Here is a 57,671-nt window from a genome sequence, read left to right on the forward strand (position 1 = left end):
TACATTATTAATAAATTTATATTATATACATATATATTAATAATATTTAATTCGATTTGTTTTTACACCTCGGAGGTATTATTATGAAATTTTTCAAATTTGTATCTATTGCAAATAGAAGCATTAGCATTTTCGAAAAAATCATTCCTATTATTATTGTTATAATGCTTATAATTATATGTTTTGTTTTCAGAAAAAAAGTAATAGAGAATGATAATAATAGAAATATTAAGAGATTATTGTTTTATATGTTTGTAGTAACCTTTATATTAGATTATATTTTTACTTATTCACAGTTTGGTGTGCACATTGATAATTTGCCTCTTGAATTGTGTAGTTTGGGTGCAATATGCTCAATGATTGCACTAAAAAATAATAATTTAAAAATAATTTATTTTTTGGAGGTAATATTTTTACCAGCTGCATTTATGGCAATGGTGGCTCCTGTAACAGGTGGTTCATATAAATATCTTCAATATTATTTGTTTATGATAAATCATGGATTAACAATTTTCATACCTTCTTATTACATTTTTGCAGAGAAAATATTACCAAATGTTAAACAGATTTTTGTAAGTATTTTAATATTGATAGTTGTAGCTATTGTTATGTGTATATTTAATACAATTTTTAAAACCTCATATATGTTTATATCTTTAGTTAAAAATCCTTTTAGTGTAGGTATTATAGGTTCATTGGGAGAACCACCGTTATATATTATAAAATTAACTATTTTGGGTATAACAATTCTATCTTTGTGGGGAGCTGTTTTGTTAATTATAAAATATATTATAAATAAAATAGATGATAAAAATAAAAAGGTATCTCAGATAATATAAAATATTAATAAAATATATATTCAATTAAGAAATAAGTATTATACTAGTTATATAATACTTATTTTTTTACATACTAGGAAAGTTTTACTCTTAGTATATAATAAAGGGGAGAGTACAAATATGACAAAATTAGTGTCTTGGTTTGACGGTGAAGTATATAATAAAGAGATAGAATTAAGTTTTCATGATTGCGATTTTAAAAAGAGAATTAAGATAGCAACTGTTATGGCATTAGCTTCTGATACTGCGGGTAAAGATTACACAGCTAGAGGAATAACTCATGCAAAAATGCTAGAAATTAAGCAAGTTATGTTACTTGCTAGGTATCACATACATTTTAACAAAATACCTAAAGTAGATGAAATTTTAACAATTAAAACTTGGGAAAAAGGAATTAAGGATGGTTTTGTACTTAGGGATTATGAATTTATTGATTCAAGTAATGAAATTAGTATTACTACTTCAAGCACATGGTTTATAATTAATCATGAAACAAGGAAAATAGTAAGACCTAAAGCATTTCATGGTAAAGTTATAGGCAATAGCGATAAAGATATTGGTTGCGAGCCTTGTCATAGATTACAAATTGATGAAGAAAAGCTATTATCTTTAGGAAAACATATTGTAAATTTTTCAGAGCTTGATGGTAATGGTCATTTAAACAATGCTAATTATGGAAACATTATTTTTGATGTTATGATGGATAATTTTCCTAACAAAGAATTTAAAGATTTTTATATTAATTATATAAAAGAAGCTAAAGCAGGTGAAGTAATTTCTATATTTAGCTATGAGGATAATAATAAAATTTATATTGTTGGTAAAATAGAAACTGAAACTTGTTTTATGTGTTTGCTTGCTTGATGAGTTTTTTATACGTGGCTATTTTGTTTTTACTATGCTTTATTTTAATAATGTAAGCTTTAAGCCTAAAAGTCTGCTTCTAATTTTAAGAAAGCAGATTTTTTTGATTTGAATAAATAAAGCTAGCCTATGAAGCAAAAAGAAAACTACATTAATTTTGTAATCACATTGCGTGTAGAAAATTGTAACTTCAGTACACTCCATAATGGTCAAATGCGTGGGACGGGGTACAGTTCAGTCTACCTTGACCAAAGGTCATTACGTTTGACTTCGTACAATTTCAGCTACACTACATGAATGTTACAAAATTAAATCCGTTTTCTTTTCTAAATAAATATACTGAAAGTATTGAAAAATCAGCAAAAGCTTATAGTTAATTTAACCAATATACGGTAAATATAACAGGACGATAAAATTGTTAAATACTCACAATTTTATATGTTGTCGAAAAATGACACGTTTTAACATTTTAAAAATTTTCCAAAAACGTCATGGTGTTTTGTAAAAACATATGATAAAATGTAAAATATAGTAAAAATATACATAATATAAAATATATGAATTTTATATGTATATTGTAGCAAGTTCTAACATAATTAAATAACTTATAGTGATTATAATTTTACTTACACTATCTGCTAACTCCCAAGCAGATAGAAAAGTCTTTATGGGGGTAATAGACTGTGAGTTATAATTATATATACAGTAAAATTAAATTTGCTGTAAAAATTAATAAAAAATTTAGTGTCTACTTTGACACTATCGATTTATAAAAAAGGAGAAAATATATGAAAAAGTTTATATGTATGTTTATTTCAGTTCTTATTGCTACTACTATGGTAATGCCTGTATCAGCAGTTGAGAAATCTGAAAATATTATTGATTATACTAATAAAATTGAAGTAAAAGCTGAAAGAGATTTAAGTAATGACGTTCTGCCGTATGGATTGTTTGACGACTATAATGTATATAGTGGTGGTTCTTGGGTTATGGATGGATTAGTTGGAGTTGGTGCAAAAGGCTGGACAAATATAGTTGAAAAGAGTGATGGAACATATAGGTATCATTATACAAATGTAGCTGTTTATGCTGATCATGATGAAAATACTGTTTATACATCTGGTAGAGAGTGGGGCTCAGGTAAAGTTGAGGCTTCAACTGGTGATCTTGGAGAGGGTGCAATGCACCATTATAGGATTTTTTATGGTTGGTAGTAATAAAAATTTATTGATAATATATTTTTATTAATCGAAAGCAAGTTTTATTGAAATAACAATTTTTGATAAATTACTAGTTCAACATGTAAGAAATGGATGTCGCATAATTATTATTTTTTCAAAAAAGTAATTATGCAACATCTACTATAATTTTAAAAGTGAGGAAGTATGACTAAAAAATTAGTTTTGGGTTTCTCTATAATAATTTTATTATTGCAATTATTGTTTATATCATATATTAATTATAATGATTTTGTTGATTTACAAATAATTACATCAAATTCATTAATTTCAGATCAATCTGTTTCTTTGATTTTAAGAGCAGGCGATGTACCACAACTATATGAATTATTAGAATTAATAAAAATTTATCCTGATATAACTCTTTTGTCAAAACTTTATAATTTTGACAATTTGGTAGTATGGGGACTTTGTGGGAATTGTTATTTAGATAACAATGCAAATTCATTGATAAATGGAAGGTTTTTTGCAAAAGATGATTTTTTTAAGGAAGATTTCAAAGCTGTAGTAAGTGAAAATATATTAAATTCAGATAATTGCTATTTAGATAAAAACGAAAAAATATATTTTAAATTCAACAATAATAATTATGAAGTGATTGGTGTTATATCATCAAATATTAGTAATATGCTTGATAATACTGTTTTTGTCAATTTAGATTCACTTAATATTGAATTTCTAAATAAATTTATTATAGATGGTACAGATAATGAAGTTATAGATAATGCTGTAAATAGCATAATACAAGAATATAATGTTGATATAATAAGTGAAAATAATAATTTTGTAGAAAGATATATATTTAACGATGTTGATAAACATATATTGAGTATTTTTATGGTTATTTTTATTAGTATACTTATAATTACACTTTCAATGTTCATTTTACATTACTATAGCGAAGAAATTAAGGTTAAAAGAATAATAGGCATAAGTTTTAAAAGAATTTTGTCTGATTTGTTAAAAAACATAATTACTTTAACTTTGATAAATACCGCTTTTTTTGTTACTGTTTACACAATTATTTATTACAAAGTTTTGCAAGAAATTCATTTATGTTTTTATTTTTCTCATGTGATTATATTTTCGTGTATTATACTTATAATTATTAGCTGGATAATATATCTGTATATGCTTATATCAAATAATTTCTTTTATAGAAACGGAGTGAAATGAAAATATGAAGTATAAAAATAGCAACTATATACATATATTAATATGCTTTTGCTTGTTGACTATCGCCATGACAGTATTTATGCTTTCAAATAAAAACTATAATAAAGTAGAACATAAAATAATAGATTTTGATAATAAAAATGTTGAATCGACATATTTGAGAGTAAACGATGTTTATGGACAAGATAATCAAAAATCATTATCTGAGTTTTTTGCAGAAAAAGATGCATTGAAACGAATGAAACAGTTTTGCAGTATTTTAAATGAAGAATTTAATTATTTGGAATTTGATAAGCAATCCTTAGTTATACAGTCTGTTTTTAATTATAAGGATGAATTTCGAATTGATTATGGAAGTAAATATTTTGGAGAAAACGACAATATTGGTATATCTTTGAAATCTGTGCAGATAGGGAAAAATGCTTATGATGAATTTAATCTTGAAAATCAATTAGCTGATGGAAGAGGATTTGAACCAAAAGACTTTATATTTGATAATAATAAAACAGTTTCAGCTATATTTGGGCATGAATATTCAGAGTTAATTAATATAGGCGATACAATAAATTTTGAATATTTATCTAAAGATATATCTGTAACAGTTATAGGCTTTTTTGAAAAAGATACTTTAGTGACATTAAATAATAATATATTTTTTTTAGATCGGTATATCACAATCCCTTCATTGGATATGGACTTTATTCCGTTAAATAAAGATGATGAAAGATTTCAAAAGATACTATATTCGTTAAAAAACTGGGGATATATAAAAGTAAACGATGGTGAAGATTATTATGATTATAAAAATAGAATTGATGATGTAAGTAAAGCTTTAGATTTGAAATATGTTGTAAATGAAGCTTACATTTATAAATATATAAAAAATATTTCAAACACAATTAATTCAAGCAAAGGAATATTTTTAATCGCTTCGATAATTTTGCTTCTAATATTATCAGCCATTTTTGCTTATATATATATATGGAATTACAATAAAAACAAAAAAATCTATGCAATTCATTTAATTTGTGGTTGTAATTTTCTCAGAATGAAGCTAAAGATATTTTTTGAAATATTTATACAATTTATATTATCATTGGGCATTGCAGGTTTAGTTAACAGATTATTGTTAGGGCATAATAGTATTTATGTATCTGATCGCATTTTACTTAATAAGGCAATTAGTCAAACTACAAGATTTTCATTTATTATAATGCTTGTAATATGTCTAGTATTAAATATTTATATTAATAAAAGTAATATTTATTCTTCTATCAGAAAAGAAAATTGATAATAAAGGGAAATATATATGATTGAATTTAAAAGTATTAGTAAAATTTTTAAGTATAAAAATACAGAAATAAAGGCACTTGATAGTGTTAGTTTACATATAGATAATAATGAAATGGTTGCAATTATGGGACCAAGCGGTTCGGGTAAAACAACATTGTTGAATATAGCAGGTGGGATATTCAAACAAACCAGTGGAGAATATTTATTCAATAATAAAACTGTGCTGGGTAACGAATCGGATATGGCTAAATTTAGAAGTGATAATGTTGGATTTATTCTACAGCATTCTGCATTAATTAATAATAGAAATGTTTTATATAACATATCATTGCCATTAAAATATAAAAATATCGAAAAAAACAAAATAAAAGAAAAAGTTTTGATAGTTACTGATTCACTTGGTATTTCAAATAAACTTGAAATGTATCCTCATATGCTGTCTGGTGGAGAGTGCCAACGTGTAGCTATTGCTAGAGCAGTTATTACAAATCCAAATATTATTTTAGCGGATGAACCAACATGTTCTTTAGATGATAACAATAAATACGAAGTATTAGATATATTAAAAAAATTAAACAAAGAAGGTATTACAATTATAATAGCAACTCATGATGATACTGTAGCTCAAATTTGTGATAGAAAAATAAATATCAAAAACGGAAAAATTTTTATTTAAAATGTTTTGGTTATTGATGCTTATTCTAGTGAGAGGTTTTATTGTTCAGAGAGATTGTAATAAATACATAATATAGCGGATTTATGTAGTTTGAGTATTAAAGTATCTTAAATAAAAAAGCAAACAAATGAATAAACTATGATTTAGGACAAAAAGAACCGTTCCCAAAATAAATAAAATATAAATTGAACTAGTAGTGTAGTCTGTGGTTTATATAATATAAGCTATAGGCTTTTTTGCTTTTATTAATGAAACAAATTATTCTAAAAAAGTTAGTAATGTAAATAATAAATCTATGTAAAATCAAAAGTTAATGTATTTACAATTACAAACAGAGAAGAGCTTACTGACTGAATATAAAATTTCATTCAAGAAAGATAAAAAACTTGCTATCATTCGTAGAATGTTGTAATATTATATTAGATAGTGTAAAATATACCAATATATTATGAAGGGTAGGTAAAAAATGGACTGCAAAAATTTAAAAATATTAATTTGCGATGATTCAATAATAAGTAGAAAGAAAATAAAAGACATTTTAGCAAAATTAAGTTGTAGTAATTTATACGAGGCAAAAGATGGACAAGAAGCTATAGATATGTATATTAAATCATGTCCAAACGTTGTTTTTATGGATATTACTATGCCTGTTAAAACTGGAATTGAAGCATTACAGGAAATAATTAAAATTAATAAAAAAGCAAAAGTTATTATTACTTCATCTTCAATAACACAATCACATATAAAAGCTGCAATTGATGCTGGTGCTTATGATTTTATGCAAAAACCTTTTGTAGAAGAACAAATAAATAAAATAATAAAAAGAGTTTCAGAGGGTGGTGAATAGATGTTTACTCAGTTTTTTGGCAACTATTTATTAAGCAATGAACATTTAACATCAGATCAATTGTCAAATGTTTTGGTAGCACAAAAAAATGCAAAAGTTAAGCTTGGGGTTTTAGCTATAAATGCCGGACTTATGACATCAGAACAGGTAAGAAAAGTTCACCATATGCAATCTAAAGTAGACAAGAAGTTTGGTAATATAGCCGTTGAGTTAGGCTATTTGACAGATGATCAGGTTGTTGAATTATTAAATGAACAAAAAAGCGGATATCTGTTACTTGGACAGACAATTGTAGATAAGGGCTACATGACACTTGAACAAATTGAAATAGCTCTTGAAAATTATAAAAAAGAACATAAAATTGAAAATATAAATTTTTCAGATGCTCAAAATTATAAACTGTTAAGTGTAATTGAGGAATTTTACAAGTTTAAAAATCGCAAGGATGCAACTATTTATGCGGAATATATTTCTTTATTATTCAAAAATATTATAAGATTTATTGGACAGGATTTTATACCATTAAATCAATTCCAGTTTGAGAACAAAAAATGCGATTTGCTTGCTTCTCAAAATATAAATGGTAAGTTTAGTACATATACAGCTATAGAAGGCAACGAAGAAGCACTTATAAAATTTGCTTCAAGGTTTAGTGAAGAAGAATATGCAGAAAATAATGAATACGTAATGGCATCAGTTGGAGAGTTCTTGAATTTAAATAACGGTATTTTCTCTGTAAATATGTCTAATACTAATAATATAGAACTAGAATTAACACCTCAAGATATTCAAAGTAACATAGAATTGAAAAATCTTAAAAATGCAATTTGTATACCTGTACGTTTTACATTTGGTATAATCAATTTTATTATGGCAGATATTAAATAAGAATAGACATAATAATGAGTTTTCAAATGAAAACTCATTTTTTTTGTAATTAAATGTTATTTTATGTTTTAAATTAATATTTTTAAATTATCCAAAAATTTTAATATATGGTATAATTATTTATAAAGTAAAAGGGTGGTGGCAAAGTTGTGAAAAATAAAATATGTGTCACTTTATTTATTTTTTTAATAATACTATTTATCATGGTAATTAATATTGATGATGTTAATATTAGTAAAAAAGCCAATAAATCTATAACGCATACTGGTAAAAATTATATAGAATGTTTATACTATAATCCTGTCGATTTCATACAAATAAAGGAATTTGAAATAAAGGAAACAGGTATAATACATGGGTGTATTGTACCACATCATTTGGTAGCTAAAGATTTAATACATGAAACATTTCAAAACATAATAAGATGTAAAAATAAATACGAAACAGTAATATTATTCGGACCTGACCACCAAAGCATGGATAAGGGAAAAATTTTTACAACACTGAGAGATTATCAGACCCCATATGGTATTCTGAACACAAATAATCAATTGACGAGTAAACTGATAAATGAAGGTTTAATAGTTGAAAACAACGAAAAAATGACAATAGAACATTCAACATCAACAATAGTTCCGTTTATAAAGTATTATTTAGGCGATGTTGATGTAGTAACATTTGCACTGACTAAGCAGACTAAATTAGAACAAGTTAATAAGCTGATTGATGAAATTTACAAAAATATAGATATTGAAAATACATTATTTATAGCATCAGTTGATTTTTCACATTATTTAACGCTTGATGAAGCTAATACAATGGATACTATAAGCATGGATAAAATAGAAAACAGACAAATAGACGATATCATGAAGTTTACTAATGATAATTTGGATTCTCCCATAAGTATTGTTACAATGCTTAAGCTTATGGAAAAGGGAAAAGCGAATAACATTTACAGACTAAATCACAGCAATCAAAATCTTATACTTACTATAAAATCTAATCAAACTACAAGTTATATAACATACTTATTTTATTAAATTATAATTAATATCGGAGGAATTATGTTAAAAAGAATTATTGCATTATTATTATGCGTAGCTTTTCTACTGACAGCATGTTCCAACAAAACAGATACTACAATCAACAATACGGATAGTACGGATGATTTGCCACAAGGAGAAGTGGTTCTAGCAACTAAGGATAATAAGACATTACTTGATAATTTTAAGCTCACAGCTACAAAAGCAAGTGCTGAAGGTATTGAAAGTACCAGCGGTTTTACATTAACTTCAAAATCAGAAATACAAAAAGACACTATAAAATCAAATCTAAAAATTATACCACAAACAGATTTTAACATAGAAGAAGTATCATCAACTGTTTATAATATTGTCCCAACTGCTAATTTGAAAAATAATTCTGTTTATCAGATTAAGTTTAATGAGGATGAAGAAATTTATTCGTGGGCTTTTCAGACTAAAAAAAATCTTCAAATCACTGAAACAATTCCTTGTGACGGAAGTAATTATGTTCCGGCACAAACAGGTATAGAAATGTATTTCACTCTCAATGAAATTGAAAATATTGAGGAATACTTTGAAATAGAACCACATGTTGAAGGAAGATTTGAGCAAAAAAATGGAATGGTTGTTTTTGCACCGTCAGAAAAATTGGTGAATAGCTGCAAATACACTGTTACAATAAAAAAAGATCTAAGTGCTAAAAATAGTGATGAAACACTAAAGGATGATTATACTTTTTCGTTTCAGATAGAGGATGAAGAGGCGTATAGTATTTGTATAGAACCTTTTAGAAATATTTATGAAGGCAATGTAAAATTTATTGAAGGTTACTTGGATAGAGAATATGAAAATGAAGAATGTATTGTAAATATCTATAAGTATGATTCATATGATAGCTTTGAAAAATGTGTCATAAATTATATTAACTTAAATAAGCTTGAAGATGATTGTACAGAGGATGAAAATCTAACGCTAACTAGCTCAGTTGCGCAAAAACCGTATATGGTTGAGACGTATTATAGGAAAAAGGCAGTATATGAATTGCCTAAAGATTTAGCTAAGGGATATTATCTAACAGAGATTGTCTATAAAGATAATATAAAGAGGTATGTATTTTTACAAATCAATGACTTACTAATTTATAATGCAAACACGCAAAGTGAGACATTTGTATTTGTTGCAGATGGAAAAACCAATAAAGGTATTGGGGATGTTAGTGTTTGTAAGAACAATGAATTCATTGGGAAAACAAAAGATGAGGGTGTACTTATTAAAAAAATAGAAGATAAAAAAATTGTAGACGAAAAAATTAATGATACATTTTATATGACATTTAAAAAAGAGGGCTATAATAATTTTATATTTGCTAAAAACTGCATTGATAATACTTACTACGACTATAGATATCGCCAAAGAACTAATAACTCAACAGATTATTTTATTTATTTAGATACTGATAGACCAGTATATCTTCCTACAGATACTATTAATGTTTGGGGATTTTTAAGATACAGAGATGACAGGTTAACTAAAAATGTTAGAATTGATTTGGTGGAAAATGAAACAAAAATTATTTTGGATAGTAAAAAAGCTGAAATAAGTGAGATAGGAAGCTATGAAACTTATTTTGACATAAATAATATTACATCATATGGTTGCTGTATAAAAGTATATGATAATGATATATTGGTTGATAGCAGGGGTGTAAGTATAGCTAAATATACAAAGCCTTTATTTAAACTGTCGGGAAAGCTTGATAAGGAATATTTGTATAGTGGAGATGATTTATCTTATAAATTAAATGCTAATTTTTATGATGATGCTCCATATCCTAATTTGAAAGTAGATTATAGAACATGTCTTTTGAAGAATGGTTCTAATATTCAATATACAGAAAAGAGTAATGTATTAGCACTTGATGAAAATGGAGAATATACTACAAAAGTTAATACTGATGTTAAAGCAAATACATGGAGACCACAAACAATATATGTATACTGTTTTAACAATGAAGCGGAGGATAAGCAAGTTAAATGTTATAACACATCTAAGGTTTTTCCGAAAAAAGTAATGCTTGAGGTTGAACAAAATAACAAAAAAGAACCTAAAAAATTTGATATTTTACTTCACAAATTAGATTTAGCAAATTATAATGCTGATGAAAATGATTATACATCACTCAGAAGTGATCCTATGAGTGGTAAAGTAAAGCTTAATATTGTTGAAAGATATTGTGAAACTAAAAAAATCGGTGAAGAATATGATTATATAAATAAAGTAAATGTAATAAAATATAAATCATATGAAATAGAAAATACTGTTATTGATGAATACGTAGATATATCAAATGGACTGTATAATTTTGAAATTCCAAACTTTAATTCTGAAAGAGAGTATAAAATTACTGCTTATTATGAAGATGGTATTGGTGGAATATATGAGGAATTTTGGATAGGTAGATATTTTAATTATGCAAATGATGATAAAATTTATCAAATAGAACACAAAAAAAGTTGTGATTCTAGTTATAAATTCAGTTACAGAGTAAATGAAGAGGTTAATTTGCAATTAACATATAATGGTATACCTGTAGAAAACAGCAATAATGATAATTTAGTATTGTTAATGTTAAGAGAAAACATTGTTGATTATAATATTGGTGAAGATACATCAGTTGAATTAAATTTTGAAGAAAAATATATACCAAATGTTCAACTAGAAGGAATATATATTAAAGATGGTTTTATGTATCCTATCCGCTACAGCTCAGGAGTAGATTATGACGAAACAGAAAGAAAGATAAGTTTTGATGTATCTACAGATAAGGATAATTATAAGCCAGGTGATGAAGTAACTTTAAATATAAAAGCCTACGATGAGAACTATAAACCGTGTAAGGCAGATGTTAATATTAGTATTGTGGATGAAGCATATTTTGCTGTTTTCGGAAAAAGTACCGATACTTTGGGTGAACTTTATGCAACATATTATGGTACTTCAATATTAAACAGTTATATGTCAAATATATACTCAATTCCAGAGGAAATGTGTCCAGAAATGGGTGGCGGTGGAGGATATGATGATGTACTGAGAGATGATTTTCGAGATACAAATGTATTTGACACTATAACTACCAATGATGATGGTAGCTTGACGTATAAATTTAAATTAGCTGATAATTTAACTTCTTGGAGGATAACACATCAAGCAATTTCAGATAAAATGTATGCAGGAAGTGGAACAAAAAATATAACAGTTAGCTTACCGTTTTATGTAAACTTAATAATGGGTGATGAATATCTAAAAGAGGATAAAATATGTGCGACGCTTAGAACCTTTGGTACTGAAGCAACTGAAGGCGAAAAAGTTCAATATACAGTAAAAATTAAAAATAAAGCTACCCTTGAAGAAAAAGAGTATAAAGTAACAGGTATAATAGGTGAATATACAAATATTTATCTTGATAAGCTCGATTTGGGTGAGTACGAAATATATGCCTACGGAAGTTATAGCGATTTTAAGGATGGTGTAAAAAAAGATTTCAGAGTAGCTGATTCTTTAATATATTTTAATAATACAGATTATTATAAATTAACTGATGATACAGTATTAGATGAAGTTTGTTCTAATGCGGTAATTACACTGTTTAATGAAAGCAAATCAGACTTTTATAATAGTTTGAAAAATATCTCGTATGGTTACGGAGGTAGAAGAATAGATCAAACTGTAACTTCTATGATTGCAAATAAATATATGAACGAATATTTTGATGCTAACCAAAGCTATAATGAAAAGGATTTGTTAGATGAACTGGCTAAGTATGAGTCTAAAAATGGTGGATATAAATTGTTACCTTATTCTAAGGAAAATACAGAGTTAACAGCTAAACTTATAAATTTATACAGCAATAACTATATGGATGCAAAGGTCAAAAGATATTTTTATAACATAATTGATTCAGCAGAAAATTATAATACAGATGTTGCTGCAGCTCTATGGGGATTAAGTAATTACAAAGAGCCTGTTCTTCTTACCGTTTACAATTTACTTGAGAATGAAGAATTAGAAGTCAGAGATAAGCTCTATCTTTCACTTGCACTTACTGAATTTGGTGATTATGGTACAGCTTATAAATACTATAAGGAAATTCTTGATAAGAATGTAATAACAAAAGCAAATTATTTATATCTTGACAATAGCATAAACGACGTAGACAGTTATGAGCTTACATCTCTGATGTCAGTGCTTGGGCTTGAATTAGGTGATATAAACAACAGTGATAATTTGTTTAAATATATATATAATGTTCCAAGTGAGTACACACTATCTAATTTAGAACAGTTAATGTATATTACAAACAGAGATATTATGAGCCTTGAAGAAATAAAAAATCTTTTCGGGGAAATAACAGTTACTGTAGATGGAAAAAGTAAAGATTATAAATTAAAGTTTTTTAACACAGAGTCATTTTCAATACAAAAAGAGAAAATTAAGGACATAAGATTTACAAACATAAAAGGTGAAATTGCTTGCAACGTTGATGCACTTGGCAACAAAGATGATTTAGACAAAAATAAAACTATACGATTCTCACTAGATGTATCATATGGCTTAGAAAAGGGTGGTTTAGGTCAGACAGAATTCAAACAGTCAGACTTGTTAAAAGTGATAATTACACCTACTATTAAGCCAAGTGTTGAATCTTTATATTATGAGATTACTTATATAATTCCTGCAGGGTTTAGGTTTATGGAGACAGATAATAAAAACGAGTCTTATGTGAAACAGAATGGTCAGAAAATAACAGGAATGTGTTCTTATAATAATAAAGATGGTGTTAAACCAATGATAATTTATATGCAGGCAGTTCAACCAGGTGAATATGCAATTGATTATGTGGTAATGAAAGATTTATTCTCAAGTGATTTAAATTATATTGAAAAGAGTAAACTGATAATTAAATAAACTAAAAGGCATTTGATAAGTTTTATTATATCAAATGCCTTTTTTTCAACTGCTAGTTGTAATATATTCAATTGTTGTGGTATTGTTTAGAAGTATAACTTTAAGTATAATTAGAATATAATATAGTTTATAATAACTTAAATCACAAAATAGGAGGTATACTTTGAAAAACAAACAAAAAATAAGCAATTTAATTAAACCTATATTAATGAAGGTTAGTATTACTTCTTGTTTGCTAAAATTGATTTCAGTTCCAATAGCGTTAATAACAGCTAATTTAATGTCCAACATGGTTACAAATGCAACAAATGGTAATGTTCATAGTGTAATCAAGTATTCAATATATATTTTATCAGTTATAATTATTGATAAGTTATTTAGTATATTAGCTACTATAAGTTTTGAAAAAAAAGTGTCTACATCTAAACATAAATGTAAAATGTTTTTATATAAAAATCTTTTTAATAATCCACTTAATATTTTATATGATGAAGAGCATGGAAAGGCAATTGAGTTATTAAATGATGATTTTAACACAGTAACAGATATTTATATAAGTACATATCCAAGATTTATTGTAGGTATTATTACTTCTGTATCATATTTTGTTTATATTTTTATGAAAAACAAATATATAGCTTATAGTTTACTAATTATATCATTAGTTCAATTGCTACCACCATTAATTATTAAAAAGTATATGCAACAAAATTATGATGCTTCAAGAGGGGTAGAAGCAGAATTAACAGAATATGTAGTTTCAAGTTACAAAGGATTTGCTACAATAAAATTGTATGGACTTAAAAATTGGTATATAGAAGGACTTAAAAGGATACATAAAAAGTATATTAAAATAGGCAATAGAGCGGAGCTAACAAGTGCTGCAGAAAACTCAATGACATATTTATTGGAAAATATATTACAATATGGTACATATGGTGCATTGGGATTATTGGTGCTTTTTGAATTTTCTACATTAGACATTGCTATAGTTGCAATAGCTTTATCTGGTGGACTTTATGGAGCAGTAAGCACTATTTTTAATTCAATACCAGAATTTGCTGTTTCACATACTGCACTAAAAAGGCTTGCAGTATGGTTTGATTTTGAACAGCAAGAAGGTCTCGAAATAAATAATAATCAAATAAATTTAAAGAATGTTTGCTATGAGTTTGAAGAAAAAAAAATAATGTCAAATACTAATGTTAGCTTTGATTTAGCAAAATTGAATGTAATTAAGGGAGAGAATGGTATAGGCAAATCAACATTGCTTAAGCTTATGTTAGGAATTTTAGTAAACAAAAGTGGAGAAATTAGAATAGGAGGCATAAAGCCTACCGAAATCAAAGATAGTGAGTGGTGTGAAAATGTTTTATATTTACCACAAGATGATATAAATATAAATGTAACACCTGTTGAGTTATATAGTTCAATTGCTGATAAAAAATTCTCTAAATGTATTGATATAGCGTCTGAATTTGGATTAACAGATAAAATATTAAAATACAGTGTTATTTCAGAGCTGTCAGGAGGAGAAAGAAAAAAAGTATATTTATCATTGGTATTAGCTTTAGAATCAACAATTATGATTCTTGATGAACCAACAAATTCGCTTGATAGCTATGGAAAAGACGTTTTAATAAAAAAACTTGTTGATATAAAAAATAGCAGAGGTGCTGTAATTGTTACACATGATGATAAATTAACAAGAATAGCGGATAGAATATATACATTTGATAAAGGTGGTGAAATATATGAATTTGAAACAGATTAAAAAACTAATATATAGTGATTTAGCTAAAACAATGACAGTACCACTTGTTTTTAATCTTATAGAGCAGGTTATTGCATCTATATTGACTGTTTATACTGCAAAAGTATTAGGCTCATTTGCAGATTCTATATTTACACTTAATATTGAATATGGATTGAATAATATAAAGAAAATAATGATATGTATATTAATATATGTTATTGTTATACCATTTATTGATTTAGTTTGTAAAATCACTATGTTAAAAGGAGCTTTGGCACACGATAGAATTTTATATGCAAGGTTTCTAAATAAAGAATATAGAAATGCTATGAAATTAGAAGCAGGAGAAGTACAATATCGTTTGGAAGATGATCCGATAGATTTTAGAGGGTATTGGATGAATATAATAACAAAGTATATAACAGTACCATTAACTTTTGTATATGTATTATCTAATTCATTGAAAATCAGTGTTTATTTTACGATGCTAATCTTTGCTATTTCTTTGATAAAGTTATTTGTTCCAATGTTTACAGCTAAACTTGAATCTAAATATGATTTAAAAAATAGACAATATAATACTTCTGTTAGAGTTTACGAAACAGAAATAGCAACAAAATCATGTGCATTGAAAATGATAAATATAGCAAATGCATTTATTAAAATGTTAGACCAATTGTTTATTAATTATTTCAATAACGTTCAAAAAAAGGATATAACTATAAAAACGGTAGCAGAAAATATAGAAACTTTTATAAATTCTTTAACTAAGGTTATTACATTGATTATTGGTGCAATTATGGTTTCAAATAAAAGTATTAGTGCTGGTAATGTAGCAACAATGATAGGCTTTTTAGGAGTGTTTGATATTGTTTTAGGTGATGTATCATATATTATTAAAAAAAGCTATATTATGAAGGAGTTAAGCGAAAGAATATCTATTTTATATTCTAATGCTGAAGTCTTAAACGGTAAAAAAATAGATAATGTGGATAGTATTGAATTAAGAAATCTAAGTATTTCGTATGATGATAAAAAAGTATTTAATAACTTATGCTTTAAATATTTTAATGGTGATAAGCTTGCATTGATAGGTACTAATGGTAGTGGTAAAACGACACTCTTGAAACTTATTTGTGGACTTTTAAAAGAATATGATGGAAGCTTAATGATAAATGCAATTGAGTTTTATGATATTAGCATAGAAAGTTTGAGAGATAAGATCGCATATGCTATGCAAGATCCATATCTTTTTAAAGGAACAATTAGAGATAATATAAGGCTTGGAAATTTAAATGCGACTAATGAAGAAATAGACGAGGTTATAAAAGCAGTAGGAATTAGGCAAATTGAAAATAGAGATGTTGGCTTTGGCAGAAATGATTTATCAGGTGGTGAAAAACAACGTGTATCTATAGCAAGAGCTTTGCTAAAGAACTCAAAAATATTAATATTAGACGAACCTAGCAATAATTTAGATACGGACGGTAAAGAGTGGTTAAAACAGTTTGTAAAAAATAGTGATAGGTCAATTATTTTTGTATCTCATGATGAAGATATAACAAACTATGCAAGTAAAGTAGTTTATATGAAATAAAAAGCAAGATTATAAAAATAATCTTGCTTTTTTCTCTTTTTCTTTTACAATCTATTCTGACCTTAATGCAATAACAGGGTCTTTTTTTGCAGCTATTCTTGATGGTATAAGTCCAGCTATTACAGTAAGTATTACACTTATCAGTATTAAAATAACTGCTCCCATAACTGGCAATGCAGAAATATTTGCTACATTGGTTATTTTGTACACAATGTTATTTATAGGAATTGAAAGTAACAATGTTATTCCTATACCTATTAATCCAGCAATAAAACCAACAATTAATGTTTCAGCATTAAATACTGTTGAAATATCTCTTTTTGATGCACCAATACTTCTTAATACTCCAATTTCTTTTGTTCTTTCAAGAACTGAAATATAAGTTATAATTCCTATCATAATAGAGGATACAATCAATGATATTGCAACAAAAGCTATTAGAACATAGCTGATTGTGTTAACAATGGTTGTTACAGCGCTCATCATTATTCCAACAACATCTGTATATCCTATTCTGTATTCTTCTTGAGAAGCTTCAGTTCTTATTTTGTTATAATCATTTATATAGTTAATAACAGCATCTTTATTTTCAAAGCTATTCGGATAAATATTTATTGTACTTGGATTATCCAATGAAACTGATCCAAGCAAAGATAAATTACCCTCATAAGTAGCATTTGTTAAATCAAAGCCCATTTGTTTAGCAAATATATTTAAAATTTCTTCTTCGGATTTTGTTTGTACCATCATTTGAATTTGCATTTGTTCCTCTTGTGGCAAAGTACTGATATACATATTAACATCATCCATTGTAATAGGTATTTCATTATCATCAAAATTAATTCCTGTGAAAATATCAGTATTAGGATTAGCAAGCTGTTCTTTAACAATTTCGCTTTCATTAATTTTGTTTATGGTAAATTCAGTTAAATCTTTAGTGTATCCAATTGTACCTGAAATGGAAGTCGAAATGGCATTTTCATTTGGTCTGACGATACCAACTATTTTTAAATCAGTAGCAGTATCGAGTTTACCTGTCATATATATGGTATTGTTGCTATTATTCTTCCATTGACCATTTTTATCTTTATTAAAATAATCTGTATTTAATAACAGTTTAAAAGAAGTATTTAAAATATTTTCATAAGTATATGATGTTATTTCAGTAGTGCTTTCTATTTCTTTTCCTTCTCTAATTGAATTCATCATATCTTTAACTTCTTGTTGATTCATTAACCCTAACGAGTATAGAGTCATATCGTTAATCTCATTGTTTTCATCTATAACCATAACCAGTTCGTCGTAATTTTCTGGCCATTTTCCAGCTAAAACGTCGTATTGAGAATGTAACAAATCTTTATTATCTAACATTTCGTCAAAGACGTTGATATTTGACGGTGATGGAAATGCTTCTTTAGGCATTAAACCCATGTTAACCATTGGAGGCATAGGTGTGCTAAATCCAATATCATCAAGTAAAGTACTTGGATTAACTTGAATTATTTCTTTATCATAATTAGAATTAAAAATTTGTAAAGCTAAATCATATCCATATTTAACATCATTGGTTATATCGTATATGCTATTATTTTCATTTTCAATATACTTTTTAAATGCAGCTAAATCATTTTTTTGTGCTTGAGTTGTTAATGATTTTAGCATATTAGTCATGATGTTATTTGAATATATTTTTTCAAGGTCATGACCTTCCTTTTCACTTGTTTTCATCATCATTGACATCATTGATGACATATCCATAGATTGACTAGCAATAGTTATTGGATATGATGCTAAAGTATCTTCTTCAACAGTTGATATGTAGTTTTGTACACCAGTTTGAAGGGACATAATTAAGGCAATGCCTATGATGCCAATACTCCCAGCAAAAGCAGTTAAAAAAGTACGAGCCTTTTTACTAAGTAAATTGTTAAAACTTAGAGATAAAGCTGTTTTTAATGACATAGAAGGTTTTCTTTCCTTCTTAGTTACTTTGTTTTCCGTTAGTTTATTTTCCTCATAAGGACTAGTATCGTTTATTATATTTCCGTCTAGAAGTTTAATAATACGAGTAGAATAATTTTCTGCTAATTCAGGATTATGTGTGACCATTATAACAAGTCTGTCATTTGCTATTCCTTTTAACAAATCCATAATTTGAATACTGGTTTCACTATCAAGTGCACCAGTTGGTTCATCAGCAAGTAATATTTCTGGATTGTTTACTAATGCTCTTGCAATAGCAACCCTTTGCATTTGACCACCGGACATTTGATTTGGTTTTTTCTTTAATTGGTCACCTAATCCTACTTTTCTCAGTACATCAGTTGCACGTTTTTTTCTTTCCGACTTGGAAACACCAGATAAAGTCAATGCTAATTCAACATTTGATAAAACCGTCTGATGAGGGATTAGATTATATGATTGAAATACAAATCCAACTGAATGATTTCTATATGAGTCCCAATCATTTTCTTTAAAGTCCTTAGTAGATCTACCTTCTATGGACAAATCACCGTCTGTATAATGGTCAAGTCCACCAATTATATTGAGTAAAGTAGTTTTTCCACAACCAGATGGTCCAACTATGGAAACAAATTCGTTTTGTCTAAATTCTATGTTTATACCTTTTAACGCTTGAACCTTTGTGTCTGCAATTGTATACTCTTTCCTAATGCTGCTCAGTTTTATCACGTAATTTTTCTCCTTAATTTTTTAATAATTAATTTCATGTTCTTATAAGATATATTATCTTCGTATTATAACATAATATCAATAAAAATAATTGTTACATAATCGAAATTCATAAGGTGAATTTATGCAATAAAATCATCAAATAGCATCACTTGTTTGTTTTTTCATTTTAATAAACACTTGGGCATATAAAACTAAAGTACAAAGCATTACAATGGCGCAAGTTGTTATTAGTATATTACGAATTGTTGATGGAATATTTGGAATTAGTATTAATAAAAAAGTTACAGAATCAAATAGAGCAGTACAGACTTTACCAAACCATTTTGCTCCATCAAGCTTTTTATTGTATTTTTTGAGCATTATCAAACCCATTATGGCCATAAATCCTTCTTTAAGTATAAATATTACAATCAATATTCGCATAAGTTTAAATTTAAGTGCAAGACAAACAATAACAGCTCCTTGTGTGAGTTTATCAGCAAGTGGGTCAATAAATATTCCTAACTCTGTTATCATGTTGTATTTTCTAGCAATAAATCCATCAAATAAATCAGTAAGACCAGAAATTCCAATTATAGTTGCTGCTGCAAAATAACCTTTATATGAGTTCGATTTTAAATAAGTTATTATAAAAATGGGTATAAGAAGTATACGAAAATAACCCATTATATTAGGTATAGAAAATATTTCTTTCTTTTTAATAGTATTCATAAATTGACCTTTCCTTTATAATATGTATTAATATTATAATTATATATAAATTTGTTATAAATGACAATATAATAATTATAACATAAAAAATTAATTTATTAAAAAAATGTCGAAAAAAGAAAAAACAGTTGACACAGCAAACAAGTTTGTGTATAATAAGCAAGTAATAAAAAAGACATGCGGGTATGGCGGAATTGGCAGACGCGCTAGACTTAGGATCTAGTGGGAGACCGTGGGGGTTCAAGTCCCTTTACCCGTACCAAAGAGAAAAAACAGTCGAAAGACTGTTTTTTTGTACTTAAAAATAAAGGGACTACGTTTCCAGATGAAATCTGAGCTAATGTTCAGAAAATTTTCCAATGTAGCTTTTTTATTGTAGCAGATGTGTTTTTTAAATTTAGGAAAGTCTGCCTATTTCATCATTTGTATAATTTGTAGATTTTAAGACTATAATTATATAAAAGTGACTATTAGCAGTATTATTAAACAATTCTCATTTTGATACGAAAGTTAGTATAATGCTAGCATTAAAGTAATATATTATCAATAGTTGAGTTATATTGTCGAATAAATATATTTAAAATAAAAACATATTGACGTTTTTCGATTTGTAATATATAATATGTCATATCGATTAAAGTAGATATGATACGAATTAAAAAGGAGAAGATTTTATGCAAATATTAGAAAATATATGGTTGTTTTTTCAAAACCAAATTCTTGGAATGAAATGGATTAATACCCTTATAGGTAAAGGACTTTCTGCGGTTGGACTTGACCTTAACAAAATTTTGGGTAGTAGCCTGCAGTTTTTTATTTATGATACTATCAAGATTTTTATCTTGTTATCGGTTCTTATTTTTGTAATTTCATATATTCAGAGTTATTTTCCACCAGAACGAACAAAGAAAATTCTTGGTCGCTTTCATGGCATTACGGCAAATATTCTTGCCGCATTACTTGGTACGGTAACTCCATTCTGCTCTTGTTCGTCAATTCCACTTTTTATTGGTTTTAGTGGTGCAGGACTTCCTGTTGGAGTTACATTTTCATTTCTTATTTCATCACCAATGGTTGACCTAGGCTCTCTTATTTTACTTATGAGTATATTTGGAGCAAAAATTGCTGTTGCTTATGTAGTGATTGGTCTTATTCTTGCCGTTATTGGTGGTACACTTATACAAAAATTTGGAATGGAAAAATACGTGGAAGATTTTATTAAATCAGCTGGAAGTGTGGATATTGAAAGTCCTGACCTTACAAAACATGAACGTCGCATGTATGCAAAAGAGCAAGTGCTTGCAACCATCAAGAAAGTTGCGCTATATATTTTTATAGGTGTCGGTATTGGTGCTGTTATCCATAATGTTATTCCACAGGTATGGATTGAAACAATACTTGGTAGTAATAATCCGTTCTCAGTTATACTTGCTACACTTGTTGGTATTCCAATGTATGCTGATATTTTTGGCACAATTCCTGTTGCTGAAAGCTTGTTTGCAAAGGGCGCAGGACTGGGAACAATTTTATCTTTTATGATGGCAGTTACTGCACTATCTTTACCATCTATGATTATGCTTCGCAAGGCAGTAAAACCAAAGTTGCTAGCAGTATTTATCGGTATTGTAGCAATCGGAATTATACTTATTGGGTACTTCTTTAACACATTTACATTCTTATTTATTTAAGTAGTAAAATAACATAGATAAAAACTAGTATCTAGTAGTTACAAGGATTTTAAAAAGAAAATTTAAAGGAGGATTTAATTATGGCATTGTTTGATTTTGTTAAAAAGAAAGAAAAAAGTGGCTGTTGTTGTAGTGGTAATAGTAGTGCCGAAACAATGATGTTAGCAGAAGTGGGAAAAAAAGATGGCGCATTTGTTAAGGTTCTTGGAGGTGGATGTGCAAAATGCAATCAGCTAGAAGAGGCAACAAAAAAAGCTTTGATAGAACTTGGCATGGATACCTCCATCGATCATGTAACTGATTTTACACAAATTGCTTCATATGGTGTAATGACTACACCTGCACTTGTTATAGGTGGAAAGGTTGTATCTTTTGGGAAAGTTTTAAAGAAAGATGAAGTTATAGATATTTTGAAAAAACTTAGAGATTAATGTAGATATTATTGGAAAATATTAAAAAACAATCATTTAATAGAAATTATGAATATTTGTTTTAAGTAACCAAAATATTTAGAACAATAAAGTAACCATATAATTTAATAGTGCAAAAACAGCCTTTCAGCAGAGAGGCTGTTTTGGTTTATCCTAAATTCAAATAAAAGAGGAGATAAAGAATTTTTAAGACGCTGTTCTGTAAAAAAGTTAGCGTTTTATCGTGTTGGAAATAGTAAACAATATAGACAAAGAACTCATAACCAATATGAAATAACTAAAAGCATATTGCAATACAAATATTTAAATACTATAATTATGTATAGTATTTAAATATTTTAGTGAGGAGTAATGCAATGATAGTATGTATAATTTTGATAGCACTATTGCTACTATATTTTATTTTAGTTTGCCCTAATCTAAGTAGGAAGAAAGAAACACTTAGTTTTAATGAAAACTTATATGCACATAGAGGTTTTTTCGACGACAAATCTGAAGCACCTGAGAACACAATGTTAGCATTTAAAAAAGCTATTGAAAATGGATATGGAATTGAGCTTGATGTTCATGTAACAAAGGACTTAAAATGTATTGTTTGTCATGATGATGATTTAAAAAGAATTGCGGGTATTGATAAAAAAATATGTGAAATTACATTTAATGAAATAAAAAACGTAAATGTGTACAATACTAATGAAAAGATACCTAGTTTAGAAGATGTTTTAAATTTAGTTAATGGTCAGGTATCATTAGTAGTAGAAATAAAATCTATAACCAATGCATTTAAGGAAACAGAAATTATATCTCGTGTTTTAGATAAATATAAAGGAAAATATTGCATAGAATCATTCAATCCACTTGTTTTACTTTGGTATAAAAAGCATAAGTCCAATGTAATACGTGGTCAACTATCTACAAATTATAAAAATGATAATGTTTCAGGCAATAGATTTAGAAATTTCTTATTAACCTTTTTATTGTTTAATATTGTAACAAAACCTGATTTTATAGCTTATAATATAGATTACAAAAAAAACATATCATTTTTGGTTTGTACTAAAATTTATAATATATCAGGTTTTGCATGGACTGTTAAAAATCAATCTGAGTTGAATGATAGTAGAAATTACTATAATGTATTTATATTTCAAGATTTTATTCCTAAATAGATAACTAAAAAAATATTATGAAAAAATTGACATTACAGAAAAAACATACTAAAATATATTAAGGGTAAAAATAATATATAAGGTGGTGTTATATTTATACTACTAATGTATAAATAAAATAGTGTGGAGATCAATAAAAAATACAGTACTATCTTAAATAATTTCAAAAACAAAGTCATAGATAGTTGTTGCGTTAAGGCGATAATAGTCTATGGTAGTTATGCGAGTTCTGAATTGTGGAAAAAATCAAATTTGAACATATGGGTTATAACCGATATGCAAAATATAAAGGATAAAGATCAGTACTCAATAGAAGAGGATGACGTGGTTTTAAATATTGAAGTATTTGCAAAAGATTTTTTGTTATATATGTTAAGTAGCAATCAACACAAAAATTTTTACAATACTGTGCTTCATAAATGCAAGCTGTATTATTGTGTAGATAATGATATAGAAAGATTATGTGTCAATAGAACAAGTCTTGCAGAAGAAGAAAAGATAAAAGTATTATTAAGAGAAGGTTGTTATGCTGTTTCATGTTTAAGAAAAGCAGAAAAGATATTAAAACACAAGCAAAATCTTGTTTTAGGATATAGCATAATATCAAGACTTGTTAACCATTTAGCTAAAATAGAGGTTGCAATGGCAAATCAATACAATAATGAATATGTTGAGGACCAAGCGATAAAATTAAATCATGATTGTTTTTACAGTTTATATATAGATTTAATAAATAGTAAAATACAAATTATGAGTCTTCAAAACAAACTCATTAAGTGTAATGATTACTTAACTAAAAGGTATAAAAAAATTTTCAACCCACTTATAAAGTGGATGATGACGCAACAACAAGATAAAACAGTTTCTGAAATAAATAATTATTTATATGATACTTATGAAATTAAAAATGAAGAAAATAATCTTATTGATGTTTATAATTATTTATACTGTAAAAAGATTTTGATTAAGAATTTTAAGAGCATTTCACTTTTAGATGATTCAAATGAAAAATACAATGAAATATCATTTTCATATAATATCAAGGATGATTGTATAATTTAATACAATCATTTTGTATTTTATAGATTAAATTTAGATATAATTAAGAATTATTTAGTATAGGTGATTTTGTATATATTTATATATATTCGAAACAATACTACTAATTATAAAAAAGGTGGTATTTAAATGCAAAATCCAATGTTTTGTTATCAATGTGAACAAACTGCAGGAGGTAAAGGTTGTACCAAAATGGGTGTGTGTGGTAAAACACCTGAAATAGCTGCACTTCAAGATTTATTGATATATCAATTAAAAGGTATTAGTTGTTACGCTGATAACTTGTTAGAAAAAAAAGAAAAAGTAGATGAATATATTATTAAATTTGTAGAAGATGTTCTTTTTACAACTCTAACAAATGTAAATTTTGATGCAGAGGTTCACGTTAAGCTTTTAGAAAAATCACAAGAAATCAAAGATAATCTTAGGGAAAAGGCTGACAAGAATGCCTGCTATCCAGAGGAAGCAACCTATAATTTATCTTCTGCAAAATCAGATATGTTAAAAGATGCTGAAAAAGCAGGAATTATGTATAATCAAAATTTAGATGCTGATATTAGGTCGCTCCGTTCAACCATAATTTATGGATTAAAGGGAGTTAGTGCATATGCACAAGAAGCAAGAGATTTGGGGTTTCAAAATGAGCAAGTAAATAATTTCTTTTATAAGGCATTAAAATCAACTACTGATGATACTTTAAGTCTCGAAGATATGATTAGAATGACAATAAGAACAGGTGAGATAGCAGTTGAAGTAATGAAAGTTTTAGATGAGGCGCATACTACAAAGTATGAAAATCCAGAACCTAATAAAGTTAATGTACATGTTAAAAAAGGTCCTTTTATCATTGTATCGGGACATAATTTACATGATTTAGAAATGCTTTTAGAGCAAACAAAAGATAAAGGTATAAATATTTATACTCATGGTGAAATGCTGCCAGCACATGGATACCCAAGCCTTAAAAAGTATAAAAACCTTGTTGGTAATTTTGGTGGTGCATGGCAAGAACAGCAAAAAGAATTTGATGATATACCTGGTTGTATACTCATGACAACTAACTGTCTTATGAAACCAAGAGAAAGTTATAAAGACAGATTATTTACAACAAGTGTAGTTGGTTGGGATGGAGTACAATATATAGAACAAAAAAGCGATGGAACTAAAGATTTTACTCCTATTATTGAAAAGGCGCTTGAACTTGGTGGATTTGATAAAGATGAGGATAGACATGAAATATTAGTTGGTTTTGCACATAAAGCAACGTTATCACATGCTGAAGATATAATAAGATTAGTTAAAGAAGGTAAGATAAAACATTTCTTTTTGATTGGTGGATGTGATGGAGCTCGTACTGGAAGAAATTATTATACTGATTTTGCTAAAATGGTTCCTGAGGATTGTATAATTTTAACATTAGCTTGTGGAAAATACAGATTTAACAAGCTTGAGTTTGGTGACATAGAAGGTATTCCAAGATTGTTGGATGTAGGTCAATGTAATGATGCTTATTCAGCTGTAAGAATTGCACTTGCACTTTCCGATGCTTTTGAAACCGATATTAACCATTTACCGTTATCATTTATTATTTCTTGGTATGAACAAAAGGCTGTAGCAGTATTACTGGCATTATTATCTTTAGGAGTTAGAGATATCTATCTTGGACCTTCACTACCAGCATTTATTTCTCCTAATGTATTGCAGTATTTAGTTGATACTTTTAATATTAAAGCAATTAGTACACCTGAGGATGATTTGAAATCTTGTTTAAATCAAAACGTTTAATGTTTGAAAAATGTTTGCTATTACAAAATCAGTCTAAATGTAATAAATGTGTCTTCGAGTAAAAAACTACATTTCAAAGGTAGTTTAGAAAGCATAAATTAAATAAAATGTTGTTGCATCAATTAATAAATGTTATAATTATCTATAATATAGCAAAAAAAATTATAGGATAAAGGTATATTTTAAAGGATATTGAAATGATTGAAATTGGAATTAGTAATTTAGCAAAAAGTTTTGGTGTTGATAAAATATTTGAAAATATAACATTTGATATTAAGGAAAAAGAAAGAGTTGGTATAGTAGGTAAAAATGGTGTAGGTAAAACTACACTTATGAAAATTATATATGGTGATGAGGATGCTTCTAATGGCCAAGTTAGTATTAGAAAAGGTTTAAAAATTGGCTATTTAGAGCAGGTTCCAAATTATAGTGAAGATGTTTTGGCTATTGATATTTTGCATGAAGCATTTAGAGATGTCTATTGTCTGGAAAAGGAAATGGAAAACTTGCAGAATGAGTTTTCTAAGCATTTTGGTAATGAATTAGACATACTTGTGAAAAAATTTAGTGCAATACAGGACGAATATGAACTTAAGGGCGGATATAGATTAAAAGAAAAATTTAATAAGGTTATAGCTGGTTTGAATATAGCTCAGAACTTATTAAACAGTAAATTTAAACTTCTTAGCGGTGGAGAAAAGACAAGAATAGTGTTAGGTAAAATATTATTAGAAAACCCGGATATTCTTTTACTTGATGAGCCATCTAATCATCTTGATATAAAGTCGGTTGAGTGGTTAGAACAGTATTTATCAACATATGAAGGTACTGTGGTCATTATTTCTCACGACAGATATTTTCTTGATAATGTTGCTACTAAAATTGTTGAAATAACAAGTGATAGCGCTGATGTGTATTTAGGGAACTATTCTAAATATGTCATTCAAAAGGAGCTTAAATTTATTCAGGCTATGAAGGAGTATGAAGCTCAGCAAAGAAAAGTGAATAAGATGGAAGAACAGATACATCGTTATCGTGTATGGGGAGAAATGCGTGACAGCGATAAAATGTACAGGCGTGCCAAGGAACTTGAAAAAAGACTTGCAAAAATGGATGAGATTAAAAGACCTGTTAAAGATAAAAAAATCAAAAGTTTTTCCTTAACTACTCAGGGCAGAAGCGGAAATGATGTTATAGTAATTGACAATGTAAGTAAATCTTTTGATGATAAAGAATTGTTTACAGATGCTTCAATGACTGTGTTTTATAAAGATAGTCTGTGTATTTTAGGTGAAAATGGTACTGGAAAATCAACTCTTATTAAAATGATTTTAGGGAGTATGTCTTATGATACAGGTAACATCAAATTAGGTAGCAGAATACAAATAGGTTATCTTCCTCAGGATGTTAGATTTGAGAATGAAGAAGACAAAGTTGTGGATTACTTTTCATATAAATATGGTATTTCCACAAGTGAAGCTAGGAAAGAGTTAGCAAAAATTTTATTTTTTGAAGATGATGTGTATAAAAAAATAAAAACACTTTCTGGAGGAGAAAAAACAAGACTTAAGCTGTTAACAATCATGTATGAAAAATCAAATGTTTTGATACTTGATGAGCCAACTAATCACTTAGATATAGAATCAAGAGAGTCATTAGAGGAAGATTTGATAAACTATGATGGAACAATCATTTTTGTTTCGCATGATAGATACTTTATTGACAAGGTTGCAACAAGGATTGTAGAAATAGAAAATAATAGATTCAAAGTATATGACTTTGATTACGAAGGATACAAAGAGCAGAAGAACAGAGTTATTGAAGAATTAAAAGAGGCAAATGATAATTGTATTAATTTAGAAACAAAGACTGTGTCGGAATCAAAAGAGGATTATCAAAAGAAAAAAGAAGATGCAAGACGTATTAAAAAGAAAAAACGTGACTTAAAAAAATTAGAAGATACTATTATGACTACTGAAGAAGAACTAAAAACTACTGAAAAACTTTTGTATAGTAATAGAAAAGATATTGATTTAAATGAAATTCATATTAAGTATACTAATTTAAAAGAAAATTTAAATAAAATGTACGAAGAATTAGATTGTATGTATGAGGATGAAGAAATTCAACAATTTTTAGAGTAGTTGCAAAATTAAAATATAATTTTGCAACTAATTTCTATTTATGCTCCATAGGTTTTGGTTAGTGAATCCATAAAAAGATTAAGTTTAGGTGGGCTGAATGTAAAGGTGAAAAATAGTGAAATAAAAAACATAATTCCTATTGTACATAATATGTTGCAATTTTTTGATTTATATTTGTCACTATTTAGTATTTTTAGACTTAAGCGATAAGTTATTATTACAGAAATTATAAAAATTAAAACGTCTATGATTACAAAATTGCTTCCGATAATTCCTGAATAGGTGTAAAAAGATATTACTATAAATATCATTCCTATCAGAACAGATATAAATTTAGCGCAAATAAAATTATTATAATTTCTGCCATAGTAAATATATTCTATTATAGCAAATGCTATAACAGGGAAAAATAATAATTTTAAATGTTCCCAGACACTTTCATTTACTGCGCTAAAAAGTGCTACAACATCATTGCTTCCCGACCATGAATAAGCAAAATGCAATATAGTTCCTAAAACAATTGTGAAAACAGCACCTATTATATGTATATTTTTTATTTTCATATATATTTATACCTCCAAATTTTAATATACTTATTAGATAATATGTTCATTAATTTGGAATAAATACCTAATAAAAGAGAAATATTTATATTAATATATTTAACATATTGACGTATTTCAATATATTGAGTATAATTTATATAAACAAATAAATGGAAGAGTGATTAGAATGGAAAATAAATATACTAAAAATGCAAAAAAATTCAAAGCTTTGGCTGATCCTAATAGATTAATTATATTGGATATGTTGTCATCGGGTGAAAAATGTGCATGCAAATTATTAGAAGAACTTAATATAAACCAATCAACACTTTCACACCACATGAGTGTATTATGTGATGCGGGTATAGTAGATAACTATAAAGAAGGAAAATGGACACATTATTCGATATCAAAAAGTGGTTGCGAAAAATTAATAGATATAGTAAATAAAATCAAAGATTAGAAAGCATTAATAAATAAGATACTTAGCAATTGATTTGATTGCAAGTGATATTGTAAACTGAAATAATGACAATATGAAAGACAACATAACAAAGCCTACATGACCGATATTAAAGAGGATTATTAAAATAAATTGACCTATCACTACAATTAGAGAATCTAAAGATAATATTACTGATATTTTGTTTAGGATATTACTGACAGCGTTTTTGTTAGTAGAAATTTCTGATTTAGTTATTTTATAAAAATTAATTATGCAAATGGCATGTGGAATGAAAACAAATGAAAAATATATAAAGCACGGAATTATATAAATAGTATTTATAGCATTGAAACTTATTGTATCTTTAGTAAAAATATAAAGAAAAATTGCGAATAATGTTAGAGAAATTGTGTATGTTACACATGTTATTTTAATCAACATAGAAATATTATACTTTTTTTCATTAAAAAAAGTTTTCATACTTACCTCCAAATATATTTTATAATTTCACTATATCATTTAATAAAATTAATGTCAACAAATAATTATCGACAAACGATAAATATATATTTATTATCAATACTAATATTTTATATATATTAAAGCAAAAAAAGGTTCTAGTCATTAGAAGTAATGATTAGAACCTTTTTTGTTATATATTTAATTTAAAAAATTAGTAAACATCCACAAATTATAACACCTGAGAACAATAATGTTATTACACAATATCCCATGATGTCTTTAGCAGATAATCCTGCTATACCCAATGCTGGTAAAGCCCAGAATGGTTGTATCATGTTAGTCCATGCATCACCCCATGCAATTGCCATCGCTGTTTTAGCTGGAGAAACACCAATCTTTAATGCTGCTGGCATCATTATAGGTCCTTGAACTGCCCATTGTCCACCACCAGATGGTACAAAGAAGTTTACAATACCTGCTGAAAGGAAAGTGAATAGTGGGAATGTAGTAGTATTTGCAATGCTAACAAAAGCATTAGATATCACTGCTGCCAATGAAACTCCACCAATTGCAGCTCCAGTCATCATACCTTGAATTCCTGCATAGAATGGGAATTGCAGTAAAACACCAGAACAACCTTTTGTTGAGTCAATAAATGCATCTATATATTTTCTGATATTGCCATGTAATATCATTCCTACAAAAAGGAATATAAAGTTTACAAAGTTTAAGTTCAATGAATTTAAACCGTTTTTTGATATATTGTATAATATGAAAACAACACCAAATGCTACAGTAATAAGCCATAATATTTTGCTATGTTCTATCTTGTCAGCAGGAGTCTTTATTTCATATACTTTTTCTTTTTCTTCTACTAGTAAAGCAGGGTCAACTTCTATTGTATGTTCTTTATCGGGCATCATTGCTCTACACACAAAGGGTATTCCAATAACAAGAAGTCCAGAAATAACTAAGCTCATTGGAGAAAAAATAGTCATTGAAGTTGAAATTGCTTCTGTTAAGGCACCACCAGTATTAGCTACAACAGTTGAACCGTCAGCTAATGTTGTAACAGTAGAAATATTAAGTGGTATAGAACCTGACATACCACCATGCCATACAACAAATCCTGAATAGGCAGTTGCTATAAGTAATCTATAATCAACACCTTTTACTTGTTTAGCCATTTCTTTTGCTAGAAGTGCACCAATAACTAATCCGAATCCCCAATTTATCCAACAGCAAATAATAGATACTACTGCTGTTAACATGATAGCTCTACCAGGTGTTTTTGCACGGGAAGCTATTTTTTTTAGTAAATTTTGAAATACGTTAGCCTTTGCCATTGTGTTACCAAGAACTAGTACCAAAGCCATTTGCATTGAGAATGCTAATAGTCCCCAGAAGCCTCCAGCCCAGTTTAAAAGCATTGCTAGTGGACCTTGACCTGTAAAAATTATACCAGCTACAAAAACCACGATAGTTAATATAATCGCAAATATAAATGGATCTGGCAAGAACTTGTTCATTACGGATACACATCCGTTTGTAAATTTTTTAAACATAATTATGTCCTCCATTGGTTTCTTTTATGTAAATTGAAAAAATATTAACATATACAAGTAAAAAACATATATAAATAAATGCAAAAATTTAACATTAAAACATAAAATATACTTGATATATCAACAAATATTCAACTTCGTAATAAGTATACCATATGTTAAAAAAATGTCAATGTAATCTTTAACTTTTCTTAAACAACTTATAAAAAATTAAATAGAATAAAAATAAGATAATATAAATATAAGATTTATCTTATTAACCTTATTAAATAAACTTATTTTATAATACAAAAGTTGCAATTGTTAAAATATATATTAACGATAGCGACTTTTATATTTATGTTCATATAGAACTTAATATTAATAAACACAGTAAGAAAGATAAAATATAAAAATTTCATATTGACAATTGTCAATGTGAATAATATAATAAAATTATCTTAAAGAGGAAAACATAATTTATATAATTGTGGAGGTTAAAATGTCGATATTCAATTTAAAAAAAGAAAAAAGCACTGAAAAAAAAAGTACAGGTGAAAATGTATCAGAAAATATAAATAAATCAAATTCTACAAGTTGTTTATCAATAAAGATATTAGGAAGTGGCTGTGACAAGTGTGATGATTTGAAAAATAATACAGATGAAGCCATAAAGGAATTAAATATAAATGCAACTGTTGAACATGTAGAGGATTTGGTGGAAATTGTGAAATATGGTGTTATGAGTTCACCTGCTCTTGTAGTAAATGAAAAGGTTGTTTCTCTTGGAAGAGTTCTTAAAAAACAAGAAGTAGAAGAAATATTAAAAAAATATATATAGCACGAGGTGTAAAATGGCAAATGAAAAAATAAATTTATATGTTCTAACTGGATTTTTAGGTTCAGGCAAAACTACAGTTCTTCTAAATATATTAGATGCACTAAAAGAAGAACGAGTTGGAGTTATCCAAAATGAATTTGGAAAGTTAGGTATTGATGGAGATATCATTAGAAAAGATAACATTGAAATGGTCGAGATAAACAAAGGCTCAATATTTTGCTCTTGTTTAAAGTTATCATTTGTTCAAGCGCTTGCTGAAATGTCCAAGCAAAATCTGAAATATCTATTTGTAGAAAGTTCAGGATTAGCTGATCCTTCTAATATTGAGGAAATACTAAAAGGTGTAGAAGCATTATCTGGCGGTGCTTATGAATTTAAAGGAGCTATTTGTCTTATAGATGCTGTGAATTTCGAAGAACAATTAAATGACATAGAAACAGTAAATAGACAATTAAAACACTGCAATATGGCAATAATCAATAAAATTGACTTGGTAGATGATAATAAAATCGAGGATTTGATAAAGAGTGTAAGAGTGGTTAATCCTGTTTGTGAAATTGAAAAAACATCCTTTGGAAAATTAAATTATGATTTTTTAACTAAAGATTTACTTCTATACAAATGGGCTGAGTGCGAAGAAACAACAAATTCAGTACAAAACAAGCCTAAAACTTTGATTTTAAATTATTATAAAAGTATAGAAAAAGAAAAATTGAACAGTTTTTTAAACATAATAAAAAAACATTGCTATAGGTTAAAAGGTTTCTTTGATATAGACGGTGAGTGGAATCAGGTTGATGTAGTAGGAGACCAAATAGACTACAAGCCATGTGAACAAAAGCAACATTCTGAAATGGTTGTAATTAGTAAAGTTGGCCCAGCAATCATTAAGACTCTGTTTACGACTTGGGAAGAAACAGTTGGAGATAAAGTAGAAATTAAAAACTAAAAGAATAGTTTAAATAAGCAAAGCTCAGAACATTAATTGTTCTGAGCTTTTTACTTATTCGCAATTTACTTTACAAAAATAAGTAGAGCAAGAATTAGCTCTATTTTTTTGAGTCAAATTAAATTACAAATATTTATAAAAATATATATTTATGGTATAATGTAGACAATAAAGTAGGGGGTGATTTAATTGATATATAAATCTAATAAGAAATTAATAGGATTTTTGAGTCTTTTACTATTAACTCTTATTTTTACATCATGTAAAAGTAATGTAGCTAATAACCAAGAACTAAATAATGATGAATTTCAAAATGTTGTAAAAAATAATAATACTACAAATTCTGATAAAGATGAGGGTAAACAGAAGATTGAGCATGAGGGTAACCAAAAGATTGAAAATGAGGATAAACAGGATATTGAGTATGAGGAAAAATGTAGTGATATAAAAAAGGACTTAGTAAAAATAAATAATAATATTGATTTAACTATTTTAGATATGCAGACTAATGATAACGAAACATATTATGTAGTTGCACAGGAAAAGGAAAATGGCAACCAAAAGCTTTTTACTTATAAAGATGAAGATAATATAGACTTAATATTAGACAAAGATAAAATAGAACTTTACTTGAATGATGAGTTTATATATATATATTTTGAAGATAGCAATGCTGATTATAAAAAGAATGTTTCTATTATTAACTTTAATGAAACAAATTCTCTGAAGAATCGTTATAGATTTAATAACGGAGAAGTGAATTTTGGTAATACAAATAAGTACTATGCTATATTATTTAATAAAAATTTAACTATATTTGATAAAAATGAACGTATATACAAAATCGAATTTGACAAGAAAAATGATGAATATTCCCAAGAAAAAGTATCTGAATTGCAAATTGTTTATGATTTATATTTTACTCAGGATGACAAAGATGTAATGGTAGCATCATCATGGAACACTTATAAAGATGTATTTCATAAAATAAACTTAACTGATTTTAGTACTAAAACTTATTATTTTGAGCAATGTGGATTTTACGGAAAAGAAAATTATAAATTTGATAGTGAAAGTGGTAATGTTTTATATGTGACAAGCAATGCTTATCCAAATTATGATCAATATGAAAATGATGATAATGATTTTAACTTCTTAACCTATTCAAATAATAGAATTCCGCATGTATACGATAACTATGATAAATATTTATATCTCAGAAATATTTATACTGGTCAAATGTATAAAATAGATAAAATAGATACAAATAAAAATAATGAGTATTATTATAGTTTTTTAAATGATGGAAGAATAGAGTATTATAATAAAGAATCAGATGAAATTAAGACTTTAGAAATAACCAAAATACAAAGTAATGATAATTTAGTATATTGTGAAATTTCTGGAGATGGCTATACCGCAGAAAATAAAGTCAATTCTAAAGCTTCAGAGTGTATTTCTAAATATATAGATGATAAATATAATATTTCATCAAATTGCATATTTTCACAAGATTTCGATGATGTTAGCTATGTAGTAGTTGAAATACCAAACTATGAAATTGAATCAAATAAATACGAAAATATTAACAATAATACTGACTGTTCTCATAATAATTTTTCTTTAGAATTATGGAAATATGAAAATGGAAAATGCAAGAGATTATTGTACAATCAGTTTAGGTTTAGTATATATAATATTAAGTTAGATTCAAGCGAAAAATACCTTATGATTCAAGATAGAAAAGGGTATATTGTAAAGCTTGATGAAGATAATAATATTCTCTATGAAGCTAAATACACAGGTTTTTCAAAAAGTCCTAATGGTAAATATACTTTAATATATAATACTGATGAATCATTTGCTGTACTTGAAAATAACAAAATGATAATTAATTATAATTATGAGGGCACTGATGATATTGATACATTTTGGCATGTAACAGTTGGTGATTTATTATCATACTGGTGGGATAAGGATTTTAACACTATTTATATTTTGCCGGGTCCGACAACATTCCCACGGGCAGATATATATCGTGTAGATTTGGACAAAAAAAAGGTTACTTCATTAGGTAGTATCAAGCTATTTCTTGAAAAGACTATAAATAAAGACTCATCCTATATTCTTTATGATGATTCTGTATTTACTGGAGATGCGGATGGATATTACGAACATTTATATATGAATAAAAAATACAATCGTTATTTATATAATTTTAGAACAAATGAAAAGTTTTATCTATCAGATGTGATTATATATCAATCTTGGAATCAAGATAATAATATAATTACATTTAATCAAAGTAGATATGGCGGAGAGCCTATAGAGCTTGAGATAGATATAAGTGATTACATAGATAAAGGCAGAGTAACAGTTATTTCTAATATCAAAGACCAAATAGTCTCTAAATCTAATAACACTATTAAAATTGAAGATATTGAGCTGGGTGAACTATATAAAACAGGTAATTCATATTATCAGGTAGTTAAAATAAATAACATAGATAAAATAAATAAACCTATATACGAATTATGGAAATATGAAAACGATAATTATGAAAGAGTATATTCAGATTGCACTAATATATTAGCTAAAGTAAGAAATCATGTTTTATATCTGTATTGTGTAAATAATAATGATACTGACAATTTAGTAATGAAAATTGATGGTTCAAATATTACAGAATTATGTTCAATGAAAGCTGATAAAATGTTTTTAAGTAATAACAGTAAATATATATGTTTTATTTCAAATAACGGTGATTTAAAGGTATATGATGAAAATGATAACTGTATAATTAACCAAAATATATATACAGAAAAACTTATGAATTTATTTGATAAAGAGTCTTTAGAGATAGCAGACTGCTACTGTATGAAATTTGACGAGCATATATTTGTCACAATAAAAAGTAATGACATGTTAGCTGATGTTATAGAGGTTGATTTAATTAACAAGGATATTTCTTCTACAGGCTGTGAACTTGATTGTCCATATGACAACTATTTTATTAATCCTGTATCAGGCATATTATTATATCAAACAGGACGTCCAATAAAAGAAATAAGACAAGACTGTAATTGTTATACTTTAACTCATGATGATGACGAGCGCTCATTAATAGCCATAAATTTAATTAATATGAAAAGAACTATAATTGATAGTGATAATTGTTTTTATCTATTCGATATAGAAGTTTATACTGATCGTGTGAATTTTCGTAAGTTTAAAGAAGGATGTAGTAGTTCATCTGGAAAAGAATATTATTTTGAAGAAAGTTTCTTTGGTAATTAATATGTCAACGACTAGAATTATGTATTTTAATCTAATATAAACATTATAAATTAATATTTAAAGCTTGGAAAATTAAATACTTTAACAAGTATTGTAATAGTTCCGAGCTTTTTATTGTATAATTGTCTTATTATTGTGGGAAAACAACAGTCAATAACCATTTAAATTGCTCTTGTCCGTAAACTGAATGTGGTTTATTTGCTGGCATAACTAATGTTTCATTTTGATTTAATATATATTCTTTACCGTCTACTGTGAATTTTCCTGTACCTTCTAAAACAGTTACCATAGCATCTCCTGTTGAACCATGAGTACCTATTTCTTCATCTTTGTCAAATGCAAAGACTGTTACGCTTATTGCACTATTTTGAACTAGTGTTTTACTTACCACTTGACCTTTTTGAATTTGAACTTGTTCGGATAATGATATTATTGTTTCGTGATCTATATTTTTAATTAATTTAGTTGTCATATTAATTCTCCTTAGTGGTTATAGTTTATATTTAATATCTATATTATAAAAATACTATACTATAATTATGAGGATTAATATGTTGTTTATACAACAAATATTAATATTTAGGAAATTTTATTTTAATGCATTTAGCTATTGGACACATCTTTGTTTAAAAAATTCATAATTTTCTTTGGTATACATAACTTTACAAATGGTTTTAATAATATAGCAACAGGTTTTGATGCAAACACCAGTAATATTGCAAAGCTTATTACAATTATGTCTGCTAAGAGTACGTAATTATTTTGTATGTTTGCTAATATATGATATTTACTTATAAGTTTTACTACAAATCCGTGTAGTAAATAAACATACATGCTGTTTTTACCAATAAAAGAAAATATGTTTTTAGAAGTAGGTGTAAGTATCATCAAAAATAAACCCAACATAATGGCACATAAATATATTTTAATTCTATGCATAATATTATAATTTAATATATTATAGGATGCTGAGCTATAAAGCCATGTAGAAATCAATTTATTATAATTAAAATATAAATATGTAATAGTACAAATAGATGATATAACTATGAACAATACAAAATATTTATTGTTTGTAATAGTTTTTTTTGTGAAGCCAAATTGATTAAAATAATATCCTAACAAAAAGAACGGAAAAAATACCAGAGATCTTGATAAAGATATATAGTAACCTACTGTATCAGAATATCCTGCTAATAGTCCGATAGCAAAAGCAATTATAATTGATAAAAAAATTTTTCTCTTTTTTGTTTGCCTAAATAATAAAATTAATCCATTCCATAATAGCATAGATGTTAGATACCACATTATCCAGTATGGAGTAGTGAAATCTATCTTAAATCCTTCTATTTTAATAATATAAATATTAAATAAGCAGTACAAAAGTTGAAAAACGAAGTAGGGATATATTATGTTAGTTATAATTTTAGAAGCATCTTGTTTAGTTGAAAAATAACCGGAGCAAAATGTGAAAATGGGTATGTGAAATAGATATATAATTCTGTATATATATAGAAATTTACCGGTATATGGTTCTATAAGATGGCCAAGTACAACAAAAAAAATTAGTAAAGCTTTTAAATTATCAAAGAAGTAATTTCTTTCAGTATTTAATCTATTCATCCAACACCTCTAAATAGTTATTATATATAAATTTAGTAAATTGAAAATATATGTTTAATTATACTATATAATACTAAATTAGTAAATAATAACATTAGATACAGTTTGCACAAAAAAAGCACAAACAAAACGTTTGTGCTTTTAACTATATGATTTTTTTAAATACATCTTGTTTTATCATAAATCCAATTGATAGAAAAGCAGTTAATATTTCAGCACATGGATATACCATCCATACTCCATTAAGTCCAAATATTTTTGGAAGTATTGTTATTAGGGTTACCAAGAATACTAAACCTCTGCAAAGTGTCAAAAAGGTGGCTGCCTTTGACTTACTAACAGCTTGAAAATATATTAATACTATGATGTTATATGCAAATAGAGGTATCGTATAAAATAACATTTTATTTGCTTGTATAGCCATGGTAATTAGCTCCATATTATCTCTATTAAACAACATAACAATTTGTTTTATAAAAATGCTTGATAATATTGATAGAACAACTGCACTTATAAAGCCATACATAATTGCTAAATGATAACTTTCATAAACTCTTTTGTTTTTCTTTGCGCCGTAGTTAAAACTTATTATTGGTTGCATGCCTTGTCCCATACCAAAATATATGTTAAAGAAGAATGTAGACATGTATGACATGATTGTAAATGAGCTTACAGCTATTTCTCCACCAAGTTCAATAATTGTTTTATTAAATATAACTGAAACAAGTGCATATCCCATTTCACTTATAAAGCTTGGAAAACCAATTTGTAGAGACTTAAATATTTCAGCATTTTTAAAGCTAATATTTTTAAAATCTAGTCTAAAATGACCTCTTTTATTGATGAAATGAAACAATAAAATTATACAAGCGATAAATTGAGATAGACCTGTTGCTATAGCAGCACCTTTTAATCCCATATCCATTATAAAAATAAAAATGTAATTCATGGTGATGTTTGCCAATGCACTTACTATCATAGCAATCATTGATAGTTTAGGATTTTGGTCGTTTCTAACGAATATTGCCAATCCAGTTGCAAATGTGTAAAAAGGTAAACCGTAACTTATATATTTACCATACTCAATTGTATATTGCATTATTGCATTATTTGCACCAAGAAATCTGCAAATACCTTCTGGATTAAATAAAAACAATGCTGAAAATACTAATCCGATAAAAAATATTATGACTGAAGATGCAATAAAAATACTTTGTGCTTTTTCTTTTTTATCTTCACCAAATCTAATTGAAGCTAGGGTAGATCCACCAACACTAATTGCAAGTGTTGTAGCAGTAGAAGCAACCACCAAGGGCATGATTATATTTACTGCTGCAAGAGCTTCTGGACCAACACCATTGCTAACAAAAATACCGTCAAGCATAAGATGTAAAGATTTTACTATCATTCCAAGCACTGATGCGAACAAATAGTAATTAAACAGTTTTTTAATAGGGTCTGTACCTAAATTTATTGATTTATTCATTAATTAATTCAACTCCAATATTGTTTGTGTTTTTTTAATAGCAAAAGTAAATACTATCAGTTGCAACTACATAAGTCAATAGAAATTGTGAAATACCAGTAATTAACTAAATGAGCCATACAAAAAGTTGTTACGCAAAATCTTGTATATAAATAAAAAGTAGATATTTTTAAATATCTACTTCAGTATATCTATTTAGAAAAGAAAACGGATTTAATTTTGTAACATTCATGTAGTGTAGCTGAAGTTACAATTTCCTCTCAGTAGAGTACAACAAATCTACTTACTCTTTATAACTTTTATCGTGTAGATTTGGTACTCTTTGCGGCTGACCTACCATCCATTGTTATACTTTTTTATAACAATGGGATTAGGGGCAAGCATGCAATGTGATTATAAAATTAATGTAGTTTTCTTTTTGCTTCATAGACTAGCTTATTTAATTGTTCCGTCAGATTTTATTGTTACTATTTTGCATGGTATAGACTTTTCACTACTGATTATTGCATTTTTTGTAGCAACCTCTAATCCACCGCAACACGGTACTTCCATACGAACTACTGTTACGCTATTTATATTATTTGAACTAAATATAGTAGAAAGCTTTTCAGCATAATTTATGTTGTCTAATTTAGGGCATGCTATCAATGTGATTTTGTTTTTGATAAAATCATTATGAAAATTAGCATAAGCATAAGCAGTACAATCTGCAGCTATTAATAAATCACATTCATTAAAATATGGAGCGCTTATTGGTACAAGCTTAATTTGAACTGGCCACTGAGATAGCTGAGATGTAGTTGCCTCTTTTCTATTCATTCCTTTAGCTTTTGAACCAGGACATCCACAGGGTTGTTTAACTACTTGATTTTTCTTTTGATTCTCTAAAACAGATGCTTCGTCATATGCAAGAGCTTCACGTTCGATAAAAGTGATAGCACCTGTAGGACAGTTAGGTATACAATCTCCTAGTCCATCACAATAATCGTCTCGTAGAAGTTTTGCTTTATTATTAATTATACCTATTGCTCCTTCGTGGCATGCTGTTGCACATAAACCACAACCATTACATTTATCTTCATTTATCTGAATAATTTTTCTTATCATTAGTATTTACCTCCAAAATTTATAATTAGTTGACTTGTCGAATATATTATAATAAACTATAGAAAATATTTCGGTTGTATAAACAACGAAAGCGAGGAATAAATGTTTGAATATTTAAATATTATTAAAAAGTCTGTACTATTTAATGGAATATTAGATGATGAACTAAAATCTATGTTAAGCTGTTTATCAGCTAATATTAAATCATATGGTAAAAATGAATTTATTTATCGTCAAGGGGATAGTGTATCTAAGGTTGGAATGATAATGTCAGGAAGTGTTCATATAATAAAGGAAGATTTTTGGGGTAATAAAAGTATTATAACTAAATCAATTCCGGGACAAATGTTTGGAGAAACATATGCTTGTTTAAAATTTAAGGAGTTAAGTATGAGTGTAGTAACAACAGAAAAAACTGAAATATTATTTTTAGATATAAATAAAGTTTTGAAAACATGCTCATCATCATGTGAATTTCATAATAGACTAATTAGAAATTTTGTTACAGTTTTAGCAGAAAAGAATATTATACTTAATAAAAAAATAGATCATATGGCAAATCGAACTATTAAAGAAAAAATATTGTCTTATTTATCATATGTATCTCAGGAAAATAAAAGTGCTGTTTTTGATATACCATTTAATAGGCAACAACTTGCAGATTATCTTTGTGTTGACAGAAGTGCTTTATCCAATGAACTTGGAAAACTTAGAGATGAAAATATTATATCTTTTAAAAAAAACCACTTTGAATTGCTGTTAAATGAATAGCTTTAAGCAAAAAAAGCTATGTATAGTAGCAATATGACTGCTATGCATAGCTTTTTATTAAAAATTATTTTTGTACTAATTCTTTAAACAAATCTATTTGTTTTGCATATGATTTTAATCCCATTTCCCAGAAAGCTTTATCAGTTAAGTCTATATCAGCTATTTTAGCAACATCTTCTACACTCATAACTGTAGTTGCTTTAAGTAACTTTTTGTATTTAGGTAAGAATACTTCGCCTTCTTCTTGATATTTTGCATAAAGTCCTCTTGCAAATAATCCACCAAATGCATATGGGAAGTTGTAGTAGCTAGTTCCTGTACTATAATAGTGACCTTTGCAAACCCACATATATGGATTTAATGTGTCTGCATCAAGTCCATCACCATATGCTTTCTTTTGAGCATCAATCATTATTTTACATAGTTCATCAGGAAACATAAAGCTATCTGTTCTGTTTTCAAATACTTTGCTTTCAAATAAATATCTTGAATAAATATCACAAATAATTTGTGCAGCATCTTGTAATTGGCTTTCTACCAAGGATAATTTCACATCATCGTTTTCAGCAGAAGCAATTGCTGCATTCATAATAATATTTTCATTGAATGTTGAGGCAGTTTCTGCAACAGGCATTGAATATCCTGTGTTAATAACATTGTTATCTTTAATATTATAATTGTGATATGCATGACCAAGTTCATGTGCAAGTGTAACAACATCACTAAAATTACCATCAAAGTTTGTTAATATTCTGCTTTCTTTAATTGGATGAATTCCAGCACAGAAAGCTCCACCAACTTTTCCATCTCTAGGGTAAAAATCTATCCATTCTTCATCAAATGCTGTTTGAACCATTTCAGCTAAATCAGGTGCAAAACCTTTGAAAAGATTAACTAAGTAGTCTTTTGTTTGTTCAGTTGTATATTTTGTGTTATTGTTTCCCATAGGAGCAAACATTTCATACCATGGAAGACCGTTGTTATATCCTAATGCTTTTCCTTTTACTTTTAAATATTCGTGAAATTTAGGTAAATACTCATTCATTGCTTCAAATAAAGCGTCTAATGTCTCTTTTTTCATATGAGCATTATGCAATGTTTGTTGAAGTGGAGAGTCAAAACCTCTAAGTTTACATTCATTAATAACTTGTAACTTAATGTTGTTTAATGAGAATGCAACAGAATCTTTTATTTTATCATAACATGCAAGTTCAGCATCATAAGCTTCTTTTCTAATGCTTTTATCTGTACTATTTGCAAGACTTCTAATTGAAGATAATGTAGTTTTTTCTCCTTTATAATCTACTTCTACACTTGATGTTAAATAAGATTGTAAATCAGCCCAAGCATTTCCACCACTAATGTCATATTTAGATATAACTTCTTCAACTTTATCGTCTAATATATATTTATTATTATTTTTAATATTATTTAGAAAATATTTGATTTCTTGAAGTTCTTTAGTAGAATCAATAAGTTCATCTAAATTGTCTAATTCTGCTATATATTTGGAAATTATTGTCTCGGGTTTTGTTATTGAACTTGCCTTGTCACTTAATCTTCCAAGATATGAAGCACTTTCAACATCTTTTGTATTAGCACTTTGCTTTAAACTAGCATAACTAAATAATTTCTCTAATAATGTTGCTTGTACTTCAAATAATTTTTTAATTTCTAACAAATTTGATTTAGCAGTATTTTGATTTAAATTTTTTGCTAAATCATTTAGTTGAATTATAGATTTATCTAGTTCTTTAACATCATTAATAAATCTAGGATCATCGTAACCATTGTAAATTTTGTCTAAGTTCCAAACAGTATTCATTTATATTACCTCTCAATTTTATTTTCTAATGTACAAAAACGTTTTCGTACAAAAAATATTATACCATATGGTCTATTTCCATACAATACTGTAATATTTTATTATCTAAATTAGTTTTAACAAAATTAAACATTCAATTTTTTTTTGATATTAGATTATTGTAAGTAACAACCTCATATTCATTGTTATGCTTTAAAATAGTATCAATTATTCGCTTGAATTTTTCTATACTACAGTAATTAGAGTTCCTGTTATAATTGTTATCATCAAGCCTATCAAACATAACTATACAGAAATAATTATTTTTTTTGCATCTGCTAATGAATTCTTCAAATTGTTCTACAGTTGTTGAATTGTTGATATTAATAACTTTTAAATGACAGTATTCTATTTCTCCATCCATCAAAATTATATTATCAGATGTTTTAATACTACAAAAATTATTTTCCTTTAGCAATTTAATTAAGTAGGGATTAACCTCACCATATGGAATTATGACTGAATCACTTGCAAAATCTAAATAGTGTGTATCCATATATTTTTTTGCTTTTATTATATCGCTAATCAGTTCATCACATTTAAAGTACATATTCTTCTCATGACTGTATGTTTGGTTTAGAATATTCCAACCCTTTATGTATAAGCTTGAAAGTTCAGAGTAATTCATGTAGCCATCTTCGTTCTCTAAAGAAGGTATAAACCCTACATTTGCAATCAGATTATTATTTTCGATGATTGGAAAAGCTTTATCATATATGGTTTTATAGCCACCACTGAATAATATTGCAATTTTTGATTTATTAGTTTTGCTGTCTATTACTTTTAAATCAGTTTTATTTATTGATAGTATAATTCTTGTTTTATCAATATTATCATATATTAATTTATAAGTATTTGGATAGAATAAACTTACTATAACAAATGATGTTATAAGTAATTTAATATTTTTAAACTTAAACATTTAGTCTCCTCTGCTTAGTTTGTTTTTTTAAAATAGCAATTGAAATTAACATCTTGACTTGGTTTTATAACAAAAACTTCATTAACTGACGTATAATCACCGTCCCAGCATGAAAATTCAAATCCTTCATCTGCAATAGCTTTTAGCGTAATTTCCATATCTTTAAAATAAATACCTTCAAAATTATTAGAAGATAAATCTACATTCACACCATTGATTTCTACTTTACCTCCTTTGGTAGAGTAAAGGCTTAAATTATAAATTCCACTTAGCTTAAAGTAGTCAATTATATGATTTCGAACATACATAGGCCTACTTTTCACAAAATCCTTGAGTATACTTATTTGGTTATACCATAAATTTATATTACCCTTGAAAATTTGCCAAACATTAATATGCTCCTGAACATATGGCTCGTAAATATCAGCAAACTTATTTATACTATCTAACACATTATCCTCTTTATAGATTGTATTTAGTCTGTCTGCAAAAGTATTTATAAATTGGGTTTTAAATTTATCATTATCTAATAATTTTCTAAAAATTAATGTTGACCAATTAGGATTAGGCCATTCAGTTTTTGTTTCATCTGTTGCAAATGATATCATATCAAAATCATATTGAGGTGTTGTGCTTGTATGAAGTCCCAAGCTATAATCAGTGTCATACAATAAATATCTCCATCTACCGTCATGCCCATACGAAGCATCTTCTACATAGCCTTCGGTACGTTTTCTCCATACCTTAACATTGTTTCCTGGCCAGTCTCTGTTAGCACAATATATTTGTAGTATATAGTACTCTATAAAATTATCTATATCTAAAAATCTAATTATATAATTGTAGTTAGCTTCTTTTGACATGTCATTAGCTTTAATAAAATTGTACATTTTATTAAAATACATTTCATCGCCAGGAAATCCTTCGTTTATTTCAGTGCCAGTAACATCAGTAGGATTTTTAAGTATAACAATATCATCATATTCAATTCCATAATAGGATTTAAAGTATTGATTGTTGTATGCCTCTTTTATACTGTGAATACCCATAAAAATTCCGTTTAGAAATAGTATACATGTTTGAGCTTCTTGTTTTTGTATATTTAAATTAGAAGGTACAAGACTTTGATTTAAATCGTCTCTAAATAATGCTCCATTTGAATCTGATGATGGAGTTCTTAAAACAAGTTTATTTAGTTTAATGTCTTTATTTCCTAGATAGTTTAAAGAAAAATAATCATTAGCATCATAGCAATCTCTTGCATAGCAGGCTAGTGATTTTATTGAATTTTCTCTGGAGTATCCACCAAATACGCGTATGCCAATTCCTTGATTGGTATAAGGCTGTGATTTATATTTAAATATCTCTATGTTTGCTTTCCTTTCCCATTTTCGTCCTTCTTGTGTATAATTTGCTGGAATAACATTTGTTAATAATTTTGAGCCGTTTTTAAGCCACTCATCATAAACCTCTCCTTTAACCAATATACCAGTTTTATAATCATATAAGTTTTTATTATTACTAACTATTGATACAATTGGTATTGAACTATTATAGTAATTATTGTTTTGTACAAAGTAGCTATTAGTTACAATATCACTCGAAGAAAAATCATCACAGAATGCTTTTGCTCTTACGATGGTTAACATATTTTCTTTTTCTTCTATTAATATTGGAGCAGTGTATTTAATAGAGCTAGTAGTAGGGTCTGTACCATCTAAGGTGTAATATATTGAAGCACATTTATTTATTGTAGATAGCTCCAAATTAAATTGTGAATCATAACACCCTCCCTTATGCGAAAAAAAAGGCTTTTCAAGCTTTGAACCTGGGAAATAATTTAAAAGTGGATTGATGGTATTGCTAGAATTAAGTGTACCACCTTCAAATACAAATATATTTTCTGAACCATCAGGCTGTCTGCCATATGAAATATTTTCATCAGTATTTTGTATAAGCATTATATTAGACCATGAACTGTTATTTGAACTAAGTATGAGTGACTTATCCTTATTTATATCTATTTTGAAATTGGTGTGAAGGTTATCAGTATCAGAGGTTAAATTTTTTCCTGATAACCATACTGTTAAATATGAATTAGGTTCTATATATACTTTTGGAAAAACCCACTTATATAAATTTTTGTTGTTATTTGACAATCCGAAATTTTCTAAATTTATTTTATCTTTAGAGTTGTTAAAAATCTCTACCCAGTTTTCATAGTATCCATAGCTGTCACAGTAACAGTTCTTATTGTTAGACATTATTTCATTTATACATAAAATATTTGTATAATCAATTCCTTTATTACTTAAAATGTCAATATCTATAAATATGGCAGCTATCAATATTATAAATAATATAAAAAATACGATTTTTTTTATTAAAAGTTTATTCATAGCTATTCACCCTATAATTATTTTTTAACCGCTAACCTCTCCATTGTAAGAAACAATATGTACTTCAGTTATATCTTTGATGGTAAAAAAGTGTTCAATTAAATTATCTTTGTTTACCTGCTTTAAAGTCATCTCATAAGTAAGCTCTGTTGAATCAAGACTAGTATTTTTCATACACATTTTGTTAGGTATTTTATAGTTTCTTAATACGTCTTGAATACATTCACACTTTAGATTATTTCCTTTTATTATTAGCAAATAACTATATGATGAATATGCTGTTTTGCTAAATAAAAATAATACAATTGCAATTATTATGCTTCCGATTATAGCTATCAAAAATGCTCCGCTTCCAGATGCGAGACCTATTGCAATTGCCCAAAACAAAAATGCAATATCTCGTGGTTCCTTAATTGCTGCTCTAAATCTGACAATAGACAATGCTCCTACCATACCTAATGATATTGCCAAATTATTGCCTATAAGCATCATTACAAGTGATGATATGAGAGCAATCATAACAATCGTTAGATTAAAATTTTGTGAATATACAACTGAACTATTAGTTTTTTTATATACCAAATATATAAAAAATGCTAAAATAACTGTAATAGAAAAGTTAAATATGATATTTTCAATAGTATACAATTTAGTGCCGTTAATAAGTAAATCAATTAAATTTTCTTTGTTCATTTTTTTCTCCTATTTTTTATTTGTTTTTCTAGCAATGCAGTATTTGCTGATTGATTCTCGCTGTAAAGTATATTTTGATAATATTTTTTGTATAAAGTTTGGTAATGTGTTGTTAAATTTCACTTCTAATATATGAGTATTGACATTTATGAGAGGATTCATTATGATATTTTCATTGAATATATCATAATTATTGCAGGATGCTCTTATGTTTTTATCAATTGTAATTCTGATGTTTTCAAAATTTAACATAAATGCTTCTCTGTCGTAATCAATTGTAATTACTGGCTTGTACAACGCTTTCTGAAATAAATACAATACTTTTATTACGGTTGTTGAATTATATTTAAGCAGAATGGATGTGTGCCCATTAATTAATTTAGCAGCATCATTTCTTGTAATCAGGCAGGTTTCTTTTTGCATATAAGAGCCAAACTTATTTTTAATTTCTAATTTAACACTTGGTGAAGTAGTATCATACAGCCTTAAACGTACCTTTTTTCTAGAGGCTGTACCAATTTGTTTTTCGTAATAATCAATATTGTTAAATGTATCAAAATATAAGCTTCTAATATAATAATCACCGTTTTTTTTGCTATTTAAATCCTTTTTCATACAATATGATAAAATTAAGGATAATTCATAAGCATCCTTTTTACTTATATAATATTTGACTTCATGTCTGTAAATTTTCAAATAATTTGTCTTTTTATCCATTGTATCCTCCAGATTGAATTTTTTTTCTCAAGATATACTTGTTATTTGTTCTTTTAATTTTATTCCAAGACCTAAATTTCAAACAGTATGAGATACTACCGTAGATAAAAAAGTAAATATACATAAACCTAAACAAAAGCATATCAATTAAAATAATAAATATATAATTTTTGAATTTTATGCTAGATACATATTTTTTAGCCTTATAAAGTGCAATAATTGAATAAATGTAATTGAAAATCAACAAAAGTAAAATATAATATAATAAATCTAAGTTTCCATTTGTAACTAGTTTAATGCTTATCAAATATAAATTTATAAACAAAGCTATAATAGCTATTGAATTTATAGTAATAGCATCGAAAAAAATAAAAAAGCATACATTGGATTTTATTAAATTTCTAAAAATAAATTTTCTGTTTTTTATTACAGAATCTATAAACCCTTTTTGCCATCTTATTCTTTGAGCAGATAAATCACGTAATTTTTCTGGACATTCTGTATAGCAAATAGCATTGTCGTTGTATATGATTTTTTTATTGTTTTGATAAGCATATTGCTGAATTCTTAAGGTTAAGTCTATATCCTCTCCCAAACCACTATTAAAACATCCGATTTCTTCTAATACAGTTCTTTTAAATACTCCAAAAGCACCAGAAATTATAGCTAAAGCATTATTATAGGCCAAAGAACTCTTGTAAACATAGAACCCCTTTATATAGTCAAGACTTTGCAAAAGTATAAGCAAACTTGGTTTCTTTTGAAGCTTAAATACTTGCATAATATGTATTGCTCCGCCCGAAGCAATAACATTTTTATCAGTAAATGTCATACTCATAATTTTGAGGGTATCACTTTTTAAAACACAATCTCCGTCCATTGTTAAAATTAATTCGCTATCGCTCAGAGAAATTGCTTTGTTTAAGCTATTTGCTTTGCCAGTATTATACTTGTCAATTACCGTTATATGGCTATATTTTACTGATTTTGATATGCTTTTTATAGAATTATCTAGCTTAACATAATTTGTATTGATTTTAGCTAATTCTAATTCATTGTTAAGAATATTAAATGTTTCATCTGTAGAGCCATCATTAACAAATATTACATTAAAATTTTTATAATCTAGATTTTGCAAACCATCAATAGTGTTCTTTATTATAGGAGCTTCATTATAGCATGGTATAATTATCGTTATGCTTTTTTGTGCATTATTATATTTGTAAATTATATTTTTGTGCTTAACAGATGAAAGTATATGATATACCGAAAGAATAGTGCTTAAAAAAGTTATCAAAAAAAGTATCAAATCAATTCCTCCTAACTGTTGTAGTAGCATTTACTTTTATATTCGTAACATTGAAATAGCAAGGAAATATAGTTGATGAATCAGGATCCCCTGGCCAATTACCACCAATTGCTTGATTTATAATAATATACATATAACTGTTGTAGACACCTGTATTAGTACTGAAAATCTTTTTATCATCAATAAACCATGTTAGGCTATCTTTTTGCCAGTCCAAAGAAATTTTATATGATGGTTTTGTACTAACTTCTTCCATGAAATAAGAACGATTTTGCTTTCCAAAAGTATCAATATAGTGATTAACCCCATAAAAAATATTAGGTTCACTTCCAATCATCTCAAATATGTCAATTTCTGGTAGTGATTTATCATCTTTTGGCAGCATCCATATTGCAGGAAAAATGCCTTGCCCTTCACAAACCTCAATAGTAAATTCAAAAGTACCATATAAATATGCATAATTACTTTTGACCATTCCAGATGTATATTTTTTAGCTTCATAATCATTAATGAGTGATGTTATCTTTATACTTTCATTTTCATAAATTACATTTGCTTTGCAGTAGCTTTGCAGTTCATTATTAGAGTTATCCGATTTTTCGATAACTCTCCACAGTTCTATTTTTGATTTTTTATTAACGTAATTATCTGCAATATCATTTATATTTTCATAGATATGCTTATCTTCATAACAAATATCTGATGCTAAATTTAATTGAGAGCATGTGTTTTTTAAATCAACTTGTTGCTTAGAATCGTTTAGTATGATGACAAGACTTATCCCACAAGTAATAAATATACTGATAAAAAAAATAACATATTTTACTTTCATCTTTATCACCTTTTATTAGTTTTATAATATATATGCAAAAAGTAAAAAATATATTTAAAAATAATTAAATTCCCCTTGCTTTTTTTTAATAAAGGTATATAATAATAAAAAATATATATAATATGTTAGCGATGATAAAAACTACGATTTATAAATTTCTACAGAGAGCTGGTGGTTGGTGTGAATCAGTGAAACGTTAAATCTTTCCGCTTTTGGAGCTATCGATGAATAATCGAAGGCTGGTAACCTTTATTTTACCGTACGAGTGGTTAGTATGAATGCTAGCAATTTGGGTGGCAACACGGATTCCTTCGTCCCATGAATTATGGGGATGATAGGGATTTTTTTATTTTGTGTTGGCAATGTGCCCTGAAAATGTTAATAAATATTAAATATAAGGAGACATGATATGTTAGATTTAAGATTTGTAAGAGAAAATTCAGAAGTAGTTAAACAAAATATAATGAATAAGTTTCAAAACAGTAAGTTGCCATTAGTTGATGAGGTTATTGCATTGGACAAGGAAAGTAGAGAAACTAAACAAAAAGCCGATGGATTAAGAGCTAATAGAAATAAATTTTCTAAACAAATTGGTGCATTGATGGGCCAAGGTAAAAAAGAAGAAGCAGAAGAAATGAAAAAACGTGTAACAGCAGCTGCAGAGGAATTATCTTCTTTAGAAGCAAGAGAAGAGGAATTACAAGATGAAATCAAAAAAAGAATGATGATTATACCAAATATTATTGATACAAGTGTTCCAATAGGAAAGGATGATAGTCAAAATGTAGAAATAGAAAAATTTGGTGAGCCAGTAGTTCCTAATTTTGATGTTCCTTATCACGCTGACATAATGTCAAAATTTAATGGACTAGATTTAGATGGTGCTAGAAAAGTTGCAGGTAATGGGTTCTATTATCTAATGGGAGATATTGCAAGATTACACTCAGCTATTATAACTTATGCAAGGGACTTTATGATAAATAAAGGATTCACATACTGTATTCCACCTTTTATGATTAGAAGTGATGTTGTTACAGGTGTTATGAGCTTTGCTGAAATGGATTCTATGATGTACAAGATTGAAGGCGAAGATTTATATTTAATTGGTACAAGTGAACACTCTATGATAGGTAAATTCATAGACACAATAATTTCAGAAGATTCTTTACCTCAAGCATTAACAAGTTATTCTCCATGTTTTAGAAAAGAAAAGGGTGCTCATGGAATTGAGGAAAGAGGAGTTTATAGAATACATCAATTTGAGAAACAAGAGATGGTAGTTGTTTGTAAACCAGAAGAAAGCAAAGAATGGTTTGAAAAAATGTGGAAATATACAGTAGAATTATTCCGTTCTTTAGACATACCTGTAAGAACGCTTGAGTGTTGTTCTGGAGATTTAGCAGATTTAAAAGTTAAATCTATAGATGTTGAGGCATGGTCTCCAAGACAGAAGAAATACTTTGAGATTGGAAGTTGCTCAAATTTAGGAGATGCACAAGCAAGAAGATTAAAAATTCGTGTAAGTGGTGAAAATGGTAAGTATTTTGCTCATACACTAAACAATACAGTTGTTGCTCCACCAAGAATGTTGATTGCATTTTTAGAAAACAATTTGAATGAAGATGGCACAATAAATATACCAAAAGCGTTACAACAATACATGGGTGGAATGACAAAAATACAATAAGCTAAGGTTGCAAAACTGAGGCTGCAAAATGACAATAAAATGTAGTAATATATTGATGGGGGTAAATATGATATATTTAATTTGCGCTATAGCGTGTAGTTCATCAATAGCACTAATTTTTAAATATACTGAACGAAATAATCTTAATAGATATCAAGTTACCGTATTTAACTATTTAACTGCTAGTATTATATCTTTATTTATGGTGTTAAAGTCAAAAATTCCTTTGCTAATTAGTTTTTCCAATCCTTTTGGAGCAGTAGTGAGTAATTTTACTGGAAATATTACTGATGAGGGAAGTTCTGTTATTTGCATAGTTTTAGGAATAGTTACAGGTATTCTTTATTTAGTAGGTTTTTTGTTGTATCAAGTTTCTATTAGACAGTCTGGCGCAAGTCTTGCAAGTATGTTCAATAGAATGGGTATACTAATACCAATGATTTTATCAATAGTTCTATGGAATGAATATCCTACACTTATAAGATGGATTGGAATTACCATAACTGTTGTAGCTATTATAATAGTAAATTTAAGTGATGATAAAAATCACAAACTGCAATTAAAGTGGAATTTGCTTATAATGTTTTTTGTTGCAGGTTTTGCAGAATTAAGCAATAAATTATTTCAAAAATATGCAATACTTGAATATAAAAATCATTTTTTATTTTTTTTATTTTTTACAGCATTTATAATTAGTGTTATTATGCTAATCAAAAATAAAAATTTGCAATTTAGTTTAAAAGCTAGTTTATGTGGTATTGCAGTAGGTATACCAAATATGCTAACAACATTTTTTGTAATCGAAGCATTAGATAAAATCCAAGCAATGATTGTTTATCCAGCTTTTAGTGCAGGGTCAATTGCATTAATTATGTTGCTTAGTATACTTATTTATAAGGAGAAACTAAAGAAAAATGAGATAATCGCATTGTGTATGACATTGATAGGAATAATATTAGTAAACATTTAACTGAATTTTAATAATAATACCAAAAACATTGATATTTGGATTTTTTGTGATAAAATATTAAAGGAAATTAAATTAATAATATAGGAGAGTAATTTATGAGTACTTTAGTATTTGTCATAATTGTTACTGCCATTGCAGGTGTTGGAGGAACTGGATTAGGTGGTATAATAGGAGCACTATTTAAAAAGGATTCAAATAAAAGAGTAAGTTTATTGTTAAGCTTTGCTGCTGGAATAATGTTGAGCATAGTATGTTTTGAATTGATTTTAGGTGCATTATATCCAGAAAATTCATCTTCGCAAACAAATGTTTTTATTGTAGTAGGCGGAATTATATTTGGTGTATTATTAATATATGTATTAAATTATCTGATAGATAAAAAATCAAACATTGAATTAGCACATATCGATAAAAACCATCCAAAGACAGCGGATGAACTTGACGAATTAATTCATAGTGACCATTTACAAAAACATATAAATAATAAAGATTCAAAAACCAAGTTATTTGTGGCAGGAATTGTAATGGCTTCAGCAATTGCTTTGCATAATTTGCCAGAAGGAATGACTATAGGTGCTTCGTTTATTAGTGATGTTTCTAGCGGAGTAAATATAAATACAAGATTAAGCTCTGGCATAATTATGGCATTCTTAATTGGATTTCATAATATTCCTGAAGGTATGTCAATTGCAGTACCATTGATTAGTGGTGGAATGTCTAAGCCAAAAGCAATTTTTGTAACTGCAATGAGTGGTGCTCCAACAGTTATTGGTGCAATTCTAGGTTATGTAATCGGAGATATCGGACCAATAGGACTGTCACTTAGTTTAAGTTTTGCTAGTGGTGCCATGATTTATGTAGTATTTGGTGAAATATTACCACAAGCAATATTGATGTACAAATCTAAGCTACCAACTTTTTTTATAGTTATTGGTATGTTGCTTGGATTAATTATAATATATATATAAAAATAAATACAAATTACAATTATTGGAGGATAATATGGAAAAATTAAAAAAGATTTCTTTAGAATTATCTAGTCTTGAAGAGCAATATTCTAGATTGACTTGGGTTCAGTATACTACTGGTTTTGATATGGGTGTTGAGCAAACTTATAAGCAAATAGTAGATAAATATTGTAATACTAGTGACTTTGAATATGTTAAAAAAACATATTTGAGAAGTGACTTAGATCCTAAGAGTAAAAGAGAAGCTGAAATACTATATAAGGGATATGAACCTTATCATTTATCAAAAGAGGTAAATGATTTATCAATTCAAATATCAAATTTAACTACAAAATTGTCTTCAGTGTTAAATACTTTTAGAAGCAAGATTGATGGAGTAGAGGTATCATCTGTTGAAATAGCACAAATATTGAGAAATGAAGAAGATAGAGAAAAAAGGAAAAAAGCATACTTCTCAAAGTGTCAAATTAACAAACCTCTCGTAGATGCAGGATTTTTAGAGTTGATAAAATTACGTAAACAATATGCGAAACTAAGAGGCTTTAATGATTTTGTAGAGATGAAGTTAAGTGATGATGAATTAAATGCACAAATATTTTCAACTTGGAAAGATGAGCTACATACAATGCTTCCAAAGATAAAATCAACAAGAGAACGTGTTGCAAAAAAATACTTGAACTATGATAAAATAATGCCTTGGGATGAAGCTTATTTAGTATCAAAAATGGCGCCATCATTAAGTAAAAGGGTTGATATGTCAGATTATTTCAATACACTAAGAAATTTTTTCTTGAACTTTGGTATTGATTTATCAACATATAATATTACATACGATTTATTTCCTAGAGCGAATAAATCTGAATGGGGTTATAACTTTCCAATAGCGACAAGAAAAGATTCAAGAATTCTTGCAAATGTTAAAAATCAATATAATGAGTACGGCGTTTTGCTACACGAAACAGGACATGCTGTTCATTCTTTCATACAAGACCCTAATGAAGATATATTAAATAGAGGTATAAGCGGAATTATAACAGAAGGAATAGCAAATCTATTTGGAAGTTTTTTGAGCGATGAAGTATTTATTAAACAATTCTTCGATAATCCAAAAGAAATAAAAGAAGAACTTAAAGAATTTAAAGAATTTACTAAAATAAATGCATTAGGCGCAATAACTAATATAATGTTTGACCAAAATATATATAGAAATGAATTAAATTCGTTACAAGATATTAATAATCTAGCTATAAGCACTTTAAAAGAGTATATGGATGATGATTTTGAAGGAACTGAATATCCTTGGGGCGTAAGAATTCACCATACAACACACCCTATATATTTACATAACTATTTTATGGGAGATGTTACTTGTGAAATGCTTAGAAAAACATTTATTAAGAAATATAACTGTGAAAATATTATGGAAAAACCAGTTGAATTTGCACAATTCTTAATTAAATCAGTAATTGAACCTTCAGGATTATATAAGTACCCAGAATTATTTAAAAGAATAAGTGGAGAAGATTTTTCATTAAAATATATGCTGTAAGATTAATCCACCATGTTAAATAAAAAAGCATCAAAGTTTAAGTTTTTATACTTAAATTTTGGTGCTTAATAGTTATTCTTTATTTAAATATGATTTTATTACATCTAAAAACAATTTACCATATCTTTCGAGCTTTACTTGTCCAACACCTGAAACTTCTAGAAATTGTGTTTCATTAACAGGCTTCTTATTACACATATCCTTAAGAGCACTATCAGCAAAGACTACAAATGCAGGTACGCCATGTTCAGAAGCTATTTCTAGTCTCAATGCTTTAAGCTTAATTAATAGATTATCGTCAATCTCTATATCTAAAACATCTTTGCTTTTACTAGATGATTTTGTTTTTCCAATTTCTTCGATGTCTTTTTCTGCACAAATTTTCATTGTAAGTAATTCTTTATCTTTTATAAATTTCCTTGCTTTATTTTCTAACTTTATAAGAGGGTACTCGTCATTAGTAACTCTTAAATAATTATTTATAATTAAATAATTAATTATGTCTCTAATATAAATTTCTGATTCATTCATTATTCCATAGGTAGAAAGTTTGTCAAAACCTAAAGTTAAAATCCTTTTGTTCTTACTTCCCCTCAATATATTGATTATCATTTTAGTTCCGTAATTCTCTTTGACTCTTAGGATGCAGGAAATTATCTTTTGTGCTGCCAGAGTAATATCAACATTCTCATATTTTGTTATGCAATTTATGCATTTTTGACAATTATCATTTGCTTGTTCACCAAAATAATTAAGTATAAATTTTCTAAGACATTCTTTTGTTTGACAGTACATATTCATTATTTTTAAACGTTCACGGTCTTTTGATTTTAATCTTTTTTCGATTTCATTATCCTCATAAATTCTATCTTTAGAATGCTCAATCATAAAAGAGTTGATTACTAAATCTTGACCACTGTAAAGAATTATACAATGAGCCTCACTGCCATCTCTACCGGCTCTACCAGCTTCTTGATAGTAGCTTTCAATATCTTTTGGCATATTAAAATGTACAACAAAGGATACATTTGACTTATCTATACCCATACCAAAAGCATTGGTTGCAACCATGATTTTAGATTTATCATATAGAAAATCGTCTTGATTTTGTTTTCTTTCTTTATCTGCTAACCCAGCATGATATCTTGTTGCTTTATATTTATGTACTTTTAAATATTCACAAACTTTTTCAACGGTTTCTCTAGTAGAGCAATAAACAATACCATTTTCATCATTTGTTTTCTTCAAAAAATTCAATAAATAACTATATTTGTCCTTGGGTTTTTGAACTTCAAAAAATAAGTTTTTTCTATCAAAACCAGTAACTAAAACAAATGGATTTTTTAAATTTAATATTGAAGTTATATCTTCTTTTACTTTTTGAGTAGCAGTTGCAGTAAAAGCAGAAATTATAGGTTTTATTTTCAAATTGTTAATAAAATCAATAATTTTTGTATAACTAGGTCTGAAATCTTGACCCCACTGTGATATACAATGAGCTTCATCAATTGTAATCATTGAAATATTAAGTTCTAAACAACAGTTAATAAAATTATCAGTTAATAATCTTTCTGGTGCTACATATATTATTTTATATTTATAATTTTTAATGTTTTCTATAGTGGATAAATATTGGCTATTTGTCAAGGAACTGTTAAGATAAGCGGCATTTATACCTAGTTCATTAAGTCCATTTACTTGATCTTTCATCAAAGATATAAGTGGAGATATTACAATAGTTATACCACTAAATAACATAGCAGGGATTTGAAAACAGACGGATTTTCCTGCTCCTGTTGGCATTATACCCAAAGAATCTCTTTGACATAATATTGAATTTATA

The 57,671-nt window shown here is 27.3% G+C and carries 44 protein-coding genes and 1 tRNA gene (1 of these 45 running past the window's edge); 28 read left to right on the top strand and 17 right to left on the bottom strand.

Annotation, left to right across the window (positions count from 1 at the left end; genetic code table 11):
* Window positions 1–83 precede the first annotated feature (83 nt).
* The 12 genes from JYG23_RS13910 (at window position 84) to JYG23_RS13965 (ending at window position 17,167) form a co-directional block, all read left to right on the top strand.
* Entirely contained in the window at window positions 84–839 is a 756-nt protein-coding gene (locus JYG23_RS13910; RefSeq protein ID WP_207236276.1) for a YwaF family protein, read from the top strand.
* Between the two features lie 120 nt (window positions 840–959).
* A complete protein-coding gene (locus JYG23_RS13915) occupies window positions 960–1,703 on the top strand; it encodes an acyl-[acyl-carrier-protein] thioesterase (RefSeq protein WP_207236277.1) in 744 nt (247 codons plus the stop codon).
* A gap of 788 nt (window positions 1,704–2,491) precedes the next feature.
* A complete protein-coding gene (locus JYG23_RS13920) occupies window positions 2,492–2,917 on the top strand; it encodes a hypothetical protein (RefSeq protein ID WP_207236278.1) in 426 nt (141 codons plus the stop codon).
* A 171-nt stretch (window positions 2,918–3,088) separates the two neighbouring features.
* Window positions 3,089–4,117 carry an ABC transporter permease gene (locus JYG23_RS13925; RefSeq protein ID WP_207236279.1) on the top strand — a complete coding sequence of 343 codons (1,029 nt, stop codon included), beginning with the start codon at window positions 3,089–3,091 and terminating at the stop codon, window positions 4,115–4,117.
* Window positions 4,118–4,121: 4 nt separating this feature from the next.
* Window positions 4,122–5,408, top strand: a complete 1,287-nt coding sequence (locus JYG23_RS13930) for a hypothetical protein (protein WP_207236280.1) — start codon at window positions 4,122–4,124, stop codon at window positions 5,406–5,408.
* 18 nt (window positions 5,409–5,426) lie between these two features.
* Entirely contained in the window at window positions 5,427–6,086 is a 660-nt protein-coding gene (locus JYG23_RS13935) for an ABC transporter ATP-binding protein (RefSeq protein ID WP_207236281.1), read from the top strand.
* 466 nt (window positions 6,087–6,552) lie between these two features.
* The gene (locus tag JYG23_RS13940) at window positions 6,553–6,933 is read left to right on the top strand and encodes a response regulator (protein ID WP_207236282.1); all 381 of its coding nucleotides are present in this window, start codon (window positions 6,553–6,555) and stop codon (window positions 6,931–6,933) included.
* Window positions 6,934–7,821, top strand: a complete 888-nt coding sequence (locus JYG23_RS13945) for a hypothetical protein (protein ID WP_207236283.1) — start codon at window positions 6,934–6,936, stop codon at window positions 7,819–7,821.
* A 149-nt stretch (window positions 7,822–7,970) separates the two neighbouring features.
* Window positions 7,971–8,864 carry an AmmeMemoRadiSam system protein B gene (amrB, locus tag JYG23_RS13950; protein ID WP_207236284.1) on the top strand — a complete coding sequence of 298 codons (894 nt, stop codon included), beginning with the start codon at window positions 7,971–7,973 and terminating at the stop codon, window positions 8,862–8,864.
* A gap of 24 nt (window positions 8,865–8,888) precedes the next feature.
* Window positions 8,889–13,814 carry an Ig-like domain-containing alpha-2-macroglobulin family protein gene (locus tag JYG23_RS13955; protein ID WP_207236285.1) on the top strand — a complete coding sequence of 1,642 codons (4,926 nt, stop codon included), beginning with the start codon at window positions 8,889–8,891 and terminating at the stop codon, window positions 13,812–13,814.
* 163 nt (window positions 13,815–13,977) lie between these two features.
* The gene (locus JYG23_RS13960; RefSeq protein ID WP_207236286.1) at window positions 13,978–15,588 is read left to right on the top strand and encodes an ABC transporter ATP-binding protein; all 1,611 of its coding nucleotides are present in this window, start codon (window positions 13,978–13,980) and stop codon (window positions 15,586–15,588) included.
* Window positions 15,569–17,167: an ABC transporter ATP-binding protein gene (locus JYG23_RS13965; RefSeq protein WP_207236287.1), complete on the top strand. Its 1,599-nt coding sequence runs from the start codon at window positions 15,569–15,571 to the stop codon at window positions 17,165–17,167. Before JYG23_RS13960 ends, JYG23_RS13965 begins: the two co-directional genes overlap by 20 nt.
* A gap of 51 nt (window positions 17,168–17,218) precedes the next feature.
* Here JYG23_RS13965 and JYG23_RS13970 read toward each other — a convergent pair whose 3' ends face one another.
* Both JYG23_RS13970 and JYG23_RS13975 read right to left on the bottom strand, forming a co-directional pair.
* Window positions 17,219–19,858, bottom strand: coding sequence for an ABC transporter ATP-binding protein/permease (locus tag JYG23_RS13970; protein WP_207236288.1), 2,640 nt, complete (start codon window positions 19,856–19,858; stop codon window positions 17,219–17,221).
* A 138-nt stretch (window positions 19,859–19,996) separates the two neighbouring features.
* Window positions 19,997–20,572 (bottom strand): CDP-alcohol phosphatidyltransferase family protein, encoded by a 576-nt coding sequence (locus JYG23_RS13975; RefSeq protein WP_207236289.1) that lies wholly within the window; start codon window positions 20,570–20,572, stop codon window positions 19,997–19,999.
* A gap of 179 nt (window positions 20,573–20,751) precedes the next feature.
* Between JYG23_RS13975 and JYG23_RS13980 the strand changes: the two genes are divergently transcribed.
* The 7 genes from JYG23_RS13980 (at window position 20,752) to abc-f (ending at window position 28,848) form a co-directional block, all read left to right on the top strand.
* Window positions 20,752–20,834 (top strand) — tRNA-Leu (locus tag JYG23_RS13980).
* 412 nt (window positions 20,835–21,246) lie between these two features.
* On the top strand, window positions 21,247–22,260 hold the full coding sequence (locus tag JYG23_RS13985; RefSeq protein WP_207236290.1) for a permease: 1,014 nt from the start codon (window positions 21,247–21,249) through the stop codon (window positions 22,258–22,260).
* A gap of 80 nt (window positions 22,261–22,340) precedes the next feature.
* Window positions 22,341–22,691 carry a thioredoxin family protein gene (locus JYG23_RS13990; RefSeq protein ID WP_207236291.1) on the top strand — a complete coding sequence of 117 codons (351 nt, stop codon included), beginning with the start codon at window positions 22,341–22,343 and terminating at the stop codon, window positions 22,689–22,691.
* Window positions 22,692–23,047: 356 nt separating this feature from the next.
* Entirely contained in the window at window positions 23,048–23,860 is an 813-nt protein-coding gene (locus tag JYG23_RS13995; RefSeq protein WP_207236292.1) for a glycerophosphodiester phosphodiesterase family protein, read from the top strand.
* A 123-nt stretch (window positions 23,861–23,983) separates the two neighbouring features.
* Window positions 23,984–24,922 carry a hypothetical protein gene (locus JYG23_RS14000; protein WP_207236293.1) on the top strand — a complete coding sequence of 313 codons (939 nt, stop codon included), beginning with the start codon at window positions 23,984–23,986 and terminating at the stop codon, window positions 24,920–24,922.
* A 126-nt stretch (window positions 24,923–25,048) separates the two neighbouring features.
* Window positions 25,049–26,704: a hydroxylamine reductase gene (gene hcp / locus JYG23_RS14005; RefSeq protein ID WP_207236294.1), complete on the top strand. Its 1,656-nt coding sequence runs from the start codon at window positions 25,049–25,051 to the stop codon at window positions 26,702–26,704.
* A gap of 197 nt (window positions 26,705–26,901) precedes the next feature.
* Entirely contained in the window at window positions 26,902–28,848 is a 1,947-nt protein-coding gene (gene abc-f / locus JYG23_RS14010; RefSeq protein ID WP_207236295.1) for a ribosomal protection-like ABC-F family protein, read from the top strand.
* A gap of 38 nt (window positions 28,849–28,886) precedes the next feature.
* On the opposite strand, the gene JYG23_RS14015 is transcribed toward abc-f, so the two are convergent.
* The gene (locus JYG23_RS14015) at window positions 28,887–29,411 is read right to left on the bottom strand and encodes a DUF6512 family protein (RefSeq protein WP_207236296.1); all 525 of its coding nucleotides are present in this window, start codon (window positions 29,409–29,411) and stop codon (window positions 28,887–28,889) included.
* Between the two features lie 169 nt (window positions 29,412–29,580).
* Here JYG23_RS14015 and JYG23_RS14020 point away from each other — a divergent pair, with 169 nt between their 5' ends.
* Complete coding sequence (locus JYG23_RS14020) at window positions 29,581–29,856, top strand: metalloregulator ArsR/SmtB family transcription factor (RefSeq protein ID WP_207236297.1); 276 nt, start codon at window positions 29,581–29,583, stop codon at window positions 29,854–29,856.
* Window positions 29,857–29,862: 6 nt separating this feature from the next.
* Here JYG23_RS14020 and JYG23_RS14025 read toward each other — a convergent pair whose 3' ends face one another.
* Entirely contained in the window at window positions 29,863–30,318 is a 456-nt protein-coding gene (locus JYG23_RS14025; protein ID WP_207236298.1) for a hypothetical protein, read from the bottom strand.
* Between the two features lie 185 nt (window positions 30,319–30,503).
* A complete protein-coding gene (locus JYG23_RS14030) occupies window positions 30,504–31,865 on the bottom strand; it encodes a short-chain fatty acid transporter (RefSeq protein WP_207236299.1) in 1,362 nt (453 codons plus the stop codon).
* Window positions 31,866–32,346: 481 nt separating this feature from the next.
* Here JYG23_RS14030 and JYG23_RS14035 point away from each other — a divergent pair, with 481 nt between their 5' ends.
* From JYG23_RS14035 to JYG23_RS14045, 3 genes are all read left to right on the top strand, one after another.
* Entirely contained in the window at window positions 32,347–32,685 is a 339-nt protein-coding gene (locus tag JYG23_RS14035; RefSeq protein WP_207236300.1) for a thioredoxin family protein, read from the top strand.
* Window positions 32,686–32,698: 13 nt separating this feature from the next.
* Entirely contained in the window at window positions 32,699–33,634 is a 936-nt protein-coding gene (locus JYG23_RS14040; protein WP_207236301.1) for a GTP-binding protein, read from the top strand.
* Between the two features lie 189 nt (window positions 33,635–33,823).
* Window positions 33,824–36,931 carry a hypothetical protein gene (locus tag JYG23_RS14045; protein ID WP_207236302.1) on the top strand — a complete coding sequence of 1,036 codons (3,108 nt, stop codon included), beginning with the start codon at window positions 33,824–33,826 and terminating at the stop codon, window positions 36,929–36,931.
* A 130-nt stretch (window positions 36,932–37,061) separates the two neighbouring features.
* Here the strand turns inward: JYG23_RS14045 and JYG23_RS14050 are convergent, their stop codons facing one another.
* The 4 genes from JYG23_RS14050 to JYG23_RS14065 form a co-directional block, all read right to left on the bottom strand.
* Window positions 37,062–37,403 (bottom strand): cupin domain-containing protein, encoded by a 342-nt coding sequence (locus JYG23_RS14050; RefSeq protein ID WP_207236303.1) that lies wholly within the window; start codon window positions 37,401–37,403, stop codon window positions 37,062–37,064.
* Window positions 37,404–37,534: 131 nt separating this feature from the next.
* Window positions 37,535–38,554, bottom strand: coding sequence for an acyltransferase family protein (locus tag JYG23_RS14055; RefSeq protein ID WP_207236304.1), 1,020 nt, complete (start codon window positions 38,552–38,554; stop codon window positions 37,535–37,537).
* Between the two features lie 145 nt (window positions 38,555–38,699).
* Complete coding sequence (locus JYG23_RS14060; RefSeq protein ID WP_207236305.1) at window positions 38,700–40,040, bottom strand: MATE family efflux transporter; 1,341 nt, start codon at window positions 40,038–40,040, stop codon at window positions 38,700–38,702.
* Window positions 40,041–40,475: 435 nt separating this feature from the next.
* Window positions 40,476–41,147, bottom strand: coding sequence for an ATP-binding protein (locus JYG23_RS14065; protein WP_207236306.1), 672 nt, complete (start codon window positions 41,145–41,147; stop codon window positions 40,476–40,478).
* Between the two features lie 102 nt (window positions 41,148–41,249).
* Between JYG23_RS14065 and JYG23_RS14070 the strand changes: the two genes are divergently transcribed.
* Window positions 41,250–41,918, top strand: a complete 669-nt coding sequence (locus JYG23_RS14070) for a Crp/Fnr family transcriptional regulator (protein WP_207236307.1) — start codon at window positions 41,250–41,252, stop codon at window positions 41,916–41,918.
* A gap of 64 nt (window positions 41,919–41,982) precedes the next feature.
* Here the strand turns inward: JYG23_RS14070 and JYG23_RS14075 are convergent, their stop codons facing one another.
* The 7 genes from JYG23_RS14075 to JYG23_RS14105 form a co-directional block, all read right to left on the bottom strand.
* Window positions 41,983–43,743 (bottom strand): M3 family oligoendopeptidase, encoded by a 1,761-nt coding sequence (locus JYG23_RS14075; protein ID WP_207236308.1) that lies wholly within the window; start codon window positions 43,741–43,743, stop codon window positions 41,983–41,985.
* Window positions 43,744–43,876: 133 nt separating this feature from the next.
* The gene (locus JYG23_RS14080; RefSeq protein WP_207236309.1) at window positions 43,877–44,704 is read right to left on the bottom strand and encodes a polysaccharide deacetylase family protein; all 828 of its coding nucleotides are present in this window, start codon (window positions 44,702–44,704) and stop codon (window positions 43,877–43,879) included.
* A 14-nt stretch (window positions 44,705–44,718) separates the two neighbouring features.
* Window positions 44,719–47,103 (bottom strand): CotH kinase family protein, encoded by a 2,385-nt coding sequence (locus JYG23_RS14085; protein WP_207236310.1) that lies wholly within the window; start codon window positions 47,101–47,103, stop codon window positions 44,719–44,721.
* Between the two features lie 24 nt (window positions 47,104–47,127).
* Window positions 47,128–47,796: a DUF4956 domain-containing protein gene (locus JYG23_RS14090; RefSeq protein WP_207236311.1), complete on the bottom strand. Its 669-nt coding sequence runs from the start codon at window positions 47,794–47,796 to the stop codon at window positions 47,128–47,130.
* A 9-nt stretch (window positions 47,797–47,805) separates the two neighbouring features.
* The gene (locus tag JYG23_RS14095; protein WP_207236312.1) at window positions 47,806–48,513 is read right to left on the bottom strand and encodes a polyphosphate polymerase domain-containing protein; all 708 of its coding nucleotides are present in this window, start codon (window positions 48,511–48,513) and stop codon (window positions 47,806–47,808) included.
* Window positions 48,506–49,822 carry a glycosyltransferase family 2 protein gene (locus JYG23_RS14100; protein ID WP_207236313.1) on the bottom strand — a complete coding sequence of 439 codons (1,317 nt, stop codon included), beginning with the start codon at window positions 49,820–49,822 and terminating at the stop codon, window positions 48,506–48,508. Before JYG23_RS14100 ends, JYG23_RS14095 begins: the two co-directional genes overlap by 8 nt.
* A gap of 1 nt (window position 49,823) precedes the next feature.
* Window positions 49,824–50,654, bottom strand: a complete 831-nt coding sequence (locus JYG23_RS14105; protein WP_207236314.1) for a family 16 glycosylhydrolase — start codon at window positions 50,652–50,654, stop codon at window positions 49,824–49,826.
* Between the two features lie 409 nt (window positions 50,655–51,063).
* Here JYG23_RS14105 and serS point away from each other — a divergent pair, with 409 nt between their 5' ends.
* From serS to JYG23_RS14125, 4 genes are all read left to right on the top strand, one after another.
* Entirely contained in the window at window positions 51,064–52,341 is a 1,278-nt protein-coding gene (gene serS / locus JYG23_RS14110; protein WP_207236315.1) for a serine--tRNA ligase, read from the top strand.
* A 67-nt stretch (window positions 52,342–52,408) separates the two neighbouring features.
* The gene (locus JYG23_RS14115) at window positions 52,409–53,311 is read left to right on the top strand and encodes an EamA family transporter (protein ID WP_207236316.1); all 903 of its coding nucleotides are present in this window, start codon (window positions 52,409–52,411) and stop codon (window positions 53,309–53,311) included.
* Window positions 53,312–53,406: 95 nt separating this feature from the next.
* Window positions 53,407–54,279 carry a ZIP family metal transporter gene (locus tag JYG23_RS14120; RefSeq protein ID WP_207236317.1) on the top strand — a complete coding sequence of 291 codons (873 nt, stop codon included), beginning with the start codon at window positions 53,407–53,409 and terminating at the stop codon, window positions 54,277–54,279.
* Between the two features lie 34 nt (window positions 54,280–54,313).
* Window positions 54,314–55,828: a M3 family metallopeptidase gene (locus JYG23_RS14125; protein WP_207236318.1), complete on the top strand. Its 1,515-nt coding sequence runs from the start codon at window positions 54,314–54,316 to the stop codon at window positions 55,826–55,828.
* Window positions 55,829–55,900: 72 nt separating this feature from the next.
* Here JYG23_RS14125 and recQ read toward each other — a convergent pair whose 3' ends face one another.
* On the bottom strand, window positions 55,901–57,671 hold the 3' portion of the coding sequence (recQ, locus tag JYG23_RS14130; RefSeq protein ID WP_207236319.1) for a DNA helicase RecQ. 77 nt of this gene lie beyond the right edge of the window; the window shows 1,771 of its 1,848 coding nt (coding positions 78–1,848); its start codon lies off the right edge, out of view — the gene reads right to left on this strand; the stop codon is at window positions 55,901–55,903.

The organism is Sedimentibacter sp. zth1, assembly GCF_017352195.1.
In the GTDB taxonomy this organism is placed as follows: Bacteria; Bacillota; Clostridia; order Tissierellales; family Sedimentibacteraceae; genus UBA1535.

What these genes read in the sequence shown, in the direction of transcription:
- JYG23_RS13910 (WP_207236276.1), top strand. Translation starts at nt 84, where the DNA reads ATGAAATTTTTCAAATTTGTATCTATTGCAAATAGAAGCATTAGCATT.
- JYG23_RS13915 (WP_207236277.1), top strand. Translation starts at nt 960, where the DNA reads ATGACAAAATTAGTGTCTTGGTTTGACGGTGAAGTATATAATAAAGAG.
- JYG23_RS13920 (WP_207236278.1), top strand. Translation starts at nt 2,492, where the DNA reads ATGAAAAAGTTTATATGTATGTTTATTTCAGTTCTTATTGCTACTACT.
- JYG23_RS13925 (WP_207236279.1), top strand. Translation starts at nt 3,089, where the DNA reads ATGACTAAAAAATTAGTTTTGGGTTTCTCTATAATAATTTTATTATTG.
- JYG23_RS13930 (WP_207236280.1), top strand. Translation starts at nt 4,122, where the DNA reads ATGAAGTATAAAAATAGCAACTATATACATATATTAATATGCTTTTGC.
- JYG23_RS13935 (WP_207236281.1), top strand. Translation starts at nt 5,427, where the DNA reads ATGATTGAATTTAAAAGTATTAGTAAAATTTTTAAGTATAAAAATACA.
- JYG23_RS13940 (WP_207236282.1), top strand. Translation starts at nt 6,553, where the DNA reads ATGGACTGCAAAAATTTAAAAATATTAATTTGCGATGATTCAATAATA.
- JYG23_RS13945 (WP_207236283.1), top strand. Translation starts at nt 6,934, where the DNA reads ATGTTTACTCAGTTTTTTGGCAACTATTTATTAAGCAATGAACATTTA.
- JYG23_RS13955 (WP_207236285.1), top strand. Translation starts at nt 8,889, where the DNA reads ATGTTAAAAAGAATTATTGCATTATTATTATGCGTAGCTTTTCTACTG.
- JYG23_RS13965 (WP_207236287.1), top strand. Translation starts at nt 15,569, where the DNA reads ATGAATTTGAAACAGATTAAAAAACTAATATATAGTGATTTAGCTAAA.
- JYG23_RS13975 (WP_207236289.1), bottom strand. Translation starts at nt 20,572, where the DNA reads ATGAATACTATTAAAAAGAAAGAAATATTTTCTATACCTAATATAATG.
- JYG23_RS13985 (WP_207236290.1), top strand. Translation starts at nt 21,247, where the DNA reads ATGCAAATATTAGAAAATATATGGTTGTTTTTTCAAAACCAAATTCTT.
- JYG23_RS13990 (WP_207236291.1), top strand. Translation starts at nt 22,341, where the DNA reads ATGGCATTGTTTGATTTTGTTAAAAAGAAAGAAAAAAGTGGCTGTTGT.
- JYG23_RS13995 (WP_207236292.1), top strand. Translation starts at nt 23,048, where the DNA reads ATGATAGTATGTATAATTTTGATAGCACTATTGCTACTATATTTTATT.
- hcp (WP_207236294.1), top strand. Translation starts at nt 25,049, where the DNA reads ATGCAAAATCCAATGTTTTGTTATCAATGTGAACAAACTGCAGGAGGT.
- abc-f (WP_207236295.1), top strand. Translation starts at nt 26,902, where the DNA reads ATGATTGAAATTGGAATTAGTAATTTAGCAAAAAGTTTTGGTGTTGAT.
- JYG23_RS14015 (WP_207236296.1), bottom strand. Translation starts at nt 29,411, where the DNA reads ATGAAAATAAAAAATATACATATAATAGGTGCTGTTTTCACAATTGTT.
- JYG23_RS14020 (WP_207236297.1), top strand. Translation starts at nt 29,581, where the DNA reads ATGGAAAATAAATATACTAAAAATGCAAAAAAATTCAAAGCTTTGGCT.
- JYG23_RS14025 (WP_207236298.1), bottom strand. Translation starts at nt 30,318, where the DNA reads ATGAAAACTTTTTTTAATGAAAAAAAGTATAATATTTCTATGTTGATT.
- JYG23_RS14030 (WP_207236299.1), bottom strand. Translation starts at nt 31,865, where the DNA reads ATGTTTAAAAAATTTACAAACGGATGTGTATCCGTAATGAACAAGTTC.
- JYG23_RS14035 (WP_207236300.1), top strand. Translation starts at nt 32,347, where the DNA reads ATGTCGATATTCAATTTAAAAAAAGAAAAAAGCACTGAAAAAAAAAGT.
- JYG23_RS14040 (WP_207236301.1), top strand. Translation starts at nt 32,699, where the DNA reads ATGGCAAATGAAAAAATAAATTTATATGTTCTAACTGGATTTTTAGGT.
- JYG23_RS14050 (WP_207236303.1), bottom strand. Translation starts at nt 37,403, where the DNA reads ATGACAACTAAATTAATTAAAAATATAGATCACGAAACAATAATATCA.
- JYG23_RS14055 (WP_207236304.1), bottom strand. Translation starts at nt 38,554, where the DNA reads ATGAATAGATTAAATACTGAAAGAAATTACTTCTTTGATAATTTAAAA.
- JYG23_RS14060 (WP_207236305.1), bottom strand. Translation starts at nt 40,040, where the DNA reads ATGAATAAATCAATAAATTTAGGTACAGACCCTATTAAAAAACTGTTT.
- JYG23_RS14065 (WP_207236306.1), bottom strand. Translation starts at nt 41,147, where the DNA reads ATGATAAGAAAAATTATTCAGATAAATGAAGATAAATGTAATGGTTGT.
- JYG23_RS14070 (WP_207236307.1), top strand. Translation starts at nt 41,250, where the DNA reads ATGTTTGAATATTTAAATATTATTAAAAAGTCTGTACTATTTAATGGA.
- JYG23_RS14075 (WP_207236308.1), bottom strand. Translation starts at nt 43,743, where the DNA reads ATGAATACTGTTTGGAACTTAGACAAAATTTACAATGGTTACGATGAT.
- JYG23_RS14080 (WP_207236309.1), bottom strand. Translation starts at nt 44,704, where the DNA reads ATGTTTAAGTTTAAAAATATTAAATTACTTATAACATCATTTGTTATA.
- JYG23_RS14085 (WP_207236310.1), bottom strand. Translation starts at nt 47,103, where the DNA reads ATGAATAAACTTTTAATAAAAAAAATCGTATTTTTTATATTATTTATA.
- JYG23_RS14090 (WP_207236311.1), bottom strand. Translation starts at nt 47,796, where the DNA reads ATGAACAAAGAAAATTTAATTGATTTACTTATTAACGGCACTAAATTG.
- JYG23_RS14095 (WP_207236312.1), bottom strand. Translation starts at nt 48,513, where the DNA reads ATGGATAAAAAGACAAATTATTTGAAAATTTACAGACATGAAGTCAAA.
- JYG23_RS14105 (WP_207236314.1), bottom strand. Translation starts at nt 50,654, where the DNA reads ATGAAAGTAAAATATGTTATTTTTTTTATCAGTATATTTATTACTTGT.
- serS (WP_207236315.1), top strand. Translation starts at nt 51,064, where the DNA reads ATGTTAGATTTAAGATTTGTAAGAGAAAATTCAGAAGTAGTTAAACAA.
- JYG23_RS14115 (WP_207236316.1), top strand. Translation starts at nt 52,409, where the DNA reads ATGATATATTTAATTTGCGCTATAGCGTGTAGTTCATCAATAGCACTA.
- JYG23_RS14120 (WP_207236317.1), top strand. Translation starts at nt 53,407, where the DNA reads ATGAGTACTTTAGTATTTGTCATAATTGTTACTGCCATTGCAGGTGTT.
- JYG23_RS14125 (WP_207236318.1), top strand. Translation starts at nt 54,314, where the DNA reads ATGGAAAAATTAAAAAAGATTTCTTTAGAATTATCTAGTCTTGAAGAG.